The sequence below is a fragment of the Achromobacter sp. SLBN-14 genome, assembly GCF_006715415.1.
Taxonomy (GTDB): domain Bacteria; phylum Pseudomonadota; class Gammaproteobacteria; order Burkholderiales; family Burkholderiaceae_B; genus Achromobacter; species Achromobacter mucicolens.
The window spans coordinates 1,255,131-1,310,187 of the sequence record NZ_VFNE01000001.1; the positions used below are offsets into that span (position 1 = coordinate 1,255,131).

55 protein-coding genes, 4 tRNA genes and 1 riboswitch are annotated in these 55,057 nt (G+C 64.6%); of the genes, 30 read left to right on the forward strand and 29 right to left on the reverse strand.

The genetic code is table 11. The features are described 5' to 3' along the window. Positions 1-48: 48 nt before the first annotated feature. On the reverse strand, positions 49-411 hold the full coding sequence (locus tag FBY20_RS05720; protein ID WP_062840389.1) for a cytochrome c: 363 nt from the start codon (positions 409-411) through the stop codon (positions 49-51). Positions 412-423: 12 nt separating this feature from the next. Continuing rightward, positions 424-777 (reverse strand): cytochrome c, encoded by a 354-nt coding sequence (locus FBY20_RS05725; protein WP_142050644.1) that lies wholly within the window; start codon positions 775-777, stop codon positions 424-426. Between the two features lie 175 nt (positions 778-952). On the opposite strand from FBY20_RS05725, the gene FBY20_RS05730 reads away from it, so the two are divergent. Together FBY20_RS05730 and FBY20_RS05735 are read left to right on the forward strand one after the other, a co-directional pair. Continuing rightward, on the forward strand, positions 953-1,834 hold the full coding sequence (locus FBY20_RS05730; protein WP_062840388.1) for a MoxR family ATPase: 882 nt from the start codon (positions 953-955) through the stop codon (positions 1,832-1,834). 25 nt (positions 1,835-1,859) lie between these two features. Continuing rightward, positions 1,860-3,032 carry a VWA domain-containing protein gene (locus FBY20_RS05735; RefSeq protein ID WP_056321305.1) on the forward strand — a complete coding sequence of 391 codons (1,173 nt, stop codon included), beginning with the start codon at positions 1,860-1,862 and terminating at the stop codon, positions 3,030-3,032. A gap of 25 nt (positions 3,033-3,057) precedes the next feature. Here FBY20_RS05735 and FBY20_RS05740 read toward each other — a convergent pair whose 3' ends face one another. The 3 genes from FBY20_RS05740 to FBY20_RS05750 all read right to left on the reverse strand — a co-directional run bounded on the left by FBY20_RS05740 (position 3,058) and on the right by FBY20_RS05750 (position 4,958). Then, positions 3,058-3,615, reverse strand: a complete 558-nt coding sequence (locus FBY20_RS05740) for a GNAT family N-acetyltransferase (RefSeq protein ID WP_056321301.1) — start codon at positions 3,613-3,615, stop codon at positions 3,058-3,060. Between the two features lie 115 nt (positions 3,616-3,730). After that, on the reverse strand, positions 3,731-4,111 hold the full coding sequence (locus tag FBY20_RS05745; protein ID WP_056322693.1) for a hypothetical protein: 381 nt from the start codon (positions 4,109-4,111) through the stop codon (positions 3,731-3,733). A 247-nt stretch (positions 4,112-4,358) separates the two neighbouring features. Next, entirely contained in the window at positions 4,359-4,958 is a 600-nt protein-coding gene (locus tag FBY20_RS05750; RefSeq protein ID WP_142050647.1) for a GNAT family N-acetyltransferase, read from the reverse strand. Between the two features lie 132 nt (positions 4,959-5,090). Here FBY20_RS05750 and FBY20_RS05755 point away from each other — a divergent pair, with 132 nt between their 5' ends. The 5 genes from FBY20_RS05755 to FBY20_RS05775 all read left to right on the forward strand — a co-directional run bounded on the left by FBY20_RS05755 (position 5,091) and on the right by FBY20_RS05775 (position 12,426). After that, entirely contained in the window at positions 5,091-7,838 is a 2,748-nt protein-coding gene (locus FBY20_RS05755) for a pitrilysin family protein (RefSeq protein ID WP_142050650.1), read from the forward strand. Positions 7,839-8,122: 284 nt separating this feature from the next. Next, positions 8,123-8,512 (forward strand): DUF4148 domain-containing protein, encoded by a 390-nt coding sequence (locus FBY20_RS05760; RefSeq protein ID WP_062840384.1) that lies wholly within the window; start codon positions 8,123-8,125, stop codon positions 8,510-8,512. Positions 8,513-8,925: 413 nt separating this feature from the next. Further along, a protein-coding gene (locus FBY20_RS05765; RefSeq protein ID WP_255452252.1) for an IS3 family transposase occupies positions 8,926-10,043 on the forward strand; the annotation gives its coding sequence in 2 pieces (ribosomal slippage) (positions 8,926-9,187 and positions 9,187-10,043; 1,119 coding nt in all). Between the two features lie 152 nt (positions 10,044-10,195). Further along, entirely contained in the window at positions 10,196-11,476 is a 1,281-nt protein-coding gene (locus tag FBY20_RS05770) for an IS256 family transposase (RefSeq protein WP_142050656.1), read from the forward strand. Between the two features lie 668 nt (positions 11,477-12,144). Next, entirely contained in the window at positions 12,145-12,426 is a 282-nt protein-coding gene (locus FBY20_RS05775; RefSeq protein WP_142050659.1) for a DUF4148 domain-containing protein, read from the forward strand. Between the two features lie 88 nt (positions 12,427-12,514). Here FBY20_RS05775 and dnaJ read toward each other — a convergent pair whose 3' ends face one another. The 7 genes from dnaJ to hrcA all read right to left on the reverse strand — a co-directional run bounded on the left by dnaJ (position 12,515) and on the right by hrcA (position 19,259). Then, positions 12,515-13,645 carry a molecular chaperone DnaJ gene (gene dnaJ / locus FBY20_RS05780; RefSeq protein WP_056321287.1) on the reverse strand — a complete coding sequence of 377 codons (1,131 nt, stop codon included), beginning with the start codon at positions 13,643-13,645 and terminating at the stop codon, positions 12,515-12,517. 109 nt (positions 13,646-13,754) lie between these two features. Then, a complete protein-coding gene (dnaK, locus tag FBY20_RS05785) occupies positions 13,755-15,680 on the reverse strand; it encodes a molecular chaperone DnaK (protein ID WP_056321286.1) in 1,926 nt (641 codons plus the stop codon). Between the two features lie 84 nt (positions 15,681-15,764). Beyond that, on the reverse strand, positions 15,765-16,169 hold the full coding sequence (locus FBY20_RS05790) for a thioredoxin family protein (RefSeq protein ID WP_056321281.1): 405 nt from the start codon (positions 16,167-16,169) through the stop codon (positions 15,765-15,767). Positions 16,170-16,182: 13 nt separating this feature from the next. Next, positions 16,183-16,740, reverse strand: coding sequence for a nucleotide exchange factor GrpE (gene grpE, locus FBY20_RS05795; protein WP_056321280.1), 558 nt, complete (start codon positions 16,738-16,740; stop codon positions 16,183-16,185). A gap of 127 nt (positions 16,741-16,867) precedes the next feature. Then, on the reverse strand, positions 16,868-17,104 hold the full coding sequence (locus FBY20_RS05800; protein ID WP_056321277.1) for a hypothetical protein: 237 nt from the start codon (positions 17,102-17,104) through the stop codon (positions 16,868-16,870). Beyond that, complete coding sequence (gene hemH / locus FBY20_RS05805; RefSeq protein ID WP_056321275.1) at positions 17,094-18,209, reverse strand: ferrochelatase; 1,116 nt, start codon at positions 18,207-18,209, stop codon at positions 17,094-17,096. Before hemH ends, FBY20_RS05800 begins: the two co-directional genes overlap by 11 nt. Positions 18,210-18,254: 45 nt before the next feature. Continuing rightward, a complete protein-coding gene (gene hrcA / locus FBY20_RS05810) occupies positions 18,255-19,259 on the reverse strand; it encodes a heat-inducible transcriptional repressor HrcA (protein WP_056321273.1) in 1,005 nt (334 codons plus the stop codon). Between the two features lie 140 nt (positions 19,260-19,399). On the opposite strand from hrcA, the gene FBY20_RS05815 reads away from it, so the two are divergent. Together FBY20_RS05815 and recN are read left to right on the forward strand one after the other, a co-directional pair. After that, entirely contained in the window at positions 19,400-20,299 is a 900-nt protein-coding gene (locus FBY20_RS05815; protein ID WP_056321271.1) for an NAD kinase, read from the forward strand. Positions 20,300-20,311: 12 nt separating this feature from the next. Then, positions 20,312-21,973, forward strand: coding sequence for a DNA repair protein RecN (gene recN / locus FBY20_RS05820; protein WP_142050662.1), 1,662 nt, complete (start codon positions 20,312-20,314; stop codon positions 21,971-21,973). Positions 21,974-22,090: 117 nt separating this feature from the next. Here recN and fur read toward each other — a convergent pair whose 3' ends face one another. Then, positions 22,091-22,510 carry a ferric iron uptake transcriptional regulator gene (gene fur, locus FBY20_RS05825; RefSeq protein ID WP_056321269.1) on the reverse strand — a complete coding sequence of 140 codons (420 nt, stop codon included), beginning with the start codon at positions 22,508-22,510 and terminating at the stop codon, positions 22,091-22,093. Positions 22,511-22,664: 154 nt separating this feature from the next. Between fur and FBY20_RS05830 the strand changes: the two genes are divergently transcribed. Together FBY20_RS05830 and dapB are read left to right on the forward strand one after the other, a co-directional pair. Beyond that, positions 22,665-23,201: an outer membrane protein assembly factor BamE gene (locus FBY20_RS05830; RefSeq protein ID WP_142050665.1), complete on the forward strand. Its 537-nt coding sequence runs from the start codon at positions 22,665-22,667 to the stop codon at positions 23,199-23,201. Positions 23,202-23,217: 16 nt separating this feature from the next. Then, positions 23,218-24,009, forward strand: coding sequence for a 4-hydroxy-tetrahydrodipicolinate reductase (gene dapB / locus FBY20_RS05835; RefSeq protein ID WP_056321266.1), 792 nt, complete (start codon positions 23,218-23,220; stop codon positions 24,007-24,009). Between the two features lie 63 nt (positions 24,010-24,072). On the opposite strand, the gene murB is transcribed toward dapB, so the two are convergent. Continuing rightward, positions 24,073-25,116, reverse strand: a complete 1,044-nt coding sequence (gene murB, locus FBY20_RS05840; protein WP_142050668.1) for a UDP-N-acetylmuramate dehydrogenase — start codon at positions 25,114-25,116, stop codon at positions 24,073-24,075. A gap of 205 nt (positions 25,117-25,321) precedes the next feature. On the opposite strand from murB, the gene FBY20_RS05845 reads away from it, so the two are divergent. The 6 genes from FBY20_RS05845 (at position 25,322) to FBY20_RS05870 (ending at position 27,069) form a co-directional block, all read left to right on the forward strand. Continuing rightward, positions 25,322-25,397 (forward strand) — tRNA-Gly (locus FBY20_RS05845). Positions 25,398-25,611: 214 nt separating this feature from the next. Continuing rightward, a tRNA-Gly gene (locus tag FBY20_RS05850) sits at positions 25,612-25,687 on the forward strand. Between the two features lie 137 nt (positions 25,688-25,824). After that, positions 25,825-25,900 (forward strand) — tRNA-Gly (locus FBY20_RS05855). A gap of 55 nt (positions 25,901-25,955) precedes the next feature. Next, positions 25,956-26,029, forward strand: a tRNA-Cys gene (locus FBY20_RS05860). Positions 26,030-26,129: 100 nt separating this feature from the next. Then, entirely contained in the window at positions 26,130-26,465 is a 336-nt protein-coding gene (locus FBY20_RS05865; RefSeq protein WP_056321257.1) for a hypothetical protein, read from the forward strand. A 4-nt stretch (positions 26,466-26,469) separates the two neighbouring features. Then, positions 26,470-27,069: a DUF2946 family protein gene (locus FBY20_RS05870; RefSeq protein ID WP_142050671.1), complete on the forward strand. Its 600-nt coding sequence runs from the start codon at positions 26,470-26,472 to the stop codon at positions 27,067-27,069. A 10-nt stretch (positions 27,070-27,079) separates the two neighbouring features. On the opposite strand, the gene FBY20_RS05875 is transcribed toward FBY20_RS05870, so the two are convergent. Continuing rightward, positions 27,080-27,481: a DoxX family protein gene (locus FBY20_RS05875; protein WP_142050674.1), complete on the reverse strand. Its 402-nt coding sequence runs from the start codon at positions 27,479-27,481 to the stop codon at positions 27,080-27,082. Between the two features lie 131 nt (positions 27,482-27,612). Between FBY20_RS05875 and FBY20_RS05880 the strand changes: the two genes are divergently transcribed. The 5 genes from FBY20_RS05880 to FBY20_RS05900 all read left to right on the forward strand — a co-directional run bounded on the left by FBY20_RS05880 (position 27,613) and on the right by FBY20_RS05900 (position 31,832). Next, positions 27,613-28,545, forward strand: coding sequence for a LysR family transcriptional regulator (locus tag FBY20_RS05880; RefSeq protein WP_056321249.1), 933 nt, complete (start codon positions 27,613-27,615; stop codon positions 28,543-28,545). A 10-nt stretch (positions 28,546-28,555) separates the two neighbouring features. After that, on the forward strand, positions 28,556-29,137 hold the full coding sequence (locus tag FBY20_RS05885; protein WP_142050677.1) for an NUDIX hydrolase: 582 nt from the start codon (positions 28,556-28,558) through the stop codon (positions 29,135-29,137). Further along, a complete protein-coding gene (aat, locus tag FBY20_RS05890) occupies positions 29,134-29,904 on the forward strand; it encodes a leucyl/phenylalanyl-tRNA--protein transferase (protein ID WP_142050679.1) in 771 nt (256 codons plus the stop codon). Before FBY20_RS05885 ends, aat begins: the two co-directional genes overlap by 4 nt. An 82-nt stretch (positions 29,905-29,986) precedes the next feature. Next, positions 29,987-30,724 (forward strand): arginyltransferase, encoded by a 738-nt coding sequence (locus FBY20_RS05895; RefSeq protein ID WP_142050682.1) that lies wholly within the window; start codon positions 29,987-29,989, stop codon positions 30,722-30,724. Between the two features lie 64 nt (positions 30,725-30,788). Beyond that, positions 30,789-31,832 carry a quinone-dependent dihydroorotate dehydrogenase gene (locus tag FBY20_RS05900; protein ID WP_142050684.1) on the forward strand — a complete coding sequence of 348 codons (1,044 nt, stop codon included), beginning with the start codon at positions 30,789-30,791 and terminating at the stop codon, positions 31,830-31,832. A 144-nt stretch (positions 31,833-31,976) separates the two neighbouring features. Here the strand turns inward: FBY20_RS05900 and phaP are convergent, their stop codons facing one another. Further along, entirely contained in the window at positions 31,977-32,555 is a 579-nt protein-coding gene (gene phaP, locus FBY20_RS05905) for a TIGR01841 family phasin (protein ID WP_056321236.1), read from the reverse strand. 382 nt (positions 32,556-32,937) lie between these two features. On the opposite strand from phaP, the gene FBY20_RS05910 reads away from it, so the two are divergent. Beyond that, the gene (locus tag FBY20_RS05910; RefSeq protein WP_142050687.1) at positions 32,938-33,915 is read left to right on the forward strand and encodes a tripartite tricarboxylate transporter substrate binding protein BugD; all 978 of its coding nucleotides are present in this window, start codon (positions 32,938-32,940) and stop codon (positions 33,913-33,915) included. A 105-nt stretch (positions 33,916-34,020) separates the two neighbouring features. Here FBY20_RS05910 and FBY20_RS05915 read toward each other — a convergent pair whose 3' ends face one another. The 3 genes from FBY20_RS05915 to FBY20_RS05925 all read right to left on the reverse strand — a co-directional run bounded on the left by FBY20_RS05915 (position 34,021) and on the right by FBY20_RS05925 (position 36,690). Next, positions 34,021-34,884, reverse strand: coding sequence for an IclR family transcriptional regulator (locus tag FBY20_RS05915; protein WP_056321230.1), 864 nt, complete (start codon positions 34,882-34,884; stop codon positions 34,021-34,023). Positions 34,885-35,033: 149 nt separating this feature from the next. Further along, positions 35,034-35,849 carry a molybdopterin-binding protein gene (locus FBY20_RS05920; RefSeq protein ID WP_142050690.1) on the reverse strand — a complete coding sequence of 272 codons (816 nt, stop codon included), beginning with the start codon at positions 35,847-35,849 and terminating at the stop codon, positions 35,034-35,036. 31 nt (positions 35,850-35,880) lie between these two features. Continuing rightward, positions 35,881-36,690, reverse strand: coding sequence for an EI24 domain-containing protein (locus FBY20_RS05925; protein ID WP_056321226.1), 810 nt, complete (start codon positions 36,688-36,690; stop codon positions 35,881-35,883). A 63-nt stretch (positions 36,691-36,753) separates the two neighbouring features. Here FBY20_RS05925 and FBY20_RS05930 point away from each other — a divergent pair, with 63 nt between their 5' ends. Beyond that, on the forward strand, positions 36,754-37,137 hold the full coding sequence (locus FBY20_RS05930; RefSeq protein ID WP_056321223.1) for a thioredoxin family protein: 384 nt from the start codon (positions 36,754-36,756) through the stop codon (positions 37,135-37,137). Positions 37,138-37,215: 78 nt separating this feature from the next. Here the strand turns inward: FBY20_RS05930 and FBY20_RS05935 are convergent, their stop codons facing one another. The 3 genes from FBY20_RS05935 to FBY20_RS05945 all read right to left on the reverse strand — a co-directional run bounded on the left by FBY20_RS05935 (position 37,216) and on the right by FBY20_RS05945 (position 40,053). Beyond that, positions 37,216-38,688: a DEAD/DEAH box helicase gene (locus FBY20_RS05935; RefSeq protein WP_142050693.1), complete on the reverse strand. Its 1,473-nt coding sequence runs from the start codon at positions 38,686-38,688 to the stop codon at positions 37,216-37,218. A gap of 283 nt (positions 38,689-38,971) precedes the next feature. After that, positions 38,972-39,307, reverse strand: a complete 336-nt coding sequence (locus tag FBY20_RS05940; protein ID WP_056321218.1) for an AzlD domain-containing protein — start codon at positions 39,305-39,307, stop codon at positions 38,972-38,974. After that, positions 39,304-40,053 (reverse strand): AzlC family ABC transporter permease, encoded by a 750-nt coding sequence (locus tag FBY20_RS05945; protein ID WP_056321216.1) that lies wholly within the window; start codon positions 40,051-40,053, stop codon positions 39,304-39,306. The genes FBY20_RS05940 and FBY20_RS05945 overlap by 4 nt, the downstream gene beginning before the upstream one ends. A 231-nt stretch (positions 40,054-40,284) precedes the next feature. Between FBY20_RS05945 and FBY20_RS05950 the strand changes: the two genes are divergently transcribed. The 4 genes from FBY20_RS05950 to FBY20_RS05965 all read left to right on the forward strand — a co-directional run bounded on the left by FBY20_RS05950 (position 40,285) and on the right by FBY20_RS05965 (position 43,093). Next, positions 40,285-41,205, forward strand: a complete 921-nt coding sequence (locus tag FBY20_RS05950; RefSeq protein ID WP_056321213.1) for a branched-chain amino acid transaminase — start codon at positions 40,285-40,287, stop codon at positions 41,203-41,205. Between the two features lie 89 nt (positions 41,206-41,294). Continuing rightward, complete coding sequence (locus tag FBY20_RS05955; protein WP_056321210.1) at positions 41,295-41,513, forward strand: zinc-finger domain-containing protein; 219 nt, start codon at positions 41,295-41,297, stop codon at positions 41,511-41,513. 39 nt (positions 41,514-41,552) lie between these two features. Beyond that, positions 41,553-41,975 carry a nuclear transport factor 2 family protein gene (locus tag FBY20_RS05960; protein ID WP_056321209.1) on the forward strand — a complete coding sequence of 141 codons (423 nt, stop codon included), beginning with the start codon at positions 41,553-41,555 and terminating at the stop codon, positions 41,973-41,975. Between the two features lie 17 nt (positions 41,976-41,992). After that, positions 41,993-43,093, forward strand: coding sequence for a YheT family hydrolase (locus FBY20_RS05965; protein ID WP_142050696.1), 1,101 nt, complete (start codon positions 41,993-41,995; stop codon positions 43,091-43,093). Positions 43,094-43,181: 88 nt separating this feature from the next. Here the strand turns inward: FBY20_RS05965 and FBY20_RS05970 are convergent, their stop codons facing one another. After that, positions 43,182-44,705 carry a M48 family metalloprotease gene (locus FBY20_RS05970; RefSeq protein WP_128830065.1) on the reverse strand — a complete coding sequence of 508 codons (1,524 nt, stop codon included), beginning with the start codon at positions 44,703-44,705 and terminating at the stop codon, positions 43,182-43,184. Positions 44,706-44,761: 56 nt separating this feature from the next. Here FBY20_RS05970 and galU point away from each other — a divergent pair, with 56 nt between their 5' ends. Next, positions 44,762-45,613, forward strand: a complete 852-nt coding sequence (gene galU, locus FBY20_RS05975) for a UTP--glucose-1-phosphate uridylyltransferase GalU (RefSeq protein WP_056322690.1) — start codon at positions 44,762-44,764, stop codon at positions 45,611-45,613. Positions 45,614-45,665: 52 nt separating this feature from the next. Here the strand turns inward: galU and FBY20_RS05980 are convergent, their stop codons facing one another. The 5 genes from FBY20_RS05980 to FBY20_RS06000 all read right to left on the reverse strand — a co-directional run bounded on the left by FBY20_RS05980 (position 45,666) and on the right by FBY20_RS06000 (position 52,810). Next, positions 45,666-46,538, reverse strand: coding sequence for a cytochrome c oxidase assembly protein (locus tag FBY20_RS05980; RefSeq protein WP_142050699.1), 873 nt, complete (start codon positions 46,536-46,538; stop codon positions 45,666-45,668). A gap of 107 nt (positions 46,539-46,645) precedes the next feature. Then, complete coding sequence (locus tag FBY20_RS05985; RefSeq protein ID WP_142050702.1) at positions 46,646-47,749, reverse strand: porin; 1,104 nt, start codon at positions 47,747-47,749, stop codon at positions 46,646-46,648. Positions 47,750-47,802: 53 nt separating this feature from the next. Next, positions 47,803-50,601 (reverse strand): magnesium-translocating P-type ATPase, encoded by a 2,799-nt coding sequence (mgtA, locus tag FBY20_RS05990; protein WP_142050710.1) that lies wholly within the window; start codon positions 50,599-50,601, stop codon positions 47,803-47,805. Positions 50,602-51,031: 430 nt separating this feature from the next. Next, a complete protein-coding gene (locus FBY20_RS05995; RefSeq protein ID WP_062840354.1) occupies positions 51,032-51,364 on the reverse strand; it encodes a hypothetical protein in 333 nt (110 codons plus the stop codon). A 441-nt stretch (positions 51,365-51,805) separates the two neighbouring features. Beyond that, positions 51,806-52,810 (reverse strand): sodium:calcium antiporter, encoded by a 1,005-nt coding sequence (locus tag FBY20_RS06000; protein WP_056321193.1) that lies wholly within the window; start codon positions 52,808-52,810, stop codon positions 51,806-51,808. A gap of 43 nt (positions 52,811-52,853) precedes the next feature. Beyond that, positions 52,854-53,044, reverse strand: a riboswitch (yybP-ykoY riboswitch). A gap of 145 nt (positions 53,045-53,189) precedes the next feature. Here FBY20_RS06000 and FBY20_RS06005 point away from each other — a divergent pair. Next, positions 53,190-54,530, forward strand: a complete 1,341-nt coding sequence (locus tag FBY20_RS06005) for an aminopeptidase P N-terminal domain-containing protein (RefSeq protein WP_056321192.1) — start codon at positions 53,190-53,192, stop codon at positions 54,528-54,530. Positions 54,531-54,543: 13 nt separating this feature from the next. Here the strand turns inward: FBY20_RS06005 and FBY20_RS06010 are convergent, their stop codons facing one another. Beyond that, positions 54,544-55,008 carry an NINE protein gene (locus tag FBY20_RS06010; protein ID WP_056321190.1) on the reverse strand — a complete coding sequence of 155 codons (465 nt, stop codon included), beginning with the start codon at positions 55,006-55,008 and terminating at the stop codon, positions 54,544-54,546. Between the last annotated feature and the right edge of the window lie 49 nt (positions 55,009-55,057).

Genomic DNA, 55,057 nt, shown 5'->3' on the forward strand with positions numbered 1-55,057 from the left:
TCGCTAGCGAGGGTTTTTTGCTTGCACACCCGCCGCAGCGGGCGCGTCTTAGCGCCGGACGCCCAGGTCGCTGGGCAGCGACGCCAGCCACGCCGACACATTGGAGATGTCCTGGTCGGACAGCTGCGTGGCAAAGGCGCCCATGATCGGGTTCTTGCGCACATTGGCCGTGGCCGCGCTGCCGGAGGCGCCGCGCTTGTAGGCCTTCAGGGCATGCACCAGGTAATCGGCGTGCTGCCCGGCCAGCGTCGGATAGGCGGGATCCACCGCCGTCTTGGCGTCGGCGCCGTGGCACGAGGCGCAGTTGAATTTGTCGAAGACGGCCTTGCCGGCCGCCAGGTCCTGCGCCTGGGCGGCTGCGCCCGAAATGGCCAGGGTCGCGCCCGCAAGGGCAAGCATGGTGCGGTTCATGGTGTTGCCCCCTTACTTGAGATTCGAGTAGTACGCGGCCAGGTCGGCGATATCCTGGTCGGTCAAGCTGCCGGCGACGGCATCCATCGTGGGATGGCTGCGCGCGCCTTTCTTGTACTCGTTGAGGGCCGTTTCGATGTACTTGGCGTTTTGGCCAGCAATCATCGGAACATGGTAAAGCTCGGGAAACGATGCCTTGTAGCCTGGGATGCCATGGCAACCGATGCACATCGAAACCTTGTCTCGGGCATTCTGGACATTACCGACCGGCGCTGCGTCTGCAGCAACAGCCTGGCCGGCGATCGCACAGGACGCCATCGTGGCCAACACGGAAACCGTGTACTTCAGAGAGGTTCGCAACTTCATTGGAATGACTCTTCTTGGTATGGCTAAGGACTAGGGCCTGCTCACACGAAAAGGCCCTCTGCAAACACGTTGCGGGTGGAACCCAAAGCAAAACCGCCTGATTGTACGATAATTGCTCAGGATTAATACCTTGCGTTAGTGTTGATCCCAATCAAACCACAGAAGCCATCAGATCATGCCCGCAGCCCAGACCGCCTCCTCCGCCAAGCCAGTCCGCTTCGATGGCACCGACAGCTACGTCGCCACCGACGATCTCAAGCTCGCCGTGAACGCCGCCCTCACCTTGCAGCGCCCGCTTCTCATCAAGGGCGAACCCGGCACCGGCAAGACGATGCTGGCCGAGGAAGTGGCCCGCGCGCTGGGACGGCCGCTGCTGCAATGGCACATCAAGTCCACCACCAAGGCGCACCAGGGCCTGTATGAATACGACGCCGTCTCGCGGCTGCGCGATTCGCAGCTGGGCGACGAGAAAGTCCGCGATATCCGCAACTACATCGTGCAGGGCACGCTGTGGCAGGCGTTCCAGTCGCACGAGCCGGTGGTGCTGCTGATCGACGAGATCGACAAGGCCGACATCGAATTCCCCAATGACCTGCTGCGCGAACTGGACCGCATGGAGTTCCATGTGTACGAGACGCGCGAGACCATCTCCGCGCGCCACCGTCCGCTCGTCATCATCACGTCCAACAACGAAAAGGACCTGCCCGACGCGTTCCTGCGCCGCTGCTTCTTTCACTACATCCGCTTTCCCGATCGCGACACGATGCGCGACATCGTGGCGGTCCACTATCCGGATCTGAAGCAGGACGTGCTGCGCGCCGCGCTGGACACGTTCTTCGCGCTGCGCGATGCGCCGGGCCTGAAGAAAAAGCCGTCCACGTCCGAACTGCTGGATTGGCTGCGCCTCTTGCTGGCCGAGGACGTCTCGGCCGCGCAGATCGACGCGCACACCGCCACCGCCGTGCCGCTGATGGCCGGCGCGCTGCTCAAGAACGAGCAGGACGTGCATCTTCTTGAACGCCTGGCGGCCATGACGCGCGGCGGCCAGCGCCGCTGATCCCGCATCCAAGGGCGGCACGCACATGCTGATCGACTTCTTCTATCACCTCCGGGCGCACAAGCTGCCGGTCTCGGTCAAGGAATACCTGACGCTGGTGGACGCCTTGCGCCAGGACCTGATGTCGCCCACGCTGGACGAGTTCTACTTCCTGGCGCGCGCCACGCTTGTCAAGGACGAATCGCTCTACGACCGCTACGACAAGGCGTTTGGCGCGTACTACCGCGGCATCGAGGCCGCGTTGCCCGCAGGCAAGGAGATCCCGCTCGACTGGCTCATCAAGCAGTTCGAAAAAAGCCTGTCGCCCGAAGAAAAGGCCGCCATCGAAAAGCACGGCTGGGACAAGCTCATGGAGCTCTTCAAGGAGCGCATGGATGAGCAGAAGGAGCGCCACGCGGGTGGCAGCAAATGGATCGGCACGGGTGGCACCTCGCCCTTCGGCAACGGCGGCTATCACCCCGAAGGCATCCGCGTGGGCGGCGCATCGGCCGGCAACCGCACGGCGGTCAAGGTCTGGGACATGCGCCAGTTCAAGGACTACGACGACCAGGTCGAACTGGGCACGCGCAACTTCAAGGTGGCATTGCGCCGCCTGCGCCGCTTCGCGCGCCAAGGCGCCGATCTGGAACTGGACCTGGACGACACCATCGCCAGCACCGCGCGCAACGCCGGCCATCTGGACCTGCGCATGGTCCCGGAACGCCACAACACGGTGAAAGTGCTGATGCTGCTGGACGTGGGCGGCAGCATGGACGACCACATCGGCCGCGTCGAGGAACTGTTTTCGGCGGCCCGCAGCGAGTTCCGCAACCTCGAGGTCTATTACTTCCACAACTGCCCGTACGAAAGCCTGTGGCAGAGCAACCGCCGGCGCCAGAACGAGCGCTTCGACACCTGGGACGTACTGCGCAAGTACAACCCGGACTGGCGCCTGATCATCGTGGGCGACGCCACCATGAGTCCCTACGAGATCCTTCAGCCCGGGGGCTCGGTCGAACACTACAACAAGGAACCCGGCGCCGAATGGATGCGCCGGTTGCTGGACGCCTGGCCCAAGTCGGTGTGGCTGAACCCCGAGCCCACGGCTTCCTGGCAGTACCGCCAGTCCATTGCCTTGATGCGCGACATCATGCAGGACCGCATGTATCCCGTGACTGTCGCCGGGCTGGAGCAGGCGATGCGGATGCTGTCGAAGTAGAGGCCGAGGGCGCCAGCCGCCGATCTCAGCCGTCGACCGGGTTTTCCGGCGTGTTAAGCGTCAGCTGATAAAAGGCCAGGTCGAGCCAGCGGCCGAATTTGAAGCCGGCCTCGCGGATGGTGCCGGCATGCACGAACCCCAGCTTTTCATGCAGCCGGATGCTGCCCTGATTGGACGCATCGATGCCGCCGACCATGACGTGCACGCCATCGGCGCGCGCCCGTTCGATCAGGAGGCCCATCATCGCCTCGCCCAGGCCGCGCCCGCGAAAGCGCCCGTCCACGTAGACGGAATGCTCGACCGAATACTTGAACGCCGGAAACGCGCGGAACGTGCCGTAGGTCGCGAACGCCATCAATTCGCCGTCTTCGTTTTCCAGACCCAAGACCGGAAATCCGCCCTGCTCCTTGGCCTGGAACCAGCCCTGCATGGCCTCGCGCGGCCGCGGCTTGTAGTCGTACAGCGCGGTGGAGTTCGCGATGGCGTCATTGAAAATGGCCAGGATCTGGTCGGCGTGGCGCGCGTGCGTGCACAGGACCAGGGTGCAGCCTTGCGGGGCGCGGAGTTCGGCGGGCGTTGTCATGGCCAGGATTTTAGCGACCGGGCCGGGCGCCGCCTACCGGCGTAAACGGGGCACAGGGCGAAAAAAAACCGGCGATGTCGCCGGTTCAGTGAAATGTTGCCGCTTCTGGCCACTCTCAGGCGGCGCGGCTCTCCACAGATCGATGCGCGCCGTTTCCCGCATGGCGCAAACCCGGGCACTGCCGCCATGCCAATTCGTCGGCGTCCATGTCCAGGTCGAACAAATCTTGCGCGGCGGGCCACGGATGGGAGCGCGCGGTGGCGCCCTCCATTTCAAGCACATGGCCGGCAAATCCGCGAGGCGATCCGCCGCACTCCGCGAAATACCGCTGGGAACTCAGGTCCACCACGTAGGTGGTCATGTCATGGGTCAATATGGCCACGTATTGGCCGTCATCACTGGCATAAGCGTACTGAAACTGTCCTTTGATGCCGTCGCCATTCAGGGCATTGCCGGTCAGTTGGGACAAGGCACGCGTGACGATCTCGGTCAGCATGGGTCGTTCCTCCGTAGAATGCGCCAGCAGGATGCCGGCGGCGAAGGCGCGAACGACAAGCACCGGCGCCGCGCTGCGGCGGCGTCTGGCGTTGGACGGGAAGCCGGTAAAACGGCTGTCGCGCATCCCGTCGGCAACAGCGAATGCGTGCTTAAAAGCTTACACCCGCGACCGGAACCGATTCAAATCCCCTGGGAAATCAGGGTTGCTGCACCGCAGCATAAGACCCAATGCGGCTTCGCGCCGCTTATGCCGCTGCAAACACCGCAGCGTCTGGAGCGCCTCCCGCGTCGCGCCGGCGGCGCCACGCGTCACGCCCGATGCGGTACAGCACGTGGGCGCGCAAAGGATGGCCCGCCGGGACCGCCGGGTGGTCGAAGGGCTGCGGGTCGGCCACCATGCCCAGGCGGTCCATGACGGCGCGGGACCGCTGGTTATCCGTGGCGGTGAAGGCAACGATCTCATCCAGCGCGACCTGCTCGAAGCCCACGCCAAGGGCCGCGCCGGCCGCCTCGCTGGCGTAGCCCCGTCCCCAGAATGACTGCGCGAGACGCCAGCCGATTTCCACCCCCGGCGCAAAGGGCAACGCAGGCGCCAGCGGCTTGATACCCACGAAGCCGATGAAGGGCGCCACGCCGGGCGCTTCCACCGCCCAGAAGCCCCAGCCGTGCTCGTCGATGCCCGCGGCCAGCCTGTCGGCCAGCGCATCGCTTTCCTGGGGCGTGAGCGGCAGCAGGAACTGCGTCACTGTCGGGTCCGCGTTCAGGGCCGCAAAGGGCTTGCGATCGGAAGCCCGCCATTGCCGCAGCACCAGGCGGGGCGTTTGGACTTCGACGGTCAGGGACATAGGAATTTCCTCGGCATTGCGGCGGGCGCTTAAGCGATGCGGCGGCTTTGGCGGGAGGCCCGCCGCAGCGCCTGAACCATTGCCAACGTATACACTCCAACGGATTCTGCCATGCCAAAGGAATGATCCGCCATGCGCTTGTCCCTGTCGAAGCTGCCGCGCCCCCTGGGCGTGCTGCTGTTTTCCTCCTTCCTGGCCTTTCAGGCCGGAGCCGCCAGCCTGCCGGCCGGCGTCACGGAGGCCGCCTCGATCGAAGGCATCACCGAATACCGCCTGGCCAATGGCCTGCGGGTGCTCCTGGTACCCGACGAATCCAAGCCGTCCACCACGGTCAACATGACCTACCTGGTGGGCTCGCGCAACGAAAACTACGGCCAGACCGGCATGGCGCACCTCTTGGAACACATGCTGTTCAAGGGCACGTCCACCACGCGTAACGCGATGGGCGAGTTCTCGCGCCGCGGCCTGCAGGCCAACGGGTCGACTTCCAGCGACCGTACCAACTATTTCGCCAGCTTCGCGGCCAACCCCGAGACGCTGAAGTGGTATCTCGGCTGGCAGGCCGATGCGATGGTCAATTCGCTAATCGCCAAGGAAGACCTGGACTCGGAAATGACCGTGGTCCGCAATGAAATGGAAAGCGGCGAGAACAATCCTTTCCGCATCCTGATGCAGAAGATGCAGTCGGCGGCCTACCAGTGGCACAGCTACGGCAAGAACACGATCGGCGCCCGCTCGGACGTTGAAAACGTGGACATCGCGCAGTTGCGCGCCTTCTACCACGAGTACTACCAGCCCGATAACGCCGTGCTGATCGTGGCGGGCAAGTTCGACCCGCAGACGACGCTGGCGGACATCGAGGCCACGCTGGGCAAGCTGCCCAAGCCCGACCGCAAGCTGCCGCCGGAATACACGGTGGAACCGGCGCAGGACGGCGAGCGGTCGGTGACGCTGCGCCGCACGGGCGGCACGCCGCTGGTCGCGGCGATGTATCACATCCCCGCCGGCGCCAGCGCGGACTTCGTGCCGTTCGACCTGGCCACCACGATCCTGGCCGACACGCCGTCGGGCCGTCTGTACCATGCGCTGGTTCCGACCAAGCTGGCCTCGGGCGTGTTCGGGTTCACGATGGAAAATCTGGATCCGGGACTGGCGATGTTCGCCGCGCAACTGACGCCGGGCAAGGACCTGGACGCGGCCATGACGGCGCTGACGGGCACGCTGGAGTCGCTCGACAAAAAGCCGTTCACGCAGCAGGAGCTGGACCGCGCGCGCAGCAAGTGGCTGACCTCGTGGGAACAGACCTACAGCGACCCCGAACAAGTCGGCGTGGCACTATCTGAAGCGATCGCCGCGGGCGACTGGCGTCTCTTTTTCCTGCAGCGCGACCGCGCGCGCCAGGCCACGCTGGCCGAAGTGCAAAAGGCCGCGACGACCTATCTGGTGCAGAGCAACCGCATCGAAGGCCGCTACATCCCGACCGAAAAGCCGGTGCGCGCGCCCCAGACGCAGCGCGTGGACCTCACGGCGGTGTTCAAGGACTACAAGGGCGATCCGGACTTCAAGGCCGCCTCGGCGTTCGATCCCTCGCCGGCCAACATCGACAAGCTGACCAAGCGCACGACGCTAGACCTGCCCAATGGCCCGGTGAAACTGGCGCTGTTGCCCAAGGCCACGCGCGGCAGCCGCGTGCAGGCGCAGATGCTGATTCAATTCGGCAACGAAAAGGACCTGCTGGGCCAACGCGTGAATTCCAGCGCGGCCGCCGACCTGCTGCTGCGCGGCACGGACAAGCTGACGCGCCAGGACATTCAGGACCGTCTGGACAAGCTGCAGGCCGAGCTGGGCTTTAGCGGCGGCGGCACGACGCTGAAGGTAGCGATGTCGACCAAGGGCGAAAATCTGCCGGAGCTGACGGCGCTGGCGCTGGAGATCATCCGCAACGCCAGCTTCCCGAAGGAACAAGTCGAGGAATACCAGCGTCAGCTCGAGACCTCGATCCAGAACGCGATGACGGAGCCGTCGGCCCTGGCCAGCCGTACGCTGGCCCGCCACGACAATCCGTGGCCTGCCGACGACCTGCGTTACGTGCCGACGTTCGAGGAGTCGCTGGCCGGCGTGCGCGCGCTGAATCGCGAGGCACTGGCCAAGTTCCACGCGAAGTTCTACGGCGCGGGCGACATCGAGTTCTCGGCGGTGGGCGATTTCGAGCCGGAAGCGGTGGAAAAATCGCTGCGCGCGGGACTTGCCGGCTGGAAGAAGGCGCCGGCCTATACCCGCGTGCCAAACCCGTATCGCGACGTGCCGGCCAAGCAGTTCGACATCAATACGCCGGACAAGGCCAACGCGTTCTATCTGTCGCGCATGCCGCTGAAGCTGCAGGACACGGACGCGGATTATGCGGCGCTGTATCTGGCCAACTATCTGTTCGGCGCGTCGGAAACGTCGCGGCTGTGGAACCGGGTGCGCGAGACCGAAGGTCTGTCGTACAACGTGCGCAGCTCGCTGTCGGTGTCGTCGTTCGAACCTGCCGCAAGCTGGAGCATCTATGCGATCTACGCGCCGCAGAATCGCGAGCGCCTCGAGAAGGCAATCAATGAAGAACTGGCGCGGGTCCTGAAGGATGGCTTCTCGGACAAGGAAATCTCGGAGGGCATCACGGCGTTGCTGAACTACCGCAATCTGGCGCGCGCGCAGGACGATGTATTGGCTAGCACCTGGCTGGACTATCTGGAGCGTGGTCGCACGTTTGCGTGGTCGGCCGAGATGGACAAGAAGATCTCGGCCTTGACGCCAGAGGCGGTGAACGCCGCGCTGCGCAAGTACGTGCGTCCTGACGGATTCAGCACGGCGCTGGCAGGAGACTTCAAGAAGCCCTGACGCATTGCCAATTGCAAAACCCCTGCTTCGGCAGGGGTTTTTTTTGCATAGTGGATCTGTTCCCGTGGAGCAGGAAGGCGGGAAACGGATTCAACCATTCCATTGATGGGGATAATTTGTCGTCGTGAATCTATTACTCGGTTATTTGGAAAGATGTTTTCAAGGAATAAGGGTTTATCCCAGGTGCGATGACGAGGACAATTCAGTTCATCGGGAACAGCAAACGAACACGACGGAGCGCCGCCGGATTCGGTCCCCATTTACGACGAATTGGAGGTCTCATCATGAAAACCCTAGCCACTACCCTTTTCCTATCCCTGGCCCTGGCCGGTGTCGGCGCACAAGCCGCCGGCGTCGAGCAAGCAAAGAGCAGCGCCCAGGTGGCGACTGAACTGCACGAAGCGAAAGTCAGCGGCCAGTACACCTTCGGCGAGCTGGACTATCCGCCCGCCCTGCCCCAAAAGACCAGCCTGAGCTCGCAGGAAGTGCAAGCCCAGCTGCAACAGGCCAAGGTCAGCGGCCAATACACGTTCGGCGAATTGCAGTACCCGCCGGTCGCCGCCGCCACGGGCGCCGCGAAGTCGCGCGCCGATGTCCAGCAGGAACTGGCGCAAGCGAAGGCCAGCGGTCAATACACGTTCGGCGAGCTCGAATACCCGCCGATCAGCCGGTGAGCTGCTTGCTGTAGCCCGGCCGGCCTCGGGCGGCATCATGGCCTGAGGCCGGTATTTTCGGCATACAGCGGCGGTGGAAGTAGCAGTAGTAGTTGTTGTAGTTGAAGTTGCACTAGTTGAAGTTGCACTAGTTGAAGTTGCAGTAGTTGCAGTTGTAGTTGAGGTAGCAGTTGAAGTTGCTGTGATGTAGTTGCAGTCAGCAGTTGAAGTTCGCAGTTGAAGTTTGCAGTTGCTGTATTAGTAGTTGCAGTAGCAGTAGTGAAGAGGCCGTGGCGATGCGTCGCGGTCTCTTTTTTTTGTCGGTTCAGGACTGGCAGGGATCTGGGTTCTTGACGTGCCCCCGGAATATCCGTACAGGTCAAAACTAGAGGTATGGTTGCTTCTCAGCGCCCCGAACGGGGCGAGGAGGAGCCATGAAACGGTCGAGATTTACCGAAGAGCAGATCACGTATGCGCTGCGACTGGCAGATAGCGGTACGCCGGTGGTCGACGTCTGTCGGCAGCTTGGTGTGTCCGAGGCGACCTTCTATACCTGGAAGAAGAAGTACGCCGACTTCGGTGTAAGCGAACTGCGTAAGCTCAAGCAGCTCGAGGATGAGAACGCACGGCTGCGGCGCATCGTCGCTGATCTGACACTGGACAAGCAGATCCTGCAGGAGGTGGTGCGAAAAAAAGTCTGAAGGCCGCCAAGCGGCGCGAGCTGGCGGCTTGGATGCACGAGCGCTTCCAGATCAGCGTGCAGCGCGCCTGCGCACTGGCGTTGCTGCAACGGTCGACCTGGTACGCCAAGAGCCATGCGCGGGACCAAAGCGCGCTGCGTCAGCGCATTCGCGACATTGCCCTGAGTCGTCCGAGGTTCGGCTACCGGCGCGTGTTAGTGATGCTGCAACGCGAAGGCTGGAACGTAGGCAAGAAGCGCGTGTATCGCCTTTACAGCCTGGAAGGCTTGCAACTGCGAATGAAGGTCAAACGTCGCAAGCGCATTGCGCTACTTCGGGGCAAGCCACCGGTGCCAACCGGGCCGAACCAGCACTGGAGCATGGATTTCGTTCATGATCAGATGCTCGATGGGCGCAGCGTTCGCATCTTGACCGTCATCGATCAATGGAGTCGCGAGAGTGTGTGTCTAGAGGCCAACTTTCGGCAAACGGGCCGGGGCGTCGGTCAGGCACTGGACCGGTCTGCGGTTCTGCGCGGCTGGCCCAAGGCGATCACCGTCGATAACGGAACGGAATTTACGTCTCGGGCGTTAGACGACTGGGCATACCGACACGGCATCAAACTCGATTACACACGCCCAGGCAAGCCGACGGATAATGGGCTCATCGAGTCGTTCAACGGTCGATTGCGTGATGAATTCCTGAATGTGCATGAATTCATCACGTTGCACGACCTGCAGCAAAAACTGCGAGCTTGGCAGGACGATTACAACCATCACCGTCCTCACGGTTCACTCGGCCATCTGACCCCGAGTGAGTACGTTCAAAAGTGGTCAGCGCAACCCAAAGAGGCAGCCACTTTCCAGTTTTGAACTGTCCAATTTGTGGGGGAAGGTCAGAGGCAGCCACTTTCCAGTTTTGAACTGTCCAATTTGTGGGGGAAGGTCATTCTTTTAGCGCCCGGCGCGGGGGAGTGTCCGGATTTTTGTGTGCAGGCCTATGATGGTTTTCAAGGAGACCGACCATGGCACGCACCCCGAAGTCCGCGAAGCAGTCCAGCAAGCCGGCGCTGCCGGCCAGTGCTGAGCGGTTACTCGATGAGCTTGTAACCGGACCGATGACGGCTGAGGCGGTCCAGGACACGTTCATGCTGCTGAAGAAGGCGTTGATTGAACGGGCGCTGGGCGCCGAGCTGGGTCAGCACCTGGGATATCCGGCAGGACAGGCCCGTCCCGAGGCGTCCAGCAACCAGCGCAACGGCAAGAGCCGCAAGACGGTATTGACCGATGACGGGCCCCTGAAGCTCGATATCCCGCGTGATCGGGACGGCAGCTTCGCCCCGATCCTGATCCCCAAGCACGCCCGGCGTTTTACGGGGTTCGATGACAAGATCATCGCGATGTACGCCCGAGGCATGAGCGTGCGCGAGATCCGGGCATTTCTGGACGAGCAATACGGCACTGATGTGTCGCCGGAATTCATCAGCTCGGTGACCGATGAAGTCATGGAAGAGGTGCAGGCCTGGCAGAACCGGCCGCTGGATCCGATGCTGCCGGTGGTGTTCTTCGACGCACTACGGGTCAAGATCCGGGATGAAGGCCTGGTTCAGAACAAGGCGGTATATCTGGCGCTGGGCGTGCTGCCGGATGGCTCACGCGAGATTCTAGGCCTGTGGATCGAGACCACTGAAGGCGCCAAGTTCTGGATGCGGGTGTTCAACGACCTTAAAACGCGAGGCGTGCAGGACATCCTGATCGCGGTCACCGACGGTTTAAAAGGGATGCCGCAGGCGCTAGAGGTCGTGTTCCCGGCCAGGACGCTGCAGACCTGCATCGTGCACCTGATCCGCAACAGTCTGAGCTACGCGGGCTGGAAGGAGCGGCGCACCATCGCCGCGGCACTGCGCCCGATCTACGCCGCCGTGAACGCTCAGGCCGCGCAAGAGGCGCTCGATGAGTTCGCTGCGAGCCCATGGGGACTGAAATACCCCATGATCGTCAAGGCCTGGAAGGACGCGTGGGAGCAGGTCATCCCATTCTTCGTGTTCCCGCCCGCGATCCGCCGCGTGATCTACACGACCAATGCGATAGAGAGCGTAAACGCGCAGCTTCGCAAGATCATCAAAACGCGCGGCCACTTCCCCACCGACGATGCAGCCATTAAGCTGCTCTGGCTGGCGCTCAGAAACATCGCCGTCAAATGGGGATCGGCCACACACCATTGGACCGAGGCCATGCAGCAGTTCGCCGTCCTCTATGAGGAACGATTTACCCGGCCCCGTATCGACTCACAGCCGGCGGGCTAGCTAATGATGCAACGTCAGAGCAAATGCCTAGAACACAAAAATTCTGACACTCCCCGGCGCGGCCACGGCGCCCGGCGCGCGGGGCCACGATTGCGGTCCGGAGCCTTCGCTCCGGACTTCCCCTGCCTCATCCTCGTCATCGCCTACGGCGATTCCTTCGGATTCCGTTGGGCTTATCGACGCCCCACGCACCGGGCACCGCAGCCACACCGGGCTCGCGGTGTCGGAAACAAGACGGGCGTCGGGGCGGGTGGTTTGCTTGGCGTTTTTTTCGCGGTTTTGGTGGTTCGGAAGATCTTGCCGGCCCGCGCTGCGTCGGCCGCGCGGGCGGCCTCGCAGCGCTTACGTGATGTGGTTCGGTTTCGGGTGCTCGCTGCGCGCGGAGGGCAAGCCGCGGGAAGCCGGATCTGAGTATGGGGTGGCTGTATCTGGCGGCAGTGGCAAGTGAATGCAGCGGGTTGGCAGCGGGTGGCTCCGGCATCCGCATTCCGCATATCCGTAATTTTTAGAAACCCTTCGATTTCTTGGCTATTTGGAAGGTGGTTTCATGCGTGCGGGTTTATTCGGGTTTCTTACGGTGCGCCGCATCAGCCCTCTTGCTATGTACTGGGCCGTGAGGCAGCGACGCCAGACTCGATCTCTCTTAAAACAAACTGGAGCTCTCACACATGAAAATTCTGGCCACCACGCTGTTCTTTTCCCTGGCCCTGGCCAGCACCGGCGCGCATGCGGCGGGCGCTGGACACGGGAAGTCCGGCTCTCAGGTCGCGGCCGAGTTGCAGGAAGCCAAGCTGACCGGCCAGTACACGTTTGGCGAAATGGACTATCCCGCCGCATTGCCCCGCACCTCCGGCCTGACCGAACAGGAAGTGCGAGCCGAGCTTCAACAAGCCAAGGCCAATGGCGAATACACCTTTGGCGAACTGGATTACCCGCCGGTCGCTCGATAAGCAGCCGGATGTGGGCGGGCCGATATCGACAGGCCCGAAAAAAAAGCCGCGACTCTCGTCGCGGCTTTTTTGCTGAAGATCGGCTTGCTCAGCTGAAGAATTCCTTGACGCGGTCCGTCCAGGATTTGCTTTGCGGCGAGTGGCGGTCGCCGCCGTCGTTCAACGACGCTTCGAACTGGCGCAGGATGTTCTTTTGGTCTTCGCTCAGGCGCACCGGCGTTTCCACCACGACGTGGCAGTAGAGGTCACCGGGGTAGCTGCCGCGCACGCCGCGGATGCCCTTGCCGCGCAGGCGGAAGGTCTTGCCGGACTGGGTGCCTTCGGGGATGGAGATCTCGGCCTTGCCGCCCAGCGTGGGCACCTGGAGTTCGCCGCCCAATGCCGCCGTGGTGAACGGGATGGTCAGCTCGCAGTGCAGGTCGTCGCCGTCGCGCTGGAAGATCTTGTGCTGCTTGATGTGGATTTCCACATACAAGTCGCCCGGAGGGCCGCCATTGATGCCGGGTTCGCCATTGCCGCTGGAGCGGATGCGCATGCCGTCGTCGATGCCGGCCGGGATCTTGACCTGGAGGGTCTTGTTGCGGCGGATGCGGCCGACGCCGTCGCAGGACGGGCACGGGTCCGTGATTTCCTTGCCGTTGCCGTGGCAGGTCGGGCAGGTTTGCTGGACGCTGAAGAAACCTTGCTGCATGCGCACGGCGCCCGAGCCGCCGCAGGTGCGGCAGGTCTTGGGCGAGGTGCCGGGCTTGGCGCCGGAGCCGTGGCAGGTGTCGCAGTTTTCCCAGCTGGGGACGCGGATTTCCGTGTCGAAACCGGCGGCTGCCTGTTCGAGGGTGATTTCCAGCGCGTATTTGAGGTCGGCACCGCGGTACACCTGGGGACCTCCGCCGCGACGCCCGCCGCCGCCGCCGCCGAAGATTTCGCCAAAGATGTCGCCGAACGCGTCGGCGAAACCGCCGCCCATGCCCGCGCCGCCCATGCCGGCGGCATTGGGGTCGACGCCGGCGTGACCGTAGCGGTCGTACGCGGCGCGCTTTTGCTCATCGCCCAGGACCTCGTAGGCTTCCTTGGCTTCCTTGAACTTCTCTTCGGCTTCTTTGCTGTCCGGATTGCGGTCCGGATGGTATTTCATGGCCAGCTTTCGATAGGCCTTCTTGAGATCGTCGTCCGAGGCGTTTTTTGCCACGCCCAAGACGTCGTAATAGTCGCGTTTTGCCATGATCCGTGGGCTCGAAACCGAGCCTTCTTTTCAGTGCTACAGAATGAGTTCGCCCGGTAGGCGGATTTCTCCGGCTACCGGGCGGCAGAGGCAGGTCAGCGCCCGGCCATTATTGGTCGCGCTTGACTTCCTTGAAGTCGGCGTCGACGACGTTGTCGTCCACCGGCTTCGCGTTGTCGGCCGCTTGCTGCTGGCCGGCGGCTTGCTGCGCCTGCATGTCGGCGTACATCTTTTCGCCGAGCTTTTGCGATGCGGTCGACAGGGCTTCCACCTTGGCGTCGATCGCGGCCTTGTCGCCTTCCTTCAGCGTGTCTTCCAAGTCCTTGATGGCGGCTTCGATGCTTTCCTTTTCGGAAGCTTCGAGCTTGTCGCCGTACTCGGTCAACGACTTGCGGGTGGCATGCACCAGCGCATCGGCCTGGTTACGCGACTGGGCCAGTTCGGCAACGCGGTGATCTTCCTCGGCGTTGGCCTCGGCATCCTTGACCATGCGCTGGATCTCGTCTTCCGACAGACCCGAGTTGGCCTTGATGGTGATCTTGTTTTCCTTGCCGGTGCCCTTGTCCTTGGCGGACACGTGCAGGATGCCGTTGGCGTCGATGTCGAACGTGACTTCGATCTGCGGCATGCCGCGCGGCGACGGCGGGATACCTTCGAGGTTGAACTCGCCCAGGGCCTTGTTGCCCGCAGCGATTTCGCGCTCGCCCTGGAACACCTTGATCGTCACGGCCGGCTGGTTGTCGTCGGCGGTCGAGAACGTCTGCGAGAACCGGGTCGGGATCGTGGTGTTCTTCTGGATCATCTTGGTCATGACGCCGCCCAGGGTTTCGATACCCAGGGACAACGGCGTGACGTCCAGCAGCAGCACGTCCTTGCGGTCGCCCGACAGCACGGAGCCCTGAATGGCGGCGCCAGCGGCGACGGCTTCATCGGGGTTCACGTCCTTGCGCGGATCCTTGCCGAAGAATTCCTTCACCTTTTCCTGAACCTTGGGCATGCGGGTCATGCCGCCGACCAGGATCACGTCGTCGATGTCGGAGACCTTCACGCCGGCGTCCTTGATGGCGACGCGGCAGGGCTCGATCGTGCGTTCGATCAGTTCTTCGACCAGCGCTTCCAGCTTGGCACGCGTGATCTTCAGGTTCAAGTGCTTGGGACCGGAGGCATCAGCCGTGATGTACGGCAGGTTGATTTCGGTCTGCTGCGCGGACGACAGTTCGATCTTGGCCTTTTCGGCGGCTTCCTTCAGGCGTTGCAGCGCCAGCACGTCCTTGGACAGGTCAACGCCTTGTTCCTTCTTGAACTCGGCAATGATGTAGTCGATGATGCGCTGGTCGAAGTCTTCGCCGCCCAGGAAGGTGTCGCCGTTGGTCGACAGCACTTCGAACTGCTTTTCGCCGTCCACGTCGGCGATTTCGATGATGGACACGTCGAACGTGCCGCCGCCCAGGTCATAGACAGCGATCTTGCGGTCGCCCTTTTCGGTCTTGTCCAGGCCGAACGCCAGCGCCGCGGCGGTGGGTTCGTTGATGATGCGCTTGACTTCCAGGCCCGCGATGCGGCCGGCGTCCTTGGTGGCCTGGCGCTGGCTGTCGTTGAAGTAGGCGGGCACGGTGATGACGGCCTCGGTCACTTCTTCGCCCAGGTAGTCCTCGGCGGTCTTCTTCATCTTGCGCAGCACGTCAGCCGACACTTGGGGAGGCGCCATCTTCTTGCCGCGCACTTCAACCCAGGCGTCGCCGTTGTCGGCCTTGACGATGGCGTAGGGCATCAGGTTGATGTCCTTCTGCACTGCCTTTTCTTCGAACTTGCGACCAATCAGGCGCTTCACGGCGTAGAGCGTGTTGCGCGGGTTGGTCACGGCCTGGCGCTTGGCAGGCGCGCCGACCAGAGTCTCGCCGTCATCCATGTAAGCAACGATGGAGGGGGTGGTGCGAGCACCTTCGGCGTTTTCGATGATCTTGACCTGCCCGCCGTCCATGACAGCCACGCAGCTGTTGGTCGTTCCCAGGTCAATGCCAATAATCTTGCTCATGGTGGGTTACCTTGATTATTAAATCTATGAAAAATTGGGGAAAACTGCTTGTCCCCCCATAACTGGGGCTGCCCAAAGGGTTTTTCAAGACGCCGGGCTGGAATTTTCGGCGCCCGATTCCTGCAGGCGGTGGATCGCCGCCGTGAACTGGGGCAATCCGGGCCAGCCGGTGATGCGCCCCAGGCGCTTGCCGGACCGGTACAGCACAAAAGTGGGGACGCCATGCAACGAAAAGCGGCGTCCCAGCGGCTCATCCGCATAGACATCGGCTTCGAACCACGTCAGGCCAAGCCCTACCAGCGTTTCCTGGTGCAGCAGCGCCGCCTGTTTGAACAGATTGCAGTTGTAGCAATCCTGGCCCCACAGGAAGACACAGCGCAGGTCCGCCCCGGGCGCTTGCACCACGGCCGCATCGAATCCCGCGGTGTCGACATGGCGCATGCCGAACACCCGGAATACCTGGGCCGGGTCAAAGCGCGGGTCGGTCATGGTGGGACGCGGTTCAGCCCTGGCCGGCCGACACGACCACCAGCGCCGGGCGCAGGGTACGGTCGGCAATCACATAGCCCTTCTGCAGCAGTTGCACCACCGTGTTGGCGGGCTGCTCGTTGGGAATGGACGAAATGGCCTGGTGCTGGTGCGGATCGAACTTGTCGCCCTGGGCCGGCGCGATTTCCTTGAGCAGATTGCGCTCGAACGCGGCGGCAAGCTGCTTGAGGGTGACTTCGACGCCTTCGCGCAGGGTTTCGACCGTCTGATCGGGCTGGGCCAGGGCAGCTTCCAGGCTGTCCTTGACCGGAACCAGGCTTTCGGCGAACGACTCGATGCCGAACTTGCGCGCCTTGGATACTTCTTCCTGGGCGCGGCGGCGCACGTTTTCGGCTTCGGCTTGCACACGCAGAAGCTGGTCGTGCTGCTCGTTGACGGTAGCCTGGGCGGCGTCCAATTGGGCGCGCAACTCGTTCAGCTCGGCCTGCGCGGCGTCCTGGGCGGCGGGAGCCGCATCGGCGCTCTGGCCGACTTCGGGCGCCTGGTCAGCAGGCTCGTGGGGTGCCGTCATGGGGAATCCTCCAAAAAGAATGGCTTTCGCAGACATGAATGGGGGCCAATACCCCTAATTCAAGCCCGGTTAAGCGAAATATTCCCCGGGGCGCGGCCCGAAGGCCGGGCGCCCGCTGACCGAACGGCTACTTCTTGCTGGGCTGGGCGGGGGCCACGGGGTCGCTGGCCGGAAAACTTTCCTTCAGCGCGCGGTCCACGCGCTTGTCATCGGCGTCCGGATCCGATGGAATCGCGACCGGGTCGCTGGCCGGGAAGGTATCGGCCAGGGCCTCGTCCAGGTCATGTTCGACGCGGTCCTCGTCGACGGGAGTGGTGACTTTGCCCTTCTTGACCGTCTTTCCAGTCTTGGGATCATGGTGCATGCGCCTTCTCCTTCAAGTCCGTGGCTGCTGGTATCCACCCCTGCAAGTTTCGTTCCACCAGACTGGACAGCCCCGCGATCCAGGCCGGGTCGTCATTGATGGCAGGAATGTAACGGAACTGTTTGCCCCCCGCCTCGAGAAAGGCGTCGCGGCATTCCAGGCTGATTTCTTCCAGGGTTTCCAGACAGTCTGCCACAAATCCCGGGCACACCACATCGACCTCCGTGACGCCGGAGGCCGCCAGGGCCTTCAGGGTCGGCTCGGTATAGGGCTCCAGCCAGCGGGCCGATCCGAACCGGCTCTGGAAGGTCACTTCGATCTGGTCGCGGGGCAGGGACAGCCGCTGCGCCAGGAGCCGGGCGGTTTCCATGCAGTCGCGGTAGTAGGGATCGCCCAGTTCGATGGAGTAGCGCGGCAGGCCGTGAAAGCTCATGACGAGTTTCTGCGGCTTGCCATGCTCGGCCCAGTAGCGCTCGATGCGCGCGGCGAGCGGATCCAGGTAGGCGGGCTCGTCGTGAAAACGCTTGATGAAGCGCATCTCCGGCTGATCGCGCAGCTTGCCCATGTAGCGGGTGACCGCGTCGACCACGGTGGCGGTGGTGCTGGCGGCGTACTGGGGATACAGCGGCACCGTCAGGATGCGCTCGCAGCCCTGATTGCGCATATTTGCGATCACCTGGGGGATGGAGGGGTTGCCATAGCGCATGCCCAGCTCGACCACGGCATCCACGCCGGCCGCCTGCAGGGCGGCGCGAACGCCGTCGGTCTGGCGTTGGCTGTAGACCATCAGGGGCGAGCCGCCCTCCATCCAGATGCCGGCGTAGCGCGGCTCCAGCCGCTTGGGCCGGCGCACGAGCACGATCCCGTGCAGAATGGGCTTCCAGAGATAGCGCGGGATTTCGATGACGCGCGGGTCGGAGAGGAATTCGCCGAGATACTTGCGGATGTCCTTGGGCGACGTCGTGTCGGGGGTGCCCAGGTTGACGAGCAGCACGCCGACCTTGCCGGGCACGCGCGGCGGCGGATCCTCGTTGAAGGGGTCTTCTTGGTGGGGCTCAGGAAGGTAGCGCTCAGGCCAGAGATACTTGAACAGGCGAAGAAACACAAAAACTCCCCTTCCTCCGCAAGGAGGATGTAGCTTTGAATGGGACTACTGGTTGTGGCTGAGGGCGTTGGACAGCAGGCGCGCTGTGATGTCCACGATGGGTATGACACGCTCGTAGGCCATGCGGGTCGGACCGATGACACCCAGGGTGCCGACCACCTTGCCGTCCACGCCGTAAGGCGCCGTGATGACGGAGACGTCTTCCAATGGCACCAGTTGCGAATCGCCGCCGATGTAGATCTGCACGCCCTGCGCGCGGCTCGAGACGTCCAGCAATTGCAGCAGATCGGTTTTTTTCTCGAACAGCGAAAACATCTTGCGCAGCCGGTCCATGTCGGACGCGATGTCGGTGACGTCCAGCAGCTTGCGTTCGCCCGATATGACCACGGCATCGCCGTCCTCGGCGGCTTCGGCGCTGGCCTCGACGGCGGCCTGCATCAGGCGCGAGATGTCTTCCCGCAACTGGGCCAGCTCGGTCGACAACGTCTGGCGCACGGCATTGAACGACTTGCCGGCGAAGTGCATGTTGAAGAAGTTGCCGGCTTCCAGGAGCTCGGATTCGGAGTAATCCCGCTGGACGAAAAGGATGCGGTTCTGCACGTCGCCATCGGGCGTCACGATGATGAGCAGGACACGCTTGTCGGACAGGCGGATGAATTCGATCTGCCGGAACACCTGCGCCCGCTTGGGCGTGAGGACCACGCCGGCGAACTGCGTCAGGTTGGACAGCAGCGCCGCGGCCGCATTGACGGCGCGGGTAGGTTCGGCGGCCGAGAGCATTTCGCCCATGTTGTGCGGCTGCAGCTGGTACGACTGCACCGACAGCAGCGAATCGACGAACATGCGGTATCCGCGCGGCGTGGGAACACGGCCGGCGGAGGTGTGCGGACTGTGGATCAGTCCCAGCTCTTCCAGGTCCGCCATGACATTGCGGATGGTGGCCGGAGACAAGTCAAAGACTTTAGATAGCGTCCGCGAGCCGACTGGCTGCCCATCGGCGATGTAGCGTTCTATCAACGCTTTCAGTAAAGCGCGTGCGCGGTCATCCATAGCGGCTATTTTAGGGAATCTTTTCAGGTTGAGGCGATTTTTGTCCCGCAACACAATATACGGCCCCATATAATCGGCTAATTGGCCCATTCTGGGCATGTTCAGCTTTGCGGTTTCGCCCTTTTCATTCCTACGCAGCCATGCATTTTCCTATAGTCGCCCTGATCGGCAGATACCAGGACACCGGCCTGGACACACCGCTGAGAGCACTTGCGCACGCGCTGACGCAGGCGGGCCGCCATGTGCTGATCGATGCGGACACGGCGCGCAATACCGGGCTGACCGAATACCCCATCGCCACGCTCGAGGAAATCGGCAAGACCGCCTCGCTCACCGTGGTCATGGGCGGCGACGGCACCGTGCTGGGCGCCAGCCGCCATCTCGCGCCCTACGGCATGCCGCTGATCGGCATCAACCACGGGCGCCTGGGCTTCATCACCGACATCGCCCTGCAGGACGCGCACGCGGCGCTCGCCCGGGTGCTCGAAGGCAGCTTCCAGATCGAAGACCGCATGCTGCTCGAAGGCAGCGTGTGGCGCGGCGACCAGAAGATGTATTCCGCGTCGGCCTTGAACGACGTGGTCCTGAACCGCGCGGGCCGCGGCGGCATGATCGAGGTCCGGGTCGAACTTGACGGCGCCTTCATGTATACGCAGCGCGCCGACGGCCTGATCATCGCCACGCCCACCGGCTCCACGGCCTATGCGCTGTCGGCCAATGGCCCCATCCTGCACCCGGGCATGAACGCCATGGTGCTGGTGCCGGTGGCGCCGCAAACGCTGTCGAACCGGCCCATCGTCATCCCGGACACCGGCGTGCTCAACATGACGCTCACGGCCATGGGCCGCGTCGAAGTCGGCGCCAGCGTGCACTTCGACATGCAGACCTGGTCCGACCTGCAACCGGGCGACCGCATCGTCGTGCAGCGCGCGCCCTACACCATCCGATTCGTGCATCCCGAAGGCTACAGCTTCTTTTCCACCCTGCGCCGCAAACTGCACTGGAACCTGATGCCCGAAGCCTCCGACAACGTAGAGTAATTAGCGCCCCTTATGCTGCGCACCCTGCACATCCGCGACTTCGTCATCGTCGAACAGACCGAGATCCACTTTGGCACCGGCTTCACCGTCTTTTCCGGTGAAACGGGCGCCGGCAAATCCATCCTGGTCGATGCGCTGGCGCTCACCCTCGGAGAGCGCGGCGATGCCAGCATGTTGCGCGAAGGCGCGACCCGTGCCGACATCACCGCGGTGTTCGACACGCCGGCGGCGCTGCAGGCGTGGCTGGCCGAACGCGAAATCGACGCCGACGACGAACTCTCGCTGCGCCGCGTCATCGATGCGCAAGGCCGCAGCCGCGCTTACATCAACGGCACCCCGGCCACCGTGGCGCAACTGCGCGAACTGGGCAACAGCCTGGTCGACATCCATGGCCAGCACGCGCACCAGAGCCTGATGCGTCCCGACGCCCAACGCGACCTGCTGGACGCGCACGGCGGCCACGGCGAGCTTCGCCACGCGGTTGGCCAGGCGTGGAAGCAGTGGCGCGCCTTGGCACGCCAGCTGGAATCGGCCGAAAAAGACGCCGAAAGCCTGGCCTCTGAACGTGAACGCCTGCAATGGCAGGTCGACGAACTGGACCGGCTGAACCTCGGACCGGACGAATGGGACGCCCTGCAATCCGAGCACACGCGCCTGTCGCATGCGCAATCGCTGCTGGATGGCGCCTCGCAAATCCTTGAAATGCTGGACGGCGAAGGCGATTCGGCGCATCACCGCCTGACGGCCGCGAACCAGCGCCTGCAGCAGATGCTGCGGCACGATCCGGGCCTCAAGGGCGTCCATGACGAACTGGAATCGGCACGCATCGCCATCAGCGAAGCCGTGTCCGACCTGAACAACTATGTCAGCCGGGTCGACCTGGATCCCAAGCGACTCGCCGACGTGGAAGCGCGGCTGGGACTGGTGTTCGAGACCGCCCGCAAATTCCGCACCGATCCCGATGCCCTGTGCGAGCTGCGCGAATCGCTGCATTCGGAGCTTGCGGCCTTGCAGGCCGCCGGCGACATCGACGCGCTGCGCGCCCAGGCGGCCACGGCACAGACGCAATACGACGCGGCCGCCGCCAAGCTGACCACCGCCCGGCGCAAGGTCGCCAAGGATCTGGGCAAACAGGTCACCCAGGCCATGCAGACGCTCGCGATGCAGGGTGGCCGCTTTGAACCCACGCTCGCCCCGTCGGCGCCGTCCGCGCACGGCAACGAACAGGTCGAATTCCTGGTGGCCGGTCACGCCGGCACCACGCCGCGTCCGCTGGCCAAGGTCGCCTCGGGCGGCGAACTGTCGCGTATCTCGCTTGCGCTGTCGGTCATCGCCAGCCGCGCGGCGCGCGTGCCCACGCTGATCTTCGACGAAGTGGACAGCGGCGTGGGCGGCGCGGTGGCCGAATCCGTCGGCAAGCTGCTGCGCGAACTGGGCGAACGCCATCAGGTGCTGTGCGTCACCCACTTGCCCCAGGTGGCCGCGTGCGCCAACAACCAGTTCCTGGTCAGCAAGGCCGAGTCCCGCGGCACCACGCGGTCCAGCATCGAACCGCTGGACGCCCCGGCCCGCGTCGAGGAAATCGCGCGGATGCTGGGCGGCATGACGCTCACGGCCACCACGCGCGAACACGCGCGTGAAATGCTGGAAGGGTTCGGCCAGACAACGCCTTGAGTCTGCGGCCTGCCGGCGTCACTGGCCCCGACACGCAAAAAGCCCCTTCGTTCAGAAGGGGCTTTTGTTTTTGGCTACGCAGCCGGATGTACCGGCCTCACGGCTGCCCGCCCAGGCTTAGCGGCCTTTGAGGCAGCTGCCGCAGATGCCGTACAGCACCATCGCGTGGCTTTCCAGCGCGAAGGCGTTGTCCTTGGCGATCTTTTGCTGGCGCTTTTCGATCTCGGGATCCGAGAACTCGACGACCTTTCCGCAGTTGGTGCAGATCAGGTGGTCGTGGTGGTCGCCGTCGTTGAGCTCGAAAACGGCCTTGCCGCTGTCGAATTGGCTGCGCGCCAGGATGCCGGCCTGCTCGAACTGCGTCAGCACGCGGTAGACGGTAGCCAGGCCGATTTCGACGTTTTCGCCGATCAGGGCGCGGTAGACGTCTTCGGCGCTCAGGTGCCGCTCACCCGATTTGCGGAAAATATCAAGAATCTTCAGGCGCGGGAAAGTCGCCTTCAAACCCATGTTTTTCAGTTCGCTTTGGTCGCTCATGGTGTAATCGCTCTCCGTCCGCGTTGGCATGGGCAAGGACTGGGGTCACCGCAAGCCGGCTCGCCGAATTCATGCCGCCTCGCGGAACTATCCTTATGAAACCTTTATGATAACGGTTTTGCTTGCTTCCAAATAATAGGGGCGCGTAGTGTCCATGTTTGCACGTATTCCCTCCCGCTCACTGAAGACCGGTTTGGCCGTTGCCGCCCTGGCCGTTGCCTTGGCGGGCTGCACCTCGAACAAATGGGGCTTCCCGTACAAGGCGCCGGTCCAGCAGGGTAACTGGATCACGCAGGAACAGGTTGCGCTGCTCCAGCCCGGCATGACCCGTGAACAAGTCCGCTTCGCGCTCGGCAGCCCCACGCTCACCAGCGTGCTGCACGCCAATCGCTGGGACTACCCGTACTACTTCAAGCCGGGCTACGGCAACCCGCAAGAGCGCAAGTTCACCGTCTGGTTCGAAAACGACCGTCTCACGCGCTGGGAAGGCGACAAGCAGCCCGATCTGCAGCCCTACCAGATCAACACGCCGGACGCCGTTGCCGACGAAAAGACCGACAAGCGCCTGGCCCGGGACGAAGCCCGCGCCGAGGAAGAGCAGGACGAACAGAAGCGCGACGCCGATGCACCCGCCAGCCCGCTCAACCAGTACCCGGGCCAGCCCGGCATCTCACCCGAGCCGCTGCGTTAAATCCAAGGACTTTTTTATGCGTATTGCTATCGCCGGCGCAAACGGCCGCATGGGCCAGATGTTGATCGAGGCCATCCTGAAGGCCGACGGCCTGGAACTGGCCGTTGCGCTGGACGTGCCGGGCTCGGCCGCGCTGGGCCGCGATGCCGGCGCCACGCTGGGCAAGCAGACCGGGGTTGCCATCACCGACGACCTGGACGCGCTTGCCGGCGCTGACTGCCTCATCGATTTCACCCGTCCGGAAGGCACGCTCAAGCATCTGCAGGCTTGCGTGAAGCACGGCGTGAAGGCCGTCATCGGCACCACCGGGTTTGACGACAACGGCCGCGCCGCAATCGAGGTTGCCGCGCAAAAGACCGCCATCGTGTTCGCCCCCAACATGAGCGTGGGCGTCAACGCGACGCTCAAGCTGCTGGACATGGCGGCCCGCATCCTGAACGCCGGCTACGACGTCGAAGTGTTCGAAGCCCATCACCGCAACAAGGTCGATGCGCCTTCCGGCACGGCTCTGAAGATGGGCGAGACCATCGCGTCGGCCTGGGACGTCGCGCTGCCCGACGTTGCCACCTGGAGCCGCCACGGCGACACCGGCGTGCGCAAGCCCGGCACCATCGGTTTTTCGGTGCTGCGCGGCGGCGATATCGTTGGCGATCACACGGTGTCGTTCTGCGGCATCGGCGAGCGCATCGAGATCACACACCGCTCGTCCAGCCGGGCCACTTACGCCGAAGGCGCGCTGCGCGCTGCGCGCTTCCTCGAGGGCAAGACCAACGGTCTTTACGACATGCAGTCCGTGCTGGGGCTGTAATTTCCGGCGCCAAAAGCAAAGGACCCCGCGGGGTCCTTTTTTCATTCCGGAAAGCCTGCCCGGTCACACCACGACCGGCTCGGGCTCCAGGCGCACGCCATAGCGATCGGCCACCGCATCCTGCACCGCGCGCGCCAATCCCATGATGTCCGCGGCGGTGGCGCCCCCGCGATTGACGAGCACGAGCGCCTGGCGATCATGCACGCCCGCCGCCCCCAGCGCCCTTCCCTTCCAGCCGCACTGATCGATCAGCCAGCCTGCGGCCAGCTTGAACCGGCCGTCCGCCTGCGCGTACGACACCAGGCCAGGAAAGCGCTGCGCCAACGCGTCACGCTGCGCGGCCGGCACGATGGGATTCTTGAAGAAGCTGCCGGCATTGCCCGTGACCGCGGGATCGGGCAGCTTGGCGCGCCGGATCTCGCACACCGCATCGAAGACATCGCGCGCGCTGGGCGATGCGCCCGACAGCCGCGGATGGCGTTGCAGATCGGGATATGCCAGCACCGGCCGCCACGGCCGCGGCAACGCAAAGCGCACGCTCACGATGATCCAGCGCCCGGGCGCATCATGCTTGAACACGCTGTCGCGGTACGAGAACCGGCAATCGGCCGCCTGCATTTCCACAAAGCGCGCCTCGCGCACATCCCAGGCCGTCAGGCTGTGAAGGCGTTCCTGCAGCTCGACGCCATAGGCGCCGATGTTCTGCACGGGCGCCGCGCCCACGGTGCCGGGGATCAACGCCAGATTTTCCAGGCCATCCCATCCCTGCGCGACGCAGGCCGATACGAATCCATGCCAGCTTTCGCCCCCCGCGGCTTCGACGATCCACGCGTCCGGCCGCGATTCCAGCAGCCGCACACCTTGGAAGGCCACGCGGGCAACCAGGCCCGGCACGCGCTCGCGCAGCACCACGTTGCTGCCGCCGCCCAGCACGAGCAACGACGGCGCCGTTTGCGCCAGGGCGGACAACGCGGGCAATTGCGCGGGCTCGCGCAGCGCGACGAACGCATCGGCCCGGGATGCCAGTCCCAACGTATTCAGACCAGTGAGGTCCTGCACGGACGGAGACAAGGAATCGGGCGCGGATCCCGCGAAGGAATTTGACATGAGTGCTACGAGGTATGCTATAGTTTCTGTCTTCGCTCAGTTTACTTGATTGAGTGCTTGACCCGATTTACAGCGTAAATCGCAGCCAGCCAGACCGGCTCAGGACAAGCTCAAAAAATCGTGCTAGACTGCGCGCCTTCTGATCGATAACCAAGTTGATCAGCGTGAATAAGAAAAGCGGTTCTGGGCAGTTTACGGAACCAATGCGGGAGTAGCTCAGTTGGTAGAGCGCAACCTTGCCAAGGTTGAGGTCGCGAGTTCGAGACTCGTCTCCCGCTCCAGATTTTGGTCTGCAGCGTTTTTTCAATGCTGCAAATCGTTGAAAGCAAGGGCCGAAAGGCCCTTTTTTCATGCCTGAAACACCGGGTTCGCCAACGCAGGCGCATCGGCTTGATGGATGAAAAAATTAATGTATACTCTCGCCTCGCTGATCGGCCAGCCGCCAGAATTCTCAAGATTCAAACGGACCCTCAGCGATGCGGTCAGTGTGCAAATGCGGGAGTAGCTCAGTTGGTAGAGCGCAACCTTGCCAAGGTTGAGGTCGCGAGTTCGAGACTCGTCTCCCGCTCCAGATTTCGGTCTGCAGTGCAAAGACCCTTAAAAGCATGTACAATCGCTTTCTTTGCTGAACAGCCCTGATACCAATACAGGCTTTCACTAAAAGCAAATAAAGCAGTAGCAAAGTAGTACAGCAAAGCAGTACCCCAAGCGGGAGTAGCTCAGTTGGTAGAGCGCAACCTTGCCAAGGTTGAGGTCGCGAGTTCGAGACTCGTCTCCCGCTCCAAATACAAAGAGGAAGCAACGGCACACACCGCGCTTCCTTTTTTCTTGCAAGTGCTGGCGCAATGGCAGAGTGGTTATGCAGCGGATTGCAAATCCGTGTACGTCGGTTCGATTCCGGCTTGCGCCTCCAGCATCTTTCTCCCTCCCCCCTGCATCTCGTTACCCATCCCTACGCCCGGTTAGCCGGATGATTGTTATGGTGACCCCGTTTTCATTTGAACGATGAGTCCATGCACAACATCCCGGAATCGCACCCGCGCCGCTTTGCTACCTGCCCCGCTTTCCTGAGCCTGTCCGCCGCCGCGTTGATCGCACTTGCGCCCCTTGCCGCGGAGGCGCACGACAAGCACCATCACCACCGCCACAAAGGTGGCGAGTACAAGGAAAAGTACTGGGATGGCGCCTGTAAGGTCGAGCGCAAGTGGAAGCGCAATGGCGACTACAGCGAAAAGCGCAAATGCCGCGACGACTATGCGTATGGCTACGCGCCGCAGCCCGTGGCCGTGCCTGTGATGCCCGTTCAGCCTGGCATCGTCATCTCGCCCACCATCGTCATACGCCCATAACACCATGGATCAATCGGTGAAAGACGCCCTCGCCCGCTGGCCCAATGTGCCGGCGGTGTACGGCTGGCTGTCGCTCGATGCGCGCGGGCGTTGGCGCCTTCATCCGCAAGGTCAGGCCAACGAAGGCGGGCCGGGCGAGCCGATCACCAATACGCAGATCCTGGAATTCATCGGCCGCAATTTCGACCATGACGATGTGGGCCGCTGGTTTTTCCAGAACGGGCCGCAGCGCGTCTTCGTGCGGTTGGACGCGGCGCCTTATGTGTTGCGCCTGGCCGATGACAATCGCGGCCTCGTCACGCACACCGATGCGGCCGTCGGCTCGGTCACCGGGTGGTGGCTGGATGATGCAGGCCGGCTCTTCGCATCGACGCCCCTGGGCGCCGGCATTGTGCTGGACCGCGATCTGCAGCCGCTGCTCGAAACCCTGCAGACGGCTGCGGGCGCGCCCCTGATGGACGCGCTGGCCGGCTTGACGCCCGGCCAGTCGATCAGCGTGGCATGGCCAGGCGTTTATGGGGCCGCGCCGCTGCATTCGATTGCGCAGGCGGACGTTGCCGATCGCCTGGCGTTCGACCCCGCGCCGCACGCCGGCGCGGGCTGAAAAAGCGCGTTCAGCGCCGGCCGCTCTTGACCAGGGCGAACTTGCCGTCGCCCAGCAGCGCCAGCACGGCAGCCGCGACGGTCAGGAAGATGGGATATTCCCAGCCGCCGCCCGGGTTGCCGAATCCCCAGCCGTTGCCGAAGTGAACCGTCGACGCAGCGAAGAGCTGCACCACGGCGATGGCGGCCACCCAGCGCGGCACCACGCCCAAAATCAGCAGAATGCCGCCCACCACCTCAAAGAACGTCACGGGATAGGCCAACCAGCCGGCAAAGCCGATCTTCGTGAAAAACTGCGCCGTGCCGGGCAGCGTGAAGACCAGCAGCTTGGTCAGGCCGTGGGCCAGGAACATCACGCCCAGCGCCACGCGCAGGAGCAGTGCCGCATACGGCGCGGTACGGGAATCAATCATTGCAATCATCCTTGTGCAGAAACGGATCGCTCAAAACGGGGCGAACCTTCATGGAGCCGTATTCTTGCGATTCCAAAAACAAAGATAAACATGCAGAATTGCAAATTATTGTTCCTCGATAGGAAACAATCTTGGACACCCACACCGCCATGCAGACCTACGCCAAGGTCGTTGAACTGGGTTCATTCGCGGCGGCCGCCGACAAGATGGGCCAGGCGCGCTCCGTGGTCACGCGGCAGATTGCCTATCTGGAGCAGAAGTACGGCGTGCGCCTCCTTAACCGCACCACCCGCAAGCTGAGCATGACCGATGCCGGGCGCGCCTTCTACGAGCGGGTCCGGCCCATCCTGGCCGAGGTCGCCGATCTGGAACTGTCGCTACAGGCGGAAGGCCAGCGGCCCAGCGGGCGGTTGCGGGTCAGCGCCCCCGTGTCCTTCGGCATCCTGCATCTGGGACCGGCGATTGCCGAGTACCTGCAGCGCTATCCGGACGTGGTGATCGACCTGGACCTGAACGATCGCGTGGTGGATCTGGTCGAGGACGGCTACGACGTCGCAGTGCGCATCGGCCCGCTGGTGGATTCATCGCTGGTGGCCCGGCCGCTGGCGCCGCAGCAACTGCTGGTTTGCGCGGCGCCCTCGTACCTGCAACGCCACGGCGCCCCTGCCGTGCCTGAAGACCTGAAGCAGCATCGCTGCCTGCACTACGCCTACGCAAGCACGGGCAACGAATGGCATTTCGAAAAGGATGGCGTGACGCACCTGGTGCGCGTGAATGCGGCGCTGCGGGCCAATAATGGCGACGTGCTGCGCACCGCCGCGCTGGCCGGCCACGGGATCATCCTGCAACCGGAATTCCTGGTGGGCGACGACATTCGCGCCGGACGCCTTACCGCCTTGCTGACCGGCTACGCCCACACCCCCATCTCCATGGTCGCCGTCTACCCGCACCGCCGCTTCCTGTCGCCCAAGGTGCGGTCGTTCGTGGAACACCTGGAAGCCCGATTCGGCAGCCCCGCGCCCACGCCGCCGGGACGGCGCGCCACGACCCGCCGCAGCCGTTAGAATCGTACCCATGACCGCCAAATCGCCCCTCGTATACTTTCCCGCCCCGCGCCGTTCCCTCTTTTGCAGCCAGTGCGGCATGCCGGTAAACCGCCGCGTGCCGGAAGGCGACAACCGCGAGCGCGACATCTGCGATCACTGCGGGGCGATCCATTACCAGAATCCTCGGCTGGTGGTCGGCACCGTGCCCGTCTGGGAAAACCGCGTGCTGCTCTGCCTGCGCGCGATCGAGCCGCGCTACAACACGTGGACGCTGCCCGCCGGCTTCATGGAGCTGGGCGAGAGCACCGCGCAGGGCGCCGCGCGCGAAACGCTGGAAGAATCCGGCGCCAAGATCCAGCTGGGCGACATCTACACCATCATCGACGTGCCGCAGATCGAGCAGGTGCACGTGTTCTATCTGGCGCAGGCGGTGGGTCCCGAACTGGACCCCGGCCCGGAGAGCCTTGAAGCGCGCTGGTACGACGAAGCCGAGATCCCCTGGGACGACCTGGCGTTCCGCACTGTGGCAAGCACCCTGCGCCTGTTTTTCGAGGACCGCAAACGCGGCACGTTCGGTCCTCATCACTACACCCTCGAATCTCACCGTTGAAACTGCCCTGGCTGGCCGCCGACACCCCGTTTCCCCCTGCGGAATTCGCGCTGACGGATCCGGACGGCCTGCTGGCCGCAGGCGCCGATCTGTCCCCGGAACGGCTTACCCAGGCGTATTCCAACGGCATCTTTCCGTGGTACTCGGAAGGCGAACCCGTTCTGTGGTGGAGCCCGGATCCGCGGATGGTGCTGCGCGTGAGGGATTTCGCGCCGTCGCACTCGCTGCGCAAGCTGCTGCGGCAGATCGCCGCGCGCGAGCAAGACCCGGCGCCGAGGGTGCAGGTGCGGGTCGACACCGTGTTTGCGCAGGTCATGGCGGCCTGCGCCGCGCCCCGCGACGGACAGCCCGGCACGTGGATCACGGCGGCCATGCAAGAGGCTTACCGGCAGTGGCATGAGGCCGGGGTCGTGCACAGTATCGAAACCTGGATCGACGGCGAGTTGGCGGGCGGCCTGTACGGCATCAGCCTGGGCCGCATGTTCTTTGGCGAATCCATGTTCTCCCGTGTCCCGAACGCCTCCAAGATCGCGCTGGCGCATCTGGTTCGCCACCTGGAGGCGCAGGGCGTCGAGTGGATCGACTGCCAGCAACAGACGCGCCATCTGGCCAGCATGGGCGCACGCCCCCTGCCGCGCGAACGCTTTCTGCGGCATGTCCGCCAGGCCACGATGCAACCCGGCATCGCGTGGTCCCGCGGCAGGTTGGATACGCAGGGAACGCTGCATCCGGACACACCCGAGGGGACGGATTGCCGCCCGAGTTAAGCGTTAATATGGAGCGATTCCTGTCCCGGGCCCGCCGCCGTCAAGGGATATTCCATGCGACAGCGCCAATGAGCCAGCTCCCATGAGCCAGCTGAAAGAACTTCCCTTCTCCACGCTGCAGTTCTATGCAACCGCTCCCTACCCGTGCAGTTATCTGCCGGGTCGCCAGGCCCGGTCGCAGGTTGCCGCGCCCGGCCATCTGATCAACGCGGGCACGTATTCGCAACTGGTGGAACAGGGCTTTCGCCGCAGCGGACTCTTTACCTATCGTCCCCATTGCGACAACTGCCAGGCCTGTATCCCCGTGCGCGTGGACGCGGCCGCCTTCGCCCCCAATCGCAGCCAGCGCCGCGCGTGGCGCAATCATCAGCATCTGCAGTCGTTCGTGGCCGAACTTGCATGGTCGCCCGAGCACTACCGGCTCTACACGCGCTACCAGCAGGGCCGGCATCCGGGCGGAGGCATGGACGAAGACAGCCGCACCCAGTACGCGCAGTTCCTGCTCACCAGCCGCGTCAACACGCGGCTGGTCGAGTTCCGGAGCGCCGAAGGGGTGCTGGTGATGGTGTCCATCATCGACGTGCTGGACGATGGCCTGTCCTCGGTCTACACGTTTTATGACCCGGACATTGCCGACGGCCTGGGCACCTACAGCATCCTCTGGCAGGTCGAACAATGCCGCGCACTGAACCTGCCCTGGCTCTATCTGGGGTACTGGATCGCGGACAGCCGGAAAATGTCCTATAAATCGGCCTTCCGACCGGCGCAGTTCCTGGTCGACGGGCAATGGCGCGACACGCCCGAGCGGCCGCCCGCCTGAACAGACCTTCCGGGTGGGTCCATGAGCGGCGGGGACACATCAAATCGCTCTACAATTCCGCCCCATGTCTATCCTCTTTCACGCCTACCCCCTGGCCCGCCCGGCGCTGTTCGCCATGGACGCGGAAACCGCCCACGAAGTCACCTTGTCGGGCCTGCAGCGCGCCTATGAGTGCGGCGCCACGCGCAAGCTCATGCACGCGCAACCCAAGGCGCCCTGCACGCTGATGGGGATGCAGATGGCCAACCCGATCGGGCTGGCCGCCGGCCTGGACAAGAACGGCGCCTATATCGACGCGCTGGGCAACCTGGGCTTCGGCTTCATCGAGGTCGGCACGGTCACGCCGCGCGCGCAGCCCGGCAACCCCAAGCCCCGCATGTTCCGCCTGCCGCGCGCCAATGCGCTGATCAACCGGCTGGGCTTCAACAACCAGGGACTGGAAGCGTTCCTGGCCAACGTGCAACGCAGCACGTGGCGCAAACAGGGCGGGATCCTGGGCCTGAACATCGGCAAGAACGCGGATACCCCCATCGAACGCGCGGCGGACGACTACCTGATCGGTCTGGACGGGGTGTACCCGCATGCCGACTACGTCACCGTGAACATCTCGTCGCCCAACACCAAGAATCTGCGCGCCCTGCAAAGCGGCGACGAGCTCTCCGCCCTGCTCGGGCAGTTGGCCGACAAGCGCCGCGCATTGGAGGACCAGCACCAGCGTCGTGTGCCGATGGCGGTGAAGATTGCGCCGGACCTGACGCAGGAGCAAATCGACGCCATCGCCGAGATCCTGCCGCGCCACGGCATCGACGGCGTCATCGCCACCAACACCACGCTGTCGCGCGACGCGGTGCAAGGCCAGGCCCACGCGCAAGAGGCAGGCGGCCTGTCCGGCGCGCCCGTGCATGAATTGTCGCTGGCGGTGATCCGCCGCCTGAAGGAGCGGCTGGGCAATAGCCTTGCCATCATCGGCGTGGGCGGCGTGCTGTCTGGCCAGCAAGCCCGCGAAAAGATGGACGCCGGCGCCGATGCGGTGCAGCTCTACACGGGCCTGATCTACCGCGGCCCGGGGCTGGTCGGCGAATGCGTGCGCGCCGTGGCGCGCCGCTGACCACGGAACCTGCCCGACAAAGCCTGCCCCACAAAACGCAGGCAAAAAAAGGGGCCACCCTGTGGGTGGCCCTAATTCCAGCTCTGCTCTGTCACTCAACAGTACTACATTACTGCGATTCGCGCAGCACCGTGCGCCAAATACTTAGGCGCTGCGGCGGCTGCGGCTGGCGACCTTGGTGGCTGCATCGGCAGCGTCCGTGGCAGCCTTGAAGGTCGCGTTGGCGGCGGCATTCAGGTTCGACTCGGCGACTTCGGCGGCCTGCTTGGCGGCCTTGGTCATCGAATCGTAGGCGCTGGTCGCGGTGGCCAGCGAGGACTTGATCAGGGCGACGGCGCTTTCGGAACCGGTCGGGGCGTTCTTGGAGAACTGGTCGACGGCTTCGCTCAGCTGCTGCTGGCTTTCGGCGATCTGTTCTTCGGTCAGCTTGACCAGGCTGCCTTGCACGCCGGCAACGATGTCATACACGTGCTTGGTGTAGGCCAGGGCCTTTTCGGCCCCCGGTTGCAGCAGGCCGGTGGCAAACGCGGCGGCTTCCTGGGGATCCTTCACTTCGGAAGCTTGCTGCGACTTCTGGGCGACTTCGTCCAGGGTGGCCTTCACGACCTTCAGGTTCAGTTCGACCAGCTTTTCAAAGCCGGCGAAAACGGCGGACTGGGCAGCCACGATGGTGTTGATGCTGGCCTTCTGGCGGTCCAGGACTTGTTGCGGGATTGCGCTCATAGAATGCTCCTCTCAGGGTAGCCGGAGGCTGTCCGGCAATAAGGATGGTTGTCTGCGACGAAATAAATAAACGTGCGCGGAAACTGGTACTACAAGCTACCGCCGGCCCGTTTGATGCACTGCACAATTGCCATTCTAGACTCGGTAAAAAACTTGTCAAGCGCTTTTTGTGCGGCGCAACAAGTGTTTGCACTTTATCGGTGCGGCGCTTTGCCCGGCTTGATTGCGCTCAATGATTTCCCAGAACTCGGGAAATACCGGACATGACGCGGTATCAATTCTTTTCTACACTGCTTTCACGCTGATGACAGACAAATACCAAATACATGTCAGCGGTTGATAACTAAATCGCAGCAAGCAAAACCCTGCAATCGGAGACCTCATGACCCTGATACCCCGCACGCTTTCGGCCCTGCTCGCGGCCGGTGCCCTGTTCGCGGCCGGCGCCGCGCACGCGGAATACCCGGAACGCCCCATCAACATGGTGGTGCCGTTCGCTGCAGGCGGCCCGACCGACAACGTCGCCCGCTCTCTCGCGGAAGCCATGCGCACCAGCCTGGGCCAGACGGTCGTGGTCGAAAACAAGGGCGGCGCCGGCGGCACCATCGGCACGACCCAGGTCGCCCGCGCGCAGCCGGACGGCTATTCCATCCTGTTGATGCACGCCGGCTTCTCGACCGCGCCTTCGCTCTACAAGAATCCGGGGTACGACCCCTTTACCAGCTTCGAACCGATCGGCCTGGTGGTCGACGTGCCGATGACGATCGTCGCGCGCTCGGACTTCCCGCCCAACAACATCGCCGAGCTGGCGGACTACGTCAAAAAGAACAAGGACAAGGTGTCGCTGGCCAACGCGGGCATCGGCGCCGCCAGCCACCTGTGCGGCACCATGCTGGTGGAAGCGCTGGGCGTTCAACTGCTGACCATCCCGTACAAGGGCACCGCGCCCGCCATGAACGACCTCCTGGGCAAGCAGGTCGATCTGATGTGCGACCAGACCACCAACACGACGCAACAGATCGAGGCCGGCAAGGTGAAGGCCTACGCCGTGACCAGCCTGCAGCGCGTTCCCACCCTGCCCAAGCTGCCGACCATGGACGAGTCCGGCTACAAGGGCTTCGAAGTGGGCATCTGGCATGGCATGTGGGTGCCGAAGGGCACGCCCAAGCCCGTCGTGGACAAGCTGGTCAAGAGCCTGCAGGCAGGCCTGGCCGATCCCAAGTTCCAGGAACGCATGAAGCAGCTGGGCGCCACCGTGCTGACTTCGGAAGCCAACCCCGACGCGCTGACCGCGAAGGTCAAGCAGCAAGTCCCGCAATGGGCCGAGCTGTTCAAGAAGGCCGGCATCGAAAAGCAATAAGCGCAGCCCATGGGGCCGTCCACGACCGTGGCGGCCTCGGGCGGCAATGCCTGAAAAACGAAAGCCCCCTCTCGGGGGCTTTCGTATTTGGGGCCAGGCACTGCGCTACGGGCGCATCGCTTCGGCCGCCATGCCCAGGCCGTTGAAGCCGGTGGAAACCGAGGGCTCGTAGCCCAAGGCCTCGGAAATGCTGGCAGCCGTATCGACCAGCGCCTTGATCCAGTCGTCCTGCAAGCGTTCGGCCGGCGCGGAGATGGACAGCCCCGCCACCAGTTTGCCGGTGTCATCGAAGATACCGGCGGCGATGCAGCGCACCCCGAGTTCCAGTTCTTCGTTGTCGCGCGCATAGCCATGGCGGCGCACCAGGGCGAGTTCGCGTTCGAGCTTGTCCAGATCGGTCAGGCTGTTGCGCGTGTGGCCGGCAAGCCCCGTGCGCAGCGCATAGGCCCGCACCTGACGCGTGTCGCCCGTGGACAGGAACAGCTTGCCGGTGGAGGTCAGGTGCAGCGGCGCCCGGCCGCCGATGGCCCGCACGACCTGCATGCCGGAGCGTTCGCTCCAGGCGCGGTCGATATAGACGATCTCGTCGCCCTGCTGGACGGAAAGATTGATCGTCTGCCCCGTCAGCTTGTGAAGCGACCGCATGGCGGGAATGGCGGCCTCGCGCACGTTCAGGCGTCCCTTCACCAGCGAGCCCAGCTCCAGGAGGCGCATGCCGAGCTGATACAGGCCGTTGTCGACGCGCTCGACGTAGCGGCCCACCACGAGATCGTTCAGGATGCGGTGCGCGGTGGACGCGTGCAGGCCGGTGGTCGCCGACAGCTCTTTGAGCGTGACCGGATCAGGCTGCGCCGCCAGGGCGTCGAGCAGCCGCATGGCGCGTTCGATGACCTGAATGGCGATCGGATGAGCGGACGCGCCTTCGGTTTCGGCGTCCAGGGGATTGCGGGGCGTTGGAAGACGGGCCATGGAAGATTTGGGCTGGCGCCGCCCCGCACGGGGGTGCGTTGCGGCACTGCAGCAAGCGGTTCTTTCCCGTATTGTGAAATTTACGAGCCGGTTTTGCAATCAGAATTTGATCGGGCAGTGCAACCGGCGGTGTCCCGCCGGCACCCCGGTCAGGCTGCCGCCGGGGGCGCCAGCTTACCGCCCAGGCGCAGCACTTCCGCCCGCAAAAACTCCAGCGCCTCGGCCGCTGCCTCGGGATCGCCCTTCACGCCGAGCTCGATGTGGGGCATTCCGCCCGCCTCGCCGACGCTGGGCAGGCTGAAGGCGCGCACGCCGGGCCAGCGGGATTCCACGCTGACCATCGACGGCGTGATGCGTGATTCCGGCATGCTGAAAACCAGGAACGAGTGTTCGGCATGAACGCGCACATGCTGCAGCGCACGATATCGCGTGTCCAGGGTCCATTCCAGCATCGGCCACGCCATGACGGGAAAGCCCGGCACGAAGGTGTGGTCCTTGATGAAGAAGCCGGGGATCCGGTTGTAAGGGTTGGGAACGATCTCGCAGCCTTCGGGGAACATGCCCATCTGCAAGCGCTGCTGATTTTCGGGCGCGCTCATATCGGCGGTGCCTTGGCCTTTCTCGGCCATTTCCCGGGTGCGCAGCGCGATGGCGGCTTCGGCTTCCGGGTGCAGCGCCAGCGGCAGGCCCAGCGCGGCGGCCGCGGCCTGGCGGGTATGGTCGTCCGGCGTGCCGCCAATGCCGCCACACGAAAACACGACATCGCCGGTGGCGAAGCTGCGCTTGTAGGCGTCCACCAGGCGGTCGCGCTCGTCAGGCAGGAATTCGGCCCAGCTCAGATGCATGCCGCGCGCGCCCAGCATCTCGACGATCTTGGAAAAATGCTTGTCCTGACGTCGTCCCGACAGGATTTCATCGCCGACGATGATGAGACCGATACGGCGGGCGGTGGATTCTGCAGCCATGTCCAATTCCAAAGGTGAGAAATGACGCCGGTCAGACGTCGATGACGCGGTCCTGCCGCAGGCGCTTCAGAGCTTCCAGGCCGTAATGCGCATAGACCAGGGCGGAAAACACCGGCAGGATAATCCACGCGGGCGGCAGCAGGTTCAAGAGCGAGCAAATCAGGCCGATGCTCCAGAAGCCGCCGTTGTTCCGTTCCAGGATCAGCTTGCGTTCCTCTGGGCTGGCGTGTTCGACGATGGCGTCCACGCGCATCATGCGCGAGAACGCAAAGGCCCACCAGAAGATCGACAGCACCACGGCCATGGGCGGCACCAGCCAGAGGGGCAGCGTCAACACCCAGCCGGCGGCAAAGGCGGCGGACACCCACACCGCGTTCCACACGCTGACCGCCGTCGAATACTTGCCGCGGCGGGCGACGGTGGAATATTCACGCTGACCGACGTGGCGCAACACCAGCGGCATGACGAACACGGCGGCGATGGCCAACCCCAGGATGCCGGACACCGGCAGCAGGATGGCTGCGGCGATGACGGGAATCAGCCAGATCTTGAGCGAGAACAGGCCCACCGCGACCAGCCATTCGTCAACGCGATTGACGACATCCCAGTGCGAGACCTCGGCGCGCAGCCAGTCGGTCAGGGGCGTCCAGAAAAACCAGAGCAGCAGGATCGCGCCAACCAGCGCGATCAGAAAGGGCAGCAACACCGCGAACAGCATGGTCGGGTGGCACTGCGACACGAGCGCGCGCTTGAACGCCTGGCCCACGCTTACCGCGCCCGCGCCGGCGCCGGACAGGCGGCCGTTCCCGGGGGTGGGAGGATCAGTACGCAGAGCGGTCATGGCAGTCGAAGTGAGGGGTGAACAACCCGGGTATCATAGTCAAACCCGCCCCGATCCGCTCACATGTCACTGCTCACCCCCGGTACCGATCTTGCCCCGCTGCGCGCGCGGCTGGACGCCACGCCCGGCGCCTGGCTCATCGCCTGCTTCTGCGCCGCCTGGTGCGACACCTGCGAAGAATACAAGCCCAAGCTGCAAGCCTTGGCCGACGCAATGCCGCAGCATGTCTTTGCGTGGATCGACATCGAGGACCACGCCGAACTGCTGGGCGACGTGGACGTCGAAAACTTCCCGACCCTATTGGTGCAGATCGGTGATCGCGTCGTGTTCTACGGCCCCATGCTGCCGCACATCGGCCATCTGGAGCGTCTTCTGGCAAGCCTGAATGCAGAGAGCGCTGCCGTGAACACCGCCCTGCCCGATCTGCCCCGGATGCTGGCCGCCTGACGCGCGTCGCGCCCAACAAAAAACCCGCAACGCCGGCTGGCCTTGCGGGTTTTTTCATGGGCCGGAACCCGATTGCGATCAGGGCTTGCGGCTGCCGCCAAGCAGAACGGCCAGTTGGCGCTTGGGCGCGGAAGACGGCGTGGCGTTGCCGCGCGATTCCTGTTCTTCGGCCGGCGCGGCGGGCGTCGAGGGCTCGTAAGGCTTGAAGAAGAAGTCGTCCACGGGTTGGCGCGAGCCGCCGGCATGGTGACTGGAACGGCGCTCGGAAGAACGGCCCCGGTCGCCGCGGCTTTCGCGGCCGCCTTCGCGCCCTTCGCGCGAATGCGAGGTGCTGTCGCTGCGGCGATGGCTGCGCGCGATAAGGTCGGCCGGCACGTCGAGCGTGCCGCGCGGCACTTCGCGCTTGATGAGCTTTTCGATGTCGAGCAGGAACCGCTCTTCGTCGGCGGTGAACAGCGCAATGGCTTCGCCCGATGCGCCCGCGCGGCCCGTGCGGCCGATGCGGTGCACGTAGTCTTCGGCGTTGTACGGCAGGTCGTAGTTGATGACGCAAGGCACGCCCGCCACATCCAGGCCGCGCGCGGCCACGTCGGTGGCGACCAACACTTCGAGTTCGCCGGCCTTGAAGGCCTCAAGGGCCTTCATGCGGTCGGCCTGGGTCTTGTCGCCGTGGATCGATTCGGCCTTGACGCCGTCACGCTCCAGGTCGCGCGCCAGGCGTGCGGTGCCGATCTTGGTGTTCGAGAAGACGATGACCTGATTGAGGCCGCGCGACTTCACCAGATGCACGACGGCGGCGCGCTTGGCGTCGCTGGTCATCTTGTAGGCGATCTGCGTGATGGTCGTGGCGGTGGCGTTGCGCGCCGCCACTTCGATTTCGACGGGGTGGTTCAGGTACGACCGGCCCAGCTTGCGGATCTCGTTGCTGAACGTGGCCGAGAACAAGAGGCCCTGACGCTGCGCGGGCAGCAGGCGGATGATGCGTTCCAGATCGGGCAGGAAGCCCATGTCGAGCATGCGGTCCGCTTCGTCCAGCACCAGGATGCCGACCTGGCTGAGGTTCACGTTCTTCTGTTCAACGTGATCGAGCAGACGGCCCGGCGTGGCGACCAGCACTTCGCAGCCGCGGCGCAGCGCTTCCTTTTGCGGACCGATATCCACGCCGCCGAACACCACGGCCGAGCGCAGCGGCGTCTTCTTGCTGTAGCGCTTGACGCTCTCGAAGACCTGGTCCGCGAGTTCGCGCGTGGGCGCCAGGATCAGCGCGCGCACCGGATGCCGGGCGGGCGAAGCGCTGGTGTTGGCCAGCGGCATGAGGCGATGCAGGATCGGGACCGTGAACGCCGCCGTCTTGCCGGTGCCGGTCTGGGCGGCGCCCATGACGTCGCGGCCCGACACCACCACGGGAATGGCTTGCGCCTGGATGGGCGTCGGGGTGGTGTAGCCGGTTTCGGAGATGGACTGCAACAACAGGGGGTGCAACCCGAAATCGTCGAACGTCGGCGCGGGCGCGTCAGCGGTGGGTGCTACGGTTTGAGTGGATTCAGTCATCAGGGTTAGGCAAGTACCGGGACCAGTGAAAAAGAACAAAACGAGAGTGCTGCATGCACTGCACTACATAAGCATCGGGGCAACCATGCTGGAGTCGATACTTATGTGGGCAGTACCAGGCCCGGATTGCTGTGGATTGATGAATTTTAGCGCAGCCGCCCTACCACACGGTCAAACGGACCATTCAACGGCCGGTTAGCCGCGCGTTCAAAGCGCCCGCCGAGGCGAAAAAGACACCGCGAGCGTCCATCAGGTGGACATATCGGCGGGGAAATCGTGGCCGTCAGCCGGCCAGCCAGCGCAAACCCCAGAGCACCAGCATGCCAACCACGATGACCAATACAGCGCTGCGCGTGCGCAGAAAGACCAGAATGGCGACCAGACCGGCGACCAGCTTGTAATCGAACACGGGGCCAAGTCCGGCTTTCCAGGGCAGCAGATCCGGGACCACGATGGCGGTGAGCGCGGCGGCGGGCGCATAGCGCAAGGCGCGCCGCACATTGTCGGACAACGGAATGTAGTCGCCAAACAGCATGAAGCCGGCCCGGGTCAGGACGCTGCACAGCGCGAGCAGCAGAATGGCGGAATAGACGTAGAGTTCCCAGGACCAATTCGTCATGCACGCGCCTTGAAGAAGCGTTCGGCCCACATGCCGGCGATGACGCCGGAGATGACCGCCGCGGCCAGTCCCAGGCGCAAGGGCATGGCTTGCCCCACCCAGGCGACGACGCCGGCCGCCAGCATGGACACCAGCATGGGCTTGGAGCTGGCCAGCGGCACCGTGATGGCCAGCAGCGCCAGCACGGCGGCGAAATCCAGGGACCAATTGGTCGGCACCTGGGCGCCCAGATAAATCCCGATGATCGACGAGGACTGCCAGACCAGCCAGCCTGGCACGATGGAGCCCAGGAAGAACCAGAGCTGCTCGCGCGTGCCGCGCTCGACCGAGTCGCCAAAGCGCGGCATAAAGAGCACGAAGCCCATGTCGGTCGTGAAATAGCCGAGTCCCAGGCGCTTGGGCCAGGACAGATGGCGGAAGTACGGTTGCAAGGCCGCGCCGAAGATGATGAAACGCAGGTTGACCACGCAGCCGGCGGCGAAGATCAGCCACAGCGGCGCGCCCGCCGCGATCAGGGGCAACGAAGTGAGCTGGGCCGAGCCGGCGTACAGCAGCAGCGTCATGGCGAGCGCCATGGATTCGGTCAGTCCGGACTTGACCATAGCCACGCCGGTCACCAGGCCCCACGTCGCGGTGGCGATGAGGGCGGGCACGATGGCGTGGACGCCGGCGCGAAAGGCGGTCAGGCGTTCCTGGCGAACCAGGCCTGGGTCTTCGGATTCAGGAAGCGCGGATTCAGAGGACAACGGCTGGCCCCTGGCGATGCAGACAGGACGACATGGAAACTCTATGGAATGAACACGCGACGGCCCGTTCGCCCGCCGGCATCATGCTGCAAGGGCGTTGGCCCCAGACCGGTGCGCGAATAGGCGCGTATTGTAACCTCGCTGCTTGATACAATAACGCCCTCAAGATTCTTGAGCCCTTGGGGCCTGGCGCGCGGCGGCAGGTCTGGCGCGCACTGTGTGGAGAAGACCATGTCGATGGCTGACCGCGACGGTTTCATCTGGTATGACGGCAAGCTCGTTCCATGGCGAGACGCGACCACGCATGTCCTGACGCATTCGCTGCACTACGGGCTGTCCGTGTTCGAAGGCGTGCGCGCGTATCGCTCCACGCTCGGCACCGCCATCTTCCGCCTCGAAGACCACACCAACCGGCTCTTCAATTCGGCGCACATCTACCAGATCCCCATGCCGTTCGATCGCGACACGATCAACGAAGCCCAACGGATGGTCGTGCGCGAAAACCAGCTGGAATCCGGCTACCTGCGTCCCCTCGTGTTCTACGGTCCCGAAAAAATGGGCGTGTCGCCCAAGGGCGCGCGGGTGCACGTGGCCATCGCGGCCTGGCCGTGGGGCGCGTACCTGGGCGAAGAGGCGCTGTCCAACGGCATCCGCGTGAAGGTGTCGTCGTTCGCGCGCCAGCATGTGAATGTCACCATGCCGCGCGCCAAGGTCGCCACCACGTACGCCAATTCCATCCTCGCCAACACCGAAGCCCTGCAGGACGGCTACGACGAGGCCCTGCTGCTGGACACCGACGGCTTTGTCGCCGAAGGCTCCGGCGAGAACCTGTTCATCGTCAAGGACGGGGTGCTCTGCGAGCCCGAGATCGCCTCGGCGCTGACGGGCATCACCCGCTCCACCATTCACGCCTTGGCGGCCGACCTGGGCCTGCGCGTGTTGACCAAGCGCCTGACGCGCGACGACGTCTACATCGCGGACGAGGCCTTCTTCACCGGCACGGCCGCTGAAGTCACGCCCATCCGCGAAGTCGACAACCGGCGGATCGGCTCGGGCCGGCGCGGTCCAGTCACCGAACAATTGCAGAACGCGTTTTTTGACGTGGTGAATGGCCGCAACCCGAAGTACCATCACTGGCTAAGTAAAGTCTGATTTTCAATTCTGATTGGCGCGCTTTTGCCCAGCAAGACCGCATCATTGTTTCAACCTGCCGTTCATCGGTTCTTTTTTCAGGAATATTCATGACCGCTGCTGCCCCGGCCGCCGTCTCCCGCGCTCACGAAGTCATCGAGGTCGGCGCTGAAGACCTGCCCGTGTTCTGTCCCGGCCCCAAGGCCCCGCTCTGGAGCATGCACCCCCGCGTCTTCCTGGATGTGGCCCGCACGGGTTCCGCAAGCTGCGCCTACTGTGGCGCCGAGTACCGCCTGAAGGCGGGCACGGTGCTGCACGGCCACCACTGACCTCGCCGCCCCACAACACGCTTAACCGTTTCAGCAGCCATGTTCGCCACGCCCGAAGAAGCAGAACACGCGTTCTACGAAGCCCTTGAGCAGGCGGACGCCGTCCGCCTGATGCAGGTCTGGGCCGACGACGAGGAAGTCGTATGCATCCATCCGGGAGGCCTGCGCGTCGTCGGTCATTCCGCGGTGCACGAGTCCTGGCAACAGGTGCTGTCCAACGGTCCGCTGCATGTGCGTCCGCTGCGCCCGCTCGTCATGCTCAGCATGATGTGCGCGGTGCACGTCCTGGTCGAACAGGTGGCGGTGCGCACGCGTGAGGGCACGCAGTTCGCCAACTGCTACGCCACCAACATCTACCACAAGGGCCCCACCGGCTGGCGCATGGTCATGCACCATGCCTCGCAGGCGCCCTCGGAAGCCGGGGTGCTCGACCTGCACGACGTGCCCGACATGCTTCATTGACCCGGGTGGATTCCCAGTTGGCCCCTGCTCGTCTTGATACAACGCCCTGCCCCGTCCCGCCCTGGCTTCCCGGGGGCGACAGCCAGACGGTCTACGCCGCCCTGTTCGCGCAGTATCACCGCATCGCATTCGTGCGCGACCGCGTCGACACGCCGGACACGGACTTCGTCGATTTCGACTGGACCGGCCCTGGGCTGTTTCCGCACAAGGCCGCCGACGGTGCGCCGGTAAGCGGGCAACGCCCGGTCGGCAACGGCAAGACCGCCGCGGCACGCTGGATGACGGACGCCGACTGGAAGTCGCTGCCGCAAACCCCCGACACCCCTGCCCTGATCCTGTTCCACGGCCTGGAAGGCGGCAGCAACAGCCGCTATGCGCAGTCCATCGCGCATTACTTCCGGGCACGCGGCTGGATCGTGGTGATCGCGCACTTTAGGGGTTGCTCGGGTGTGCCCAACCGCCTGGCCCGCGCGTATTACTCCGGCGACTCGGCCGAGGTGGGCTTCCTGCTGAACACCGTGCGCCAGCGCATTCCGCACGCGCGCTGGCACGCCGTCGGCGTGTCATTGGGCGGCAACGCGCTGCTGAAGTATCTGGGAGAACACCAGGAAGACACCACCTGGCTGACCGCCTGCGCCGGCGTGTCGGCGCCGCTGGATCTGGTCGCCTGCGGCAAGACGCTGTCGACCGGCATCTTCAACCGGCGCGTCTACACGGCGCACTTCCTGAAGACGCTCAAGCACAAGGTGCTGGAAAAAGCGCATCGTTTTCCCGGTTCCATCGATGTCATGCGGATCGCGCATGCGCACGACCTGCGCGAATTCGACGACACCTACACCGCGCCGATGCACGGCTTTCGCAATGCGCTGGATTACTGGACGCGCGCGTCCAGCAAGCCGTGGCTGCCGAAGATCGCCGTGCCGACGCTGGTGCTCAACGCGCGCAACGACCCGTTCATCCCGGCCGCCTCGCTGCCCAAGCCGGAAGACTGCGCGCCGGGCATCCTGCTGCATCAACCTTCCGATGGCGGGCACGCGGGCTTTCCCACGGGCAGCTTTCCGGGGCACCTGAACTGGCTGCCCCAGCGCCTGGGACGGTTCTTCGAAACCGGGCTGTAAAAGCTGCGGCCAGCTCAGTAGGTGTCTGACACCCCCGAGATCCAACCGCAGACTTGCGACGCTGTCTCAAGGTGTCAGACCCCTTGTATCAACCTGACTTGAAGCGCTCGAGCAGCCGGCGCTCTTCGGCCAGCTTGTCCTTGACTTCCTTGATCTGCACGTCGATCTGCGACTGCTCGTAGAAGTCGTTGGACAGGCCGCGTGCCTGCTGCAGCTGCGACTCCGCGGCGGCGTACGCACCCGTCATGACGTAGTAGCGGGCCAGGTCGCGGCGCGCCTGCACCGGCTTGCCGTTGCGCTCTTCGCTTTGCGCCAGCATCTGATACAGGCTCGGTTCGTCGCTGCCCCACTGCTTGATCTTCTCGCGCAGGTAATCCTGCGCCTCGGCGTGCCGGCCATTGGCCTGCAGCGCCTGGGCGTAGGCAATGCCCAGCGCGCGATGATCGGGATAGCGCTTGGTGCCCGCCTGGGCAAGCGACATCGCCTGCGGATAATCCTTGCGCGCCAGCGCGATATCCACAGCAAGCTTTGCCAGCTGCGGCGAACTGCGGCCATTGGCGGAAGCCAGGTTCCAGTAGCGCTCCGCTTCCGGCAGGTTGTTGCGCTGGAAGTTCTGCAGGGCCAGCCCGTAATACGCGGCGGACTGCCGCACGCCCGAGAGGGCCTGGGCCTCGTCCTGCAACTGCTGGCCGGCCGTGCGCAGACCGACCGTGTCGCGGCCCTGCACCACGCGCATCTTGGCGCGGATGTACCAGAAGTCGTCGCTGTCCAGATGCCGCGAGGCCGGCAGCGCGCGGGCGCGGTTCTGCACGTCCGACATACGCTCGATCGACAACGGGTGGGTGCTGGCCCACGAGCCGCCGCCCGCGCCTTCGTTCAGGCGCGATGCGTTCATCAGGCGCGCGAACATCTGAGACATGCCGTCGGCGTCGTAGCCAGCCTTCGTCAGCATCTGCAAGCCAGCGCGGTCGGCCTCGCGTTCCGCGTCGCGCGAGAATCCCAGTTGGCGGTTGATGGCCGCCGCCTGCCCGAAGGCGGCCACGCCCATCGACAGGTTGCCGCCGCCGCCCGCCAACGCCGCCAGCAGCGCGCCCGCCAGGCTGGCCAGCATCAGCATGCCGTTCTGGTTCTGCTGGGTCATGCCGCGCGCAATGTGGCGCTGCACGACGTGTCCGATTTCGTGGGCCACCACGGCGGCCAGTTCGGATTCGCTGGCCGACGACACGATCAGGCCCGTATTGATCCCGATGAAGCCGCCCGGCATCGCGAACGCGTTGATCTCGGGATCCCGCACGCCGAACATCTCGACCTCGGGCACGCCGCCCGGCGCAAACGCCGCAAGCTTGCGCCCCATCGTCGTGAGGTACTGGCTGAGTTCGGAATCATCGATATAGGAAGGGTCGCGGCGGCCCTGCGCCATGATCGCTTCGCCCAGCGTGCGCTCCAGCATGGGCGACAGGTCGGACGACGAGGCGGCGCCCATGGAAGGCAGCCCGACCGGCTGCGCCCACGCCGTGACGGGAGCCACGGGCATGGCGAGCGCCGCGCAAAGGCTCGCGATCGCGCCCCGTTTCGCAATCGAGCAAATGGATGGCATTTTCCTGCGGTTCATAAGCCTATGATAGCGATGAGCTTAAAATGTTTCATCGAATCCTCAACGAGGTCTCAATGCGTCCCGTCCGTAAAGCCGTTTTCCCTGTCGCCGGCATGGGCACCCGCTTCCTGCCCGCCACTAAGGCGATGCCCAAGGAAATGCTGCCCGTGGTCGACAAGCCCCTCATTCAGTACGCGGTGGAAGAAGCCGTCGCCGCGGGGATTACCGATCTCATATTCGTGACTGGCCGAAACAAGCGCGCCATCGAAGATCATTTCGACTCCGCGCCCGAGCTGGAATCCGACCTGGAAAGCAAGGGCAAGCATGAACTGCTGGCGATGGTGCGAGGCATTCTACCCGCGCACGTCAATTGCCTCTATATTCGCCAATCGGCCCCGCTGGGCCTGGGCCATGCCGTGCTGTCGGCCGCCCCCGCCGTGGGCGACGAGCCCTTTGCGGTCCTGCTGGCCGACGACCTGATCGACGCCGATACGCCCGCGATGAAGCAGCTTGTGGACGTCGCCGTGGCGCGCAACGCCAGCGTGCTGGGTGTGCAGGACGTGCCGCGCGCCGACACCCGCAAGTACGGCATCGTGGCCACGCACACGGGCGACACGCAGGCGGATGGCCGCACCGAACGCGTCACGCACATCGTTGAAAAGCCGGATCCCGAAGCCGCGCCCTCGACGCTGGCCGTGGTGGGCCGCTACGTGCTGGAAGCGGCGATCTTCGACCATCTGCGCTCGACCAAGATGGGCGCGGGCAATGAAATCCAGTTGACCGACGGCATCGCCTCGCTGATGCGCGAGCGCGAGGTCTATGCGCACCGCTTCGATGGCGTGCGCTACGACTGCGGCAACAAGGCGGGGATGTTCCAGGCCACCGTGGCGCTGGGCAAGAAGTATCACGGCCTGCTGCCGGAGTGACCGGCGCGGCCTGGCGGGAATGGGCACATCAGTGCCGCGTTCCCCGCCGGGTTCAGGAAGACAGCGCCGCGCCCGACTTGGCGCGCGCGCGCGCATCGCGGTCCGCCTTGCGCAGCCGCCCCTTGGCCGACAGGCGCATCAGTGTGCCCAACGCCACCATCAGCCCGATCACCTCAACGAGCGCGGCAGGAATCCACATGGTCAGCCCGCCGATCGTCTGGTCGGTTTGCGCCGACATGGCGATCGCCCGCCCGCATAGCTCAAAGAGCGGATAGATGTCGCTTTCCGTGAAGGCGATGACGGCGCCCGCCACCATTTGCGGCAGCATGGTCGCCACGGGCGAAATGACGCGTCCGCCGGGCGACATGGCCGCGGGGGGCGCGGGACGGCGGTCCAGGATCAGGTTCCAGTACATGAACCCGCTGATCACGACCGACCAGTTCATGAGGCGGTAAAGACGCCAGTCGAGCATCGAGTAGAACTGCACCGACGGAATCAGCCAGATCAGCACCAGGAACACGAAAAGCGCAGGCACGAAGATCTTGTGGGTCAGCACCGCCACCGTGGCCCGGCCCGTGCCGGTGCGCAGGAAATCGCGCAGCCGCAAACGCCACCGCATCGGCAATCCCGCCCGCATCACCTGCCCCGGGAAGGCCGCCATGACGAGCAGCGGCCCAAGATGGTGCAGCACCAGATGCTGGATGCGATGGATGAAAAACATGCGCTCGGCGTAGTAGTCGAGCCGGGTGTGCAGGGACAGGTACAGGAGGACCATCCCCGTCCAGAAAAGGATCTGGCGCGCGCGCGTGACGTGGTGGACCCGCTGGCCGCGTACGAACAGCACGATGGCCACCAGGAAGGAAGCCACCAGCGTGGGAGAGAACTCCCAGGGTACGAGCCATTCGAGACTATCCATGCGTGCCATCCGAGAAACGACGCGAAGACAAGGGCCGGCGCCCGGCGCCGTCTTTCGGCGATTGTAGTAGACCCCGCCATCGCGCGCTGCCGGGCGCCGGCCCGGGCTGGAACGTGTCAGAAACGGTGTGACACGCCCGTGCCGATGCGCGTGGTGTGGGCGTTGCCGGGGTCGAACTGGTTATCCAGCGTGTAGTTCGACGCGTAGCCGGCGAAGGCGTAAAGCGTCGTGCGCGGGGACAGGTCGTAGGTATAGCCCAGCGTCGCAACCTGCGCATTGCGCGCCGTCATGCCGTTGTCCCAACGCCAGTCGGGCCGGGCCAGCGACCATTGCACCAGGACGGCGCCCGACCCGGCCGGAACACTGACCCCGACCAGCCAGGCGTCGACCGTGCCGCCCTGCACGAAGGCCGCGGGTCCCAGCCCGAGGCCCAGTCCGTCGGGGTCGCCGCCGTCCAGCCCCACATAACCGTTGCGCTGGCGCGACCAGGCAAGCGACACCTTGACCACCTCGAAGTCGTACGAGGCGCCCACCTGGAACGCCTGCGGACGCCCGCCCGCCTGCGCGGGCGGGGTGGCCAGGCGCAATTGTTCCCAGGTGGCCACGGCCAGGAGCGGCCCGTCCTCATACTTCAGGCCGAGACTGATCGCACGAGTGTTCTGGTTGGTGCGAAATTGGTCCTGTCCATCCGCGTCGAAGGCATAGCCGACCCCGGCCTGGAACCCCTGCCATTGCGGGGAATACCAGTTCACCATGTTGCTGAATTGGTAATTGTCGGACGCCTTGAAGGTCGCCCCCATGCCCATGTCTTTCCACGAGGCGATCTCAAGCGCGTTGCCATAGGTGTGGCCGACCGTGTACTGGCGGCCAAGGCGCAGGTCGCCGTAGCTGGCATGGGCCAAGCCGACCCAGGCGCCATAGTTGAAGAGCCGGCTGCTGTCGGCCGCGGCGCCGCTGGACGGGTCAAAGCCGCTTTCAAGCTGGAAGCTGGCGGCCCACCCGGAGCCCAGGTCTTCCGTCCCCTGCAGGCCCCACAGCGAGTCGGTCAGGCCGCCGTTCAGCAGGCCGCTTTGGCTGCCCTGCCCCGACACCCGGGTCACGGCAACGCCGGCGTCCACAACGCCGTACAGCTGCACGCTGGTGCCGCCATCCGCGGCCACCGCCGCGCAGGAAGGCATCAGGCCGGCCGCCGCCAAGGCGGCGAAAAATGCAATTCTCATGATCTTTCCTTGCGTTGACGGCGGGCGCGGAGCCCGCCGCCGGTTGCATCAGCCTACTGCCAGCCGTAGCGGCGGACCCAGAAGTGCTTGAGCGTCTGCGTCAGCACGCAATATCCCAGGAGGATGCCGACCAGCCAGGGGAAGTAGCTCCAGGGCAGCGCCTGCAACTGGAAGTACTCCGCCAGCGGCGAGAACGGCAGCACCAGCCCCAACGTGATCACCATCAGCGTCATTCCCATCAGGGGCCAGGACGCGCGGCTTTGCAGGAAAGGAATGCGGCGAGTGCGGATCATATGCACGATCAGCGTCTGCGACAACAGGCCCTCGACAAACCAGCCGGACTGGAACAGCGTCTGATGCTCGGGCGAATTGGCCTGGAACACGAACCACATGACGGCGTACATCGCGATATCGAAGATCGAGCTGATCGGACCGAAGAACACCATGAATCGGCCCAGGCCTTCCGGATCCCAGCGCTGCGGCTGCTTCAGCAATTCTTCGTCGACATTGTCAAACGGAATCGCCGTCTGCGAGATGTCGTACATCAGGTTCTGCAGCAGCAGATGGATGGGCAGCATCGGCAGAAAGGGCAGGAAGGCGCTGGCGACCAGCACCGAAAACACATTGCCGAAATTCGAGCTGGCCGTCATCTTCAGGTACTTGAGCATGTTGCAGAAGGTCTTGCGGCCTTCGATCACGCCGTCCTCCAGCACCATCAGGCTCTTTTCCAGCAGGATGATGTCGGCGGCCTCCTTCGAGATATCCACCGCGGAATCCACCGAGATGCCCACGTCCGCCGCGCGCAGCGCCGGGGCGTCGTTGATGCCGTCTCCCATGAAGCCCACCGTGTCGCCCTGCGCGCGCAGGCTGCGAACGATGCGTTCCTTGTGAATCGGCGCCAGCCGGGCAAACACGTTGGCCTCGCGCACGGCGACCGCCAGCTCGGCGTCGTCCATCGCCTCGATCTCGGCGCCCAGGTACACCTTGCGCACGTCCAGTCCCACCTCGCGGCAGACCTTGCGGGTGACGAGCTCGACGTCGCCGGTCAGCACCTTGACCTCGATGCCCGAGTCCTTCAACGCGGCCAGCGCGGGCCCCGTCGACTCCTTGGGCGGATCCAGGAATGCGATGTATCCCACCAACACCAGGTCGGATTCGTCCGCCACGCCGTAGGCCTGCTGCGTGGGAGGCAGTTCCTTCACGGCGACCGCAATGACGCGCAGGCCCTCCCGGTTCAGACCGGCCGTCACGTGACGGATGTCGGCGCGGCGCGCGTCGGTCAGCGGATGCACTTCGCTGCCCACGCGCAGACGCGTGCAGGCTTCCAGCATTTCCTCTAGCGCTCCCTTGCAGATCAGTTCGTGGTGGTCGCGGCCGTTTTCGGTCTCGTTCACCACCACGGACATGCGGCGGCGCGAGAAGTCGAACGGAATCTCGTCGATCTTGCGGTAGCGGCCCGCCAGGTCCAGGCTGCGCGCCACTTCCGCATGCTCCAGCACGGCCACGTCCAGCAGGTTCTTCAGGCCCGTCTGGTAGTAGCTGTTCAGGTAGGCATAGGCCAGCACGTCGTCGCTGGCCGCGCCATAGACGTCGGTGTGGCGCTCGAGCACGATGCGGTCCTGCGTCAGCGTGCCGGTCTTGTCGGTGCACAGCACGTTCATGGCGCCCAGGTTCTGGATCGCGTCCAGACGCTTGACGACGACCTTGCGGCGGGACATGCGCACGGCTCCCTTGGCAAGCGTGGCCGTGACGATCATGGGCAGCATTTCGGGCGTCAAACCCACGGCGATGGCAAGCGCGAACAGCAGCGCCTCCAACCAGTCGCCCTTGGTAAAGCCGTTGATCAGCATCACCACCGGCGCCATCACCAGCATGAACCGGATCAGGATCCAGCTCACGCGGTTGATGCCTTGCTGGAATTGCGTGGGCGCGCGCGAGGTCTGCGTGACGCGGCCAGCCAACTGGCCGAAGTACGTGTCCGAGCCGGTCGCCACCACCAGCGCGCTGCCCGCGCCGCTGACCACGTTGGTGCCCATGAAGGCCATGTTCTCCAGTTCGAGCGGGTTGGCCGACTGCACGCGCGGGGACATGTGCTTTTCAACAGGCAGCGATTCGCCCGTCAGCGCGGCCTGCGCCACGAAGAGGTCCTTGGCGTTCAGAATGCGGCAGTCGGCGGGGACCATGTCGCCGGCGGAGAGCAGCACGACGTCGCCGGGCACCAGATCGGCCAGCGGCACTTCACGCTGTTGCGACCCGGTGGCGTGCAAGGCCGCGCCAAAGAAGCGCCGGCCATTGCCCGCGTCAGGCGATCCGGCATCGCTGCGCAGAACCGTCGCGGTGTTGCGCACCATCGCCTTCAGGGCTTCGGCGGCGCGGTTCGAACGCTGCTCCTGCACAAAGCGCAGCACCGTCGAGATCAGCACCATCGAGCCGATGATCGCAACGGCCGTCCACGACTGGTCCTCGGGCGCCGCCATGCGCACGTCGGTCAGCCATGACAGGACCGCCAGCGCGGTCAGCAGCAGGTTGAACGGATTGCGATAGGACAGCCACAGGTGATGCGGCCAGGAAAGCGGCTTCTCGTGGTCGACTTCATTGGCGCCATGCCGTTCGCGGGCGGCCTGCGCCTGGGCGTCGGACAGCCCGCCCCAGCCGCTGCCGAACCGCTCGAACAGGGAATCGAAGCCCAGCCGGGACGTCTCGACCATGCGCAGGCTGGCGCGGCGGGCGGCTTCGGAGGAAACCGCGGCGTTGTCCGCGCCTTGTTCAAGGATGGGGGCGCGGCGAAAGTGCCGGCCGGTGCGGCGCAGACGCGCGGCGGAGGAAAAAAAGGATTTCAGGAAAGCAAACATGGGAGTGCTCCGCATTTATTGGTGTTGTTGCGGGAGACACGGACGACCCTGCCGGTGGCGGCCGCGCGCAGGCAGCAGCGGACCGCGGCGTTTCCTGGGAAATGCCGTGAGGCCGCCACTGACGGGCGTGCGAAGGCGCCGGAGCAATGTTGCCGGTGTCCGGATCGCGTCTATAGCGCGCCGGGTGCGGAAAACGGAAGGGAAGCGGGCTGTGGAACCGGGACCGGACGCCGATGCTCGCAGGACGCGGGCGGGGCCGGGGATTCCAGGCTGCGGGTTCCGTACGGACCGGGATGTCTATCCGGCCAGTCGGCTCGCAGTGAGTGACGGGTCAGATAGGCATGCCGGAGCCGCGCACAGGGCGCGTTCGAGGCTCTGGGTCTAAGGCGCTAGGCATGATTTCTCCGGGGGAAGGAAATGTTTGGGGGGTTCAGGCCATCGCGGCCTGCGCGCCGAAATGCACGTGGCGCACAGCGGGATTGGCGCTCAAACGGCGCGCTTGCGTCATCAATTCAGCCCGCAGTTCGGGCGGGCAATTGATCGTGATGCAAGCCGACGCGAGATCGGGATCCTGGCCTTGGTCGACCTGCACTTGGGCGACGTCCAGGCCAGCGGCGCTGAAGTCAAGGCAGATCTGCTTGCGCAGTGCGCCGAGCTCGCCGCGCGGACAGATCACCGTCAGCCGGGAAGTGCCGCGGCGGCGGCCCAGGGCGGTGGCGCGGTCCACGCCGGCACGGCGCAGGAACAAGTCGAAGAAACGCATAACGACCTCCATGACAAGAAGGCGGAGCGTGATCGCGAACACGTGCGCAGCCGGACAGCGCCCTGGCGGCGGACACGACGAACGTGCACGAACGCTGGCGCTGCGACTAGCGGCGGTTCTGGCGGTTTACGTTGGGGAGAGTCCCGGCAGGCCGAGAGCCTGCGCTACTGGCCGGGCTGAAGCCTGGCGCCTGGGATACACCGCAACCTGCTGAATGACAGGATGCGGCAGACGGAGTTCTGCGTGGATCCTGTCAGACAGCGACGTCGATGCAAGATCGACAACTTTCGCCGGAATCGGTATTCACGAAGACTGCTCCTGGGATGGAAAACAGCGAAAGTTTACGCGGGTTTGTACTGATGGACAAGGGTTGGGTGCATTTTTGACGCAGAAAAGCGCCAAGGCCGGACAGACGCGCGCGCCTGCCCGGCCTGCCCGTCTTTACCCGTAAAAGTGCCAGCCCAGGTAGCCCGCGAAAATCGCGTACAGCCCGCCCACCGCCGACAGCGCCGGCACGCTCATGGCAGACCGGCGGAAACGCAGCCACAGCAGTCCGATCGACAGCATCGTGAAAAAGCCCGCCGCGAGCAGCGGGGCGTCCAGCAGCCACGGCGTCATGAAGATGCCCAGCGCGCTGGGGATCGTGGCCTGGATCATCATGGCGCCCGAAATGTTGGCCAGCGCCAGGCGTTCCTTGCCCTGGCGCACCCAGATCAGCGCATTCATGATCTCCGGCAGCTCGGTGGCCACCGGGGCCAGCAGCAGCGCGGCCACGTGGGGCGAGGCGCCCATGGCGATGCCCAGCAGTTCGATCTGGTTCACGAACACGTGCGAGGCGCCGGCGATCACGACCAGCGCCATGACCGTCTGCGTGACGGCCCAGAACATGGAGGGGTCCTCGTCGCGCGGCCGCAGTTTCAGGGGTTCGAGGTCATCGCTGTCCAGGGATGCCTCGTCGTTGCTGAGCTCACGCTTGATGTAGAGCGCATAGGTGACCAGGAACACGAAGCCCAGCCAGGGCTTCCAGGCAAAGGCCAGCAGGCCCAGGCCCACCTTGAAGATGAAGATGCCCATGAACCAGGCCTGGTCGCGGGCCAGCCGGCGCTGGTCCGCGTTGATACAGTTCGCCTGCGTGGGCTTGCCGCGGCGGGCGCGCCACAGGGCCAGGCCGACGACCGCATAGGCCAGCGTGGCAAGCACCAGGGGACCGCCCATCGCGGCGCCGACGCCGATGTCTTTTTGTTCGGGGGTATCGCCGAAGACCACGGCCATGAAGGTGACCGCGCTTTCCGGCAGCGCGGTGCCGAAGGCGGCGAGCACGGTGCCGGTGGCGGTCGCGCCCAGTTGGAAGCGGTGACCGACCCATTCGACGCCATTGACGAAGAACTCGCACGCGACGTAGATCACTGCCGCGGACAGGAAGAACAGAAAAAGGGTGAGCAACATGGGAATGCGGCCGGACGAGCGGATACCATTGGCGCGACGCAGCGGCTCGCCCGGCCAAGGGTGAACGCTACGCGGCCAAAGGTCTCGCCTGGCTGATCCACGCGGCTGCAAGCCGGACGTGGGTGCCGTCAGCGCCATGGGGTTCTAGCGGCTGCTCCGCAGCACTGAACCACCAAGTCTGTTGACGCTGACTCCTTTGGGGACAAAGGATGGCTACTCCCCAATGACAGAGCGGCGATTGTAGCAGCGGCCGGCACGTTGTCCAGTCATCGCCGCACGGCCAACGCGGATACGCCACGGGGTGTTGCATTCGCGGGATGGCAGGTAAAGTAGCCCCATCTTCCGCCCTTGCCGGGGCTGCGCGCCCGGCCCGCCCGACATGAGCCTGCCTCCCGACGACCTCGCCCCTTTCGCCGCGCGGCGCCAGCGCCTGATGGATCGCATGCGCGCGGAAGGCGGCGGCATCGCCATCCTGGCAACCGCGACGGAAGCCATCCGCAACCGCGACGCGGAATTTCCTTACCGGCACGACAGCGATTTCTTCTACCTGACGGGATTTACCGAACCCGACGCCTGGGTGGTGCTGGTGGCGGGCGCGACAGACCGCGCCGTGCTGTTCTGCCGGCCGCGTCACGTGGAGCATGAATTGTGGGAGGGCAAGCGCTTTGGCCCCGAGGCCGCGGCCGCCCACTTCGGTTTCGACGACGCCCATCCCATCGACGCGCTGGACGAACTGGTGCCCGCGCTGATGCTGGACCATCCGACCCTGTACGCCCCGTTGGCCGGGGACAAGCGCACGGACGGGCGCTTGCACCGCTGGCTGGCGGCGGCGCGCGAGAAAAGCCGGGGCGGGCGCCTGCCGCCCAGCCGGCAGCAGGACGTGCGGCCGCTGCTGGCCGACATGCGGCTCATCAAGGACGCCTCGGAAATCGCCGCCATGCGGCGCGCGGCCAAGATTTCGGCCGGCGCCCACGCGCGCGCCATGCGCGTGGCGCGGCCCGGCATGCGCGAGTACGAGATCGAGGCCGAGCTGCTTTATGAATTCCGCCGCCACGGCGCCCAGTCCGTGGCGTACAACAGCATCGTCGCAGCCGGGGCCAACGCCTGTGTCCTGCACTACCCGGCGGGCGAGGCCGTGCTGCGCGACGGCGATCTGGTGCTGGTCGATGCGGGCTGCGAAGTGGACAGCTACGCCAGCGACATCACGCGCACCTTTCCGGCGAACGGCCGCTACAGCGGCCCGCAGCGCGCGCTTTATGACCTGACCGTCGCGGCGCAGGACGCTGCCGCCCAGGCCACCGCGCCCGGCCGCAGCTTCAACGATGCGCACGAGGCCGCCCTGCGCGTCCTGGCGCAGGGCATGCTGGATCTGAAACTGCTGAAGGGATCGCTGGACGGCGTGCTGGAATCGGGCGACTACAGCCGCTTCTACATGCACCGCACCGGCCACTGGCTGGGCCTGGACGTGCATGACGTCGGCGACTACCGCCAGCCCGGCGCGCCCGGCACCGATCGGCCGTGGCGCACGCTGCAAACCGGGATGATGCTGACCATCGAGCCGGGCATCTACGTGCGCCCCGCCGACGACGTGCCAGAGGCCTATTGGAACATCGGCATCCGCACGGAAGACGATGCGCTGGTCACGGACGAAGGATGTGAACTGATCACCCGCGGCGTGCCGGTGCAGGCCAGCGAGATCGAGGCGCTGATGCGCGAATGACGCGGCCGGCGGCCTACAGCACGTAGCCGTCCAGCCAGCCCATGGCCACCCAGACATAGACCACCACCATCGCGATGGCGAACATGGTGGCGATGGCGCCGACCAGGCACGCCAGAATGGCGACCAGCACCGGCCCCCAGCCTGTCGAAGACACCTTGCCCAGGCCCGGATTGCAGATCCTGTCGAACTTCTCGTCCGGCATCAGGGAATAGACCGCGCTTTCGATGAACCCGTCGATCATGGGAATGAACAGCAGGAAGAACGCGGGGTTGTCGTACCAGACCGGGTAAAAGCGCACGGCGCAGAACAGGCACACGGCGGCGAACATGGTCACCAGCCAGGCGTGGCGCCGGCCCAGATACCACCAGTGCGCGCCAAACGCGCCGAACAGGCAGGCCAGAAGTCCCACCGCGACCTTGCTGCGGGGGCGGCGCGCGGAGACGGCGGAAAGCGAAGAGGAAGCCTGAGCCTGCGTCATGTCAATCAACCGGAAAAGGGGCGTAGGCGCCAAGCGGCGGCGGCTGCCG

Excerpts from the sequence above, each read along its gene's own strand:
- FBY20_RS05895 (WP_142050682.1), top strand. The coding sequence starts at position 29,987 with ATGAGCCAGCTGAAAGAACTTCCCTTCTCCACGCTGCAGTTCTATGCA.
- FBY20_RS05980 (WP_142050699.1), bottom strand. The coding sequence starts at position 46,538 with ATGGCACGCATGGATAGTCTCGAATGGCTCGTACCCTGGGAGTTCTCT.
- FBY20_RS06000 (WP_056321193.1), bottom strand. The coding sequence starts at position 52,810 with ATGTTGCTCACCCTTTTTCTGTTCTTCCTGTCCGCGGCAGTGATCTAC.
- FBY20_RS05920 (WP_142050690.1), bottom strand. The coding sequence starts at position 35,849 with ATGGCTGCAGAATCCACCGCCCGCCGTATCGGTCTCATCATCGTCGGC.
- hrcA (WP_056321273.1), bottom strand. The coding sequence starts at position 19,259 with ATGGATGACCGCGCACGCGCTTTACTGAAAGCGTTGATAGAACGCTAC.
- FBY20_RS05960 (WP_056321209.1), top strand. The coding sequence starts at position 41,553 with ATGTTCGCCACGCCCGAAGAAGCAGAACACGCGTTCTACGAAGCCCTT.
- FBY20_RS05800 (WP_056321277.1), bottom strand. The coding sequence starts at position 17,104 with ATGCACCATGATCCCAAGACTGGAAAGACGGTCAAGAAGGGCAAAGTC.
- FBY20_RS05730 (WP_062840388.1), top strand. The coding sequence starts at position 953 with ATGCCCGCAGCCCAGACCGCCTCCTCCGCCAAGCCAGTCCGCTTCGAT.
- FBY20_RS05745 (WP_056322693.1), bottom strand. The coding sequence starts at position 4,111 with ATGCTGACCGAGATCGTCACGCGTGCCTTGTCCCAACTGACCGGCAAT.
- FBY20_RS05910 (WP_142050687.1), top strand. The coding sequence starts at position 32,938 with ATGACCCTGATACCCCGCACGCTTTCGGCCCTGCTCGCGGCCGGTGCC.
- FBY20_RS05930 (WP_056321223.1), top strand. The coding sequence starts at position 36,754 with ATGTCACTGCTCACCCCCGGTACCGATCTTGCCCCGCTGCGCGCGCGG.
- FBY20_RS05740 (WP_056321301.1), bottom strand. The coding sequence starts at position 3,615 with ATGACAACGCCCGCCGAACTCCGCGCCCCGCAAGGCTGCACCCTGGTC.
- FBY20_RS05885 (WP_142050677.1), top strand. The coding sequence starts at position 28,556 with ATGACCGCCAAATCGCCCCTCGTATACTTTCCCGCCCCGCGCCGTTCC.
- FBY20_RS05870 (WP_142050671.1), top strand. The coding sequence starts at position 26,470 with ATGGATCAATCGGTGAAAGACGCCCTCGCCCGCTGGCCCAATGTGCCG.
- FBY20_RS05925 (WP_056321226.1), bottom strand. The coding sequence starts at position 36,690 with ATGACCGCTCTGCGTACTGATCCTCCCACCCCCGGGAACGGCCGCCTG.
- FBY20_RS06005 (WP_056321192.1), top strand. The coding sequence starts at position 53,190 with ATGAGCCTGCCTCCCGACGACCTCGCCCCTTTCGCCGCGCGGCGCCAG.
- FBY20_RS05985 (WP_142050702.1), bottom strand. The coding sequence starts at position 47,749 with ATGAGAATTGCATTTTTCGCCGCCTTGGCGGCGGCCGGCCTGATGCCT.
- FBY20_RS05770 (WP_142050656.1), top strand. The coding sequence starts at position 10,196 with ATGGCACGCACCCCGAAGTCCGCGAAGCAGTCCAGCAAGCCGGCGCTG.
- dnaK (WP_056321286.1), bottom strand. The coding sequence starts at position 15,680 with ATGAGCAAGATTATTGGCATTGACCTGGGAACGACCAACAGCTGCGTG.
- FBY20_RS05735 (WP_056321305.1), top strand. The coding sequence starts at position 1,860 with ATGCTGATCGACTTCTTCTATCACCTCCGGGCGCACAAGCTGCCGGTC.
- FBY20_RS05865 (WP_056321257.1), top strand. The coding sequence starts at position 26,130 with ATGCACAACATCCCGGAATCGCACCCGCGCCGCTTTGCTACCTGCCCC.
- FBY20_RS05725 (WP_142050644.1), bottom strand. The coding sequence starts at position 777 with ATGAAGTTGCGAACCTCTCTGAAGTACACGGTTTCCGTGTTGGCCACG.
- phaP (WP_056321236.1), bottom strand. The coding sequence starts at position 32,555 with ATGAGCGCAATCCCGCAACAAGTCCTGGACCGCCAGAAGGCCAGCATC.
- FBY20_RS05790 (WP_056321281.1), bottom strand. The coding sequence starts at position 16,169 with ATGACCGACCCGCGCTTTGACCCGGCCCAGGTATTCCGGGTGTTCGGC.
- FBY20_RS05995 (WP_062840354.1), bottom strand. The coding sequence starts at position 51,364 with ATGCGTTTCTTCGACTTGTTCCTGCGCCGTGCCGGCGTGGACCGCGCC.
- FBY20_RS05915 (WP_056321230.1), bottom strand. The coding sequence starts at position 34,884 with ATGGCCCGTCTTCCAACGCCCCGCAATCCCCTGGACGCCGAAACCGAA.
- FBY20_RS06010 (WP_056321190.1), bottom strand. The coding sequence starts at position 55,008 with ATGACGCAGGCTCAGGCTTCCTCTTCGCTTTCCGCCGTCTCCGCGCGC.
- FBY20_RS05750 (WP_142050647.1), bottom strand. The coding sequence starts at position 4,958 with ATGTCCCTGACCGTCGAAGTCCAAACGCCCCGCCTGGTGCTGCGGCAA.
- FBY20_RS05830 (WP_142050665.1), top strand. The coding sequence starts at position 22,665 with ATGTTTGCACGTATTCCCTCCCGCTCACTGAAGACCGGTTTGGCCGTT.
- FBY20_RS05970 (WP_128830065.1), bottom strand. The coding sequence starts at position 44,705 with ATGAACCGCAGGAAAATGCCATCCATTTGCTCGATTGCGAAACGGGGC.
- grpE (WP_056321280.1), bottom strand. The coding sequence starts at position 16,740 with ATGACGGCACCCCACGAGCCTGCTGACCAGGCGCCCGAAGTCGGCCAG.
- FBY20_RS05775 (WP_142050659.1), top strand. The coding sequence starts at position 12,145 with ATGAAAATTCTGGCCACCACGCTGTTCTTTTCCCTGGCCCTGGCCAGC.
- FBY20_RS05720 (WP_062840389.1), bottom strand. The coding sequence starts at position 411 with ATGAACCGCACCATGCTTGCCCTTGCGGGCGCGACCCTGGCCATTTCG.
- FBY20_RS05755 (WP_142050650.1), top strand. The coding sequence starts at position 5,091 with ATGCGCTTGTCCCTGTCGAAGCTGCCGCGCCCCCTGGGCGTGCTGCTG.
- FBY20_RS05815 (WP_056321271.1), top strand. The coding sequence starts at position 19,400 with ATGCATTTTCCTATAGTCGCCCTGATCGGCAGATACCAGGACACCGGC.
- recN (WP_142050662.1), top strand. The coding sequence starts at position 20,312 with ATGCTGCGCACCCTGCACATCCGCGACTTCGTCATCGTCGAACAGACC.
- FBY20_RS05900 (WP_142050684.1), top strand. The coding sequence starts at position 30,789 with ATGTCTATCCTCTTTCACGCCTACCCCCTGGCCCGCCCGGCGCTGTTC.
- FBY20_RS05935 (WP_142050693.1), bottom strand. The coding sequence starts at position 38,688 with ATGACTGAATCCACTCAAACCGTAGCACCCACCGCTGACGCGCCCGCG.
- dnaJ (WP_056321287.1), bottom strand. The coding sequence starts at position 13,645 with ATGGCAAAACGCGACTATTACGACGTCTTGGGCGTGGCAAAAAACGCC.
- mgtA (WP_142050710.1), bottom strand. The coding sequence starts at position 50,601 with ATGTTTGCTTTCCTGAAATCCTTTTTTTCCTCCGCCGCGCGTCTGCGC.
- FBY20_RS05955 (WP_056321210.1), top strand. The coding sequence starts at position 41,295 with ATGACCGCTGCTGCCCCGGCCGCCGTCTCCCGCGCTCACGAAGTCATC.
- galU (WP_056322690.1), top strand. The coding sequence starts at position 44,762 with ATGCGTCCCGTCCGTAAAGCCGTTTTCCCTGTCGCCGGCATGGGCACC.
- FBY20_RS05950 (WP_056321213.1), top strand. The coding sequence starts at position 40,285 with ATGTCGATGGCTGACCGCGACGGTTTCATCTGGTATGACGGCAAGCTC.
- murB (WP_142050668.1), bottom strand. The coding sequence starts at position 25,116 with ATGTCAAATTCCTTCGCGGGATCCGCGCCCGATTCCTTGTCTCCGTCC.
- FBY20_RS05875 (WP_142050674.1), bottom strand. The coding sequence starts at position 27,481 with ATGATTGATTCCCGTACCGCGCCGTATGCGGCACTGCTCCTGCGCGTG.
- fur (WP_056321269.1), bottom strand. The coding sequence starts at position 22,510 with ATGAGCGACCAAAGCGAACTGAAAAACATGGGTTTGAAGGCGACTTTC.
- FBY20_RS05760 (WP_062840384.1), top strand. The coding sequence starts at position 8,123 with ATGAAAACCCTAGCCACTACCCTTTTCCTATCCCTGGCCCTGGCCGGT.
- FBY20_RS05940 (WP_056321218.1), bottom strand. The coding sequence starts at position 39,307 with ATGACGAATTGGTCCTGGGAACTCTACGTCTATTCCGCCATTCTGCTG.
- dapB (WP_056321266.1), top strand. The coding sequence starts at position 23,218 with ATGCGTATTGCTATCGCCGGCGCAAACGGCCGCATGGGCCAGATGTTG.